The sequence below is a fragment of the Bacillus sp. J41TS8 genome (assembly GCF_018333035.1).
GTDB lineage: Bacteria > Bacillota > Bacilli > Bacillales > Bacillaceae > Bacillus > Bacillus paralicheniformis.
This window is the reverse complement of sequence record NZ_BORF01000007.1, coordinates 56681-113722: the sequence shown is the minus strand read 5'-3', so window position 1 is coordinate 113722 and position 57042 is coordinate 56681. Positions and strand designations below refer to the sequence as shown.

Genomic DNA, 57042 nt, shown 5'->3' with positions numbered 1-57042 from the left:
GATGCCGATATTGCCGTCATCCATCATGCGATAGCTGATCGGCTCCTGGCTTTGTTTTTCAGGTTCATCGATATAAGCAAAGTTAAAGGCATCCGCTTCCTCAGACGGGTAGCGCGTTTTAGGTATGCGCTCTTCAAGCGGCGGCAACCAAGGGCTCGGAAGCTTCTCGATTCCCATTTCCTCTTGAATCCGTTCAATTTGTTCGACGACTGCAGAAATTTCCGTCACGGCCTCTTTTTTCGCAGTATGATCGGCATCAACGTCTGACAAAGGAATTAAACCGGTGTCTGTGACGATCGCCACTTCATCCTCTGTGCCGTAGCCGTCCTCCATGTAAGGGGCGCCGCTCCATGCAGACTGGAACAGTTCATACACCTCATTGTTGCCGACTTGCAAATAACCGCGGCCCGTTACCGTGATGGTAGCCGCATCTCCGTTTTTAAGGATTTCTTTACTGTCATTCGCATCCTGAACCTTCAAGGCAACCTTGAATCTGGAGTTGCTCCAAATCTGGTCGTCGATGATGCCGCCCGGTTTTTGCGTCGCCAAGATTAAGTGCACCCCGAGGCTTCGGCCGATCCTTGCCGCGCTGACAAGCTCGCGGATAAATTCCGGTTCTTCGCTTTTCAGCTCGGCAAATTCGTCTGAAATTAAGAACAGGTGCGGCATCGCCGTTTTCGCTTTTTTCTGTTTGTAAAGCTTTGTATAGTCATTGATATGGTTGACTTTGTACTGATCAAAGAGCCGCTGCCTTTTCTTCAGCTCACTCTTAATGGACGCCAGCGCCCGGTTGCTGAAGTTCTTGCTGCCTTCAATGTTAGTAATCGTTCCGAGCAAATGCGGGATGTTCCGGAACGGCTGCGCCATTCCGCCCCCTTTGTAGTCGATTAACAAAAATGCGACTTCATGCGGGTGGAAGTGAACGGCCAAAGACAAAATATAAGTCTGCAAAAATTCACTTTTACCCGAACCGGTCGTTCCGGCAAGCAGCCCGTGGGGGCCGTGGGCTTTTTCGTGAAGATTTAAATGAACAATGTCGTCTTTTCCTTTATAGCCGATCGGTACGGCCAAAGATTTGGCCGATTCGCTTGTCAACCATTTTTGGCCAATACCGATGTCATCGACTTCCTTCACTTGGAACAGTTCGAGAAACGATACGGTATCAGGAATCGAATTCGTCATGCCCGTCTGGTGGTCAAGCGTTCTCAGCGTCCGGGAAAACAGTTCGTTGTCTTCTCTGTTGTGGTGATCCAGCTGAAACGGGATCTGGACGGCTTTCTTTTGCTTGATCAAAATGTCGCCTTCCTGTTCAGTAATATAACGAACAAGAGTATGAATGTTTTCGGACAGGCTTTCTTTCGTCTCTGCCGCCACGATTGTCGACACTCCGAGGTTTTTCTGCTTGCCTTCCAAATATTCTAAAATGACGTGTTCCGCGATGAGCTGCTGATTTGTGATGATAAACACAAAGTGCGGCTTATACAAAGTTTTCTTTTTGTTTTCATCTAAATCCCGTTCTCTTAAAATTTCATATATGCTTGAAAGGAGCTGATCTCTTGTCTGTTCGTTGTAAATAAACCCTTTCGCATAAATATGAGGCATCTGAAAATGCGGAAGCCACTTCATCCATTCCCATTCTTGATACTCGGCTTCGTCAAAAATAAAGACAAAGCGCAAATCATGATAGCTGTGGAAAAATGCGAGCTGGCCGACAAGCTGATGAATTTCATTTTTGACGACGGACAATTTTCCGACGACGCCCATCGGGCCTTCAGCAAGATTCACGGTGATCGGCGCATTTTTCAGTTCTCTGTAGACCTCTTCCATTTTTTGCGTTTGTTCAAGGAGATGGTCTGTATCGCGATTGGCCAAATCTCCGCCGTTCAAATTGATTTGGTATGAAGATGCAACATTTCCCGTTCCAAGGCGGATTTGCAGAAAATCGGCGCTTTCAATCGATTTTTCCCAAATCCGTCCGCTGATCTCCTTTGTTAAATATTTCATTCTCTCGAATGTAGGAAAATGGAAATCAAGGACGAACTTTTGCCTTTCTGCAAGTTCGTGCAGCTCTTTCTTTTTGTTTTCAAGGTAAAGGGTATAGACCCGCTCTCTTTTTTCTTCTCTTTTTTTACGCTGATTTTTGTCGCGGAAGTACTGCACGGTTGACGTAATCAGCGTCATCATAAACATCGCAAGGGAGACGATGATAAAGATTCCCCGCGGCTGAATGAGCGCCACGATCCCCATGACGAGCAGCATGACGATCGGAGGCAGAATCATCAGCCATAAGCCTCTGTTGTCTCCGTCGCTTTCCTGTGCCGGGAAGCTGAAGGATATCTTTTCATCCGGCAGATCGTAAATCATTCTCGGCGGCCTGCGGTATTGCGGATATTTATTTTTTGTCTCGGAGCTCGGCTTGAGAATGTTCTCCAAAGACGTATCATATTGTCCGAACCCCTCGATTTCCAAGAGGTCATCTTCAATGATGCGAAGAATATTCAGTCCAAATGCGATTTCGTCTCCATTTTGCACGGAGACCGAAGCGGACACTTCTTCTCCGTTCAAATAAATTTTGGCGCCATTCGGCAGGACATTCCATCGCCCGTCGAGGCGGATGAAGGAGAATGTACCTTTTTCTCCAAAGAATGAATCCGTTTCATTGAAATAAACATCCGCTTCTTGATCGAGGGAAGAAATGACGACTTCCTGTCTCTCTCCTAAATAGTAGGCGGGAACGCTGTCGGATTCTTCGGCTAAAAAAAGTGTCAGCTGTTCAGCGCCGCTTTGGACGGACGCCTTTCCGCCAAGCTTTAAAGAAGAAACAGTCTCCCCTCCCAGCTGCACGTTGAAAGCGTCTGAGTCCTTCTGCTTTTCCAGTACCACCGGGCCTTTTTCAAACGAAAAATGCTTGATCGTGACAGAATGTTTCAAATCCGGCCCGATGGTGAGCGTACGGCTGTTCTGATCATCCAGTTTTATTTTTTGATAGTTTTTATGATAAAAAATCCATAACAGACTCATTTCCCCGCCTCCTGCCAACAACAGGTGTTTTCGCTTTTATTTATCATCTTTTTTCTTTTTGTCTTCCTTTTCTTTATTTTCTTTTTTCGCCTGCTCTTGCTCGGCTTTCTCCTTTTCAGCCTTTGCGGCTTCTACGTCCGCCTGGCTTTGCTCGGTGTTTGCCTGCTGGTTTTCATCAGTATTCTTCTGCTCTTTTTTATTTTGTTCCAATGTCTTATATAATTCGTCAAATTCCTTTTGCAGCGGCTCCAGGAGCTTTTCTCTCTCATCGCTCGACATTTGGTCATCCGCTTTTATTTCACTCATATATTTTGTAATTGCGTAGATAATTTGAAGGTCGTTTTCCAGTTTCCGGCCTGTCTCAAGAGCCCCCTTATTATCCCCCCGTCCGATCTGAATCCAGTAAAGGAAATTATTCGGATCGACTTGGAGCGTCAGGCTTTTTAAAGCATCTTCCTGCCAGTCCAATTCCTTCAATGCGCTCTCAACAAGCACATACGAATAAGCCAGCTGATATTGAACAGAATCAGGCATCTCGCCGGCATCATATTTATCAAGCGTACTGATGACTTTGCTGTACTGTTTATTTAAGAAGTAGCGGTTGCTTTCGATAAACGCCTGCTGTTTCGGTTGTGCAAAGAATAATGAGTAGAAGGAAAATAAAACAGCCGGTATTAAGCATAAAATAAGTCCTAACCCTATGTACCTTTGAATCTTCCATTTCTTCTTCGGAAGATGGACAAGCGTTTTTTCTTCGGCATCCAGTTCATCGATCCTCTTTTGAATGACGGCTTTCAAATCGCCGTACGTCCCGCTTGTGATGATGTCTTTTACCTGGTCTGAAAACTTGATGGTTTCGCTGTATTTTAAATACTCTTCAAAGGTAAACTGCCCGTCGACAGCAAGCGCAGCGGCGGCTTTCACTTCATTGAAAAGTCTTTCTTCGTCGTGTTCATATGGCGGAATGCTTTCTTTCACTCCATAATGTAAAAATTTAGGTGTTAATCCTTTGTCAAAAACAATGTTTTCAGGCGCAGCGATCAGGTGCAGCCTTTTAATTGAATGTTCTTCGACGGCTTTCACGAGCTGGTACGCAAAAAGCCATTTGCTTTTTTTATTTTTTCCTTTTATATAACGAAATTCTTTATATTCGGAAGGAGGCTGAATCAAAATTTGGACTTCATCATCGGTCATGACGGTTTCTTTATTAAAGGAAGGATCGACTTCTTTGATGACGTTTGCTTCCAAGCCGTTCACAAGATTGATCTTTTCTCTTTGAAAACGAAAGATATATGAACCGTCTTCTTTCGTCATGACGGCCTCTAATTGGTCTTCGAGATACGTTTTCTTTTTCTCTGCCATTCACCCAGATCCTTTCATAAAATTTCCAGGCGGTCACCTGTCGTAATTCCGCATTGCGATAATGTATATTCGCCTGAAAAAACGGCATCTTTATTTGTCACCCTTACCCAGTAGCCTTCCCGGGGAGGTACCGGTATGCTTTTGGCTTGCCACGCGATGTCGATTACCTTTTTAACAGAATGGTAATCTGACAGTCTGAGGTCAAAGGCGCTGCCGTCGTAATGTTTTAAATCGATGGTAATGTCAACATACACCAGTTCATCACCTCTCAATAGAAAAAGCGCCGTCATCTTCTTTTGAATTAGGCGCTTCTCTCATTCTTCTAATCTGTAAATTAGCCGCGGATTTGGCTAGCGATGTCTTGGTCAGTGCTTTCAAGAGTGTTAGCAGTCTGATGAAGTTGTTTAGAAACGTCGCTTAGAAGTTCAGCCATTTTAATAAAAGAAGGTCTTAGCTCTTGATATTGCTCTGAGAACGCACGGCTTGATTCACCTTCCCACATATCTTGAAGCTGGTTGATCATTTGATCAAGGCGCTGATTGACCTGTTCAGTCACATCTCCGCTTTCTTTTTGATATCTGTCAGCCATTTGCCGCAATTCAGCCGGCGTAACACGAATGATTCCTGACATATTCCTTATACCTCCTGCGCTATTCGCCCTAGATATGGGCTAAATAACTTATTTTTTTGAACGCTTTTATTATAAAAACAAGATTGAGGCACAGTCAAACAAATCTGTTGTTATTTTACAAAATGAGTCTAAAGGTTTATCATTCCTCTATTTCCACCCAGCAAAAATTATAGAAATCTAGTAAAATTATCTCAATTTTCTTCTCTCGTAACATTTGAATCAAATGGCATGGTTCTGTGTACCCACATGAGTCTGAACCGTTTCCATAGGATAAAGGAAGGATTGCATAAGCGCAAAAAAAGCCCGCCTCTAAGAGAGGCAGGCTTGTCTCGATCAGCCCGCTTTCAAGCCGGCTGATTTTTGTTTTTCCTTATTATAATGGTGCAAAAAGAAATCGTCAGTTTCCGCCCGAATGACTTTCCATAAGAGCACAAGGGCGATTAAGTTCGGGATCATCATTAATGCGTTCGCCATGTCGGCAAAAGCCCATACAGTATTGAGGCTTGCGACTGCACCGTAATATGCAGCGATGACATAAACGACACGGTAAACCGGCACCCATTTTAAACCAACTAAATATTCCAGACATTTTTCTCCATATACATACCAACCGACAATGGTTGAATAGCCGAAGAAAATAACTGAAAACGTCACAATGTATTTACCCGCGGCTCCGAGCGAAGAAGCAAACGCGGCGTTTGTCAGCGCACCGGCGTCAAGCGATGTATCGTGGGCAACACCAGAAAGCAGACCGCCTGAAGGATCCCAAAATCCCGTAATAATGAGGACGAGCCCGGTCATTGTACATACGATCAATGTGACGATGAATGTTCCCGTCATCGCAACCAAAGCAGCCTTGACGGGGTGATCGGATTTCGCGTTTCCTGCGATCAAAGCAGCGGTACCAAGACCCGCTTCATTTGAAAAGATTCCTTTCGACATGCCGTTTCTGATCGCCTCAGACACGACTACACCTGTAAAGCCCCCAGCGGCTGACACCGGATTGAAGGCGTGATAAAAAATCAGCTGGAACGCCGGAATGATTTGATCATAATGAAGGAAAATAATGATCAGTGAGCCGCCGATATAAAGAATCGCCATGACCGGCACGAAAATGCTCGCAACCGTGCTGACACGCTGAAAACCGCCGAAGATGATCGCGGCTGTCAATATCGCGAGCACAAGACCGATGATCCAGCCTGGAATTCCGAAGCTGTGTGTGACGACTTCCGAAATCGTGTTGGACTGGACGGAATCCCCGATTCCAAAAGAGGCAAGCACACCTGACAATGCAAATAAAACGGCAAGCGGCTTCCACTTCTTCCCGAGCCCTTTTTCGACATAGTACATCGGTCCGCCCGAATATTCGCCCCGCTCATTTTTGACGCGGTATTTCGTGGCGAGCAATGCTTCGCTGTATTTCGTAGCCATCCCTAAAAGACCGACGAGCCACATCCAAAACAAAGCCCCCGGACCTCCAACCGTAATCGCCGTGGCTACACCGGCAATATTCCCGTTTCCGATCGTTCCGGCAAGCGTCGTCATCAGCGCCTTGAAATTGCTGACATCACCGTCTGCTCCGGCTGATTCTTTCTCTTTCCCGAATGCAAGTTTGAATGCATATATCAATCTTTTAAATTGAAGCCCCCGCAGGATGAACGTCAAAAATAAACCGGTTCCCACAAGCAGAATGATGCCCGGGACTCCCCATAAAAAGCCGTTGATTTTCTCTAGAATCGCCAATGTTCCTACTCCTCTTATTTCAGAATAATTAAATTTGGTGTAATACATCGCTACGTTTATGAAAAATAATAAATCGCCAGCGACTTTTTTGTTGATTTTAACAAACAACTATATTCATAATAAAAGTAAGATGGGTATATGTCAAAATTTTTTCATGCAAACATAAAAGTAGGGGTTTTTTTATGAACAATCGAAACAATCCTTTTAAATATCAATATGACCGTTTAGAAGATGTGGCAGATCATATCAGCGAGGTGCTGGACTGTCCGATTACAATAGAAGACATCAACCACCGTCTCCTTGCTTACAGCACCCACAGCGACTACACGGACCCGGCGAGAACGTCAACGATCATCGGAAGACGCGTGCCGGAAAAGGTCATCAACAAGCTTTGGAAAGATGGAACGATTCCCGCCTTGATGAAAACCGACGAACCGATCAGGGTCGAGCAAATCGATGAAGTCGGCTTGTCGAGCCGCGTGGCGATATCAATCTGGAAAAACAGCGAGGTTATCGGTTTTATCTGGGCGCTGGAAAGCCAAAAAACGCTGTCGGAAGACGAGCTTCATCTTTTGAAGCTGGCTGCGGATTCCGTCAAAAACAAGCTGCTGCCTTATCAAGTCCGAAAAAGAAAAAATGAACAGCGCAGCCAGGAATTTTTCTGGAAGCTCTTGACCGGGCATATTTCGGAAGATCAGGAGATCTCCGACGGCTTTCATCAGCTTGGTATCGGGGTACCTTCAACTTACTCGGTCATCATCATCCGGCTGAAAGACGAAATCGAAGAAAAAACCGAAAAACAGCTCCACTACTTGCTGGAGACGACGCAGCAGGTGCAAATTCTTCTGGCTACAATCGATTATAATGAGCTGATTGTCCTCGCTTCGCCAAAAACGGGGCAAAAGGGACAGCCGTTCAATGATTTAAAGCAATTTGCCGCGAATATACAAAAGCAGCTTGAAGAGCGCTATAAACTGAACAACTGCACGATTGCGATCGGCGGAATGTACAGCTTGATCACCCTTGTACACCAGTCTTATCAGGAAGCGCTCTCGGCGCTGAAGGTCAAGGAGCGTTTTCCCGAAGAAACAAGGCAGCTCGTCAGCTTTTCAGAACTCGGCATCTATCAGTATCTCGACGTGCTCAGCGAAAAACGGAAACACGCAAGCTATCCAAACTATTCTTTAATGCAGCTTGAAGCATATGACAAGGAGCACCACTCCAACCTTGTCGAGACGCTTGAGCAGTTTATCGAATGCGACAGCAACGTCAACACCGCCGCCAAAAAGCTGAACATTCACGTCAACACGCTGAACTACAGGCTGAAGCGCATCAGTAAAATCGCCGAAATCGATTTAAAAAACATCAATGAAAAATTTACGATTTATCTGGAAATCAAGCTTCGCAACATGCATTTGTGAAATTCCACAAATGCATGTTTTTTTATTTTTCGATTCAAACAAAGAAAATTCTAAAAAGTCAGTATAAACTAAAACAACAGCATTTTTACAGAAAAAGGAGGAATGATGGGATGATTATCGGCGTACCAAAAGAAATCAAAAACAATGAAAACCGTGTTGCCTTGACTCCCGGTGCAGCTTCTCAACTGATCGCGGCAGGACACCGCGTCATCATCGAAAAAGACGCGGGGGCTGGAAGCGGGTTTGAAAATGAAGATTACGTCTCTGTAGGAGCGGAGATCTCAGAACAGGCGAAAGCCGTCTGGGAAGCAGCTGATATGGTGATGAAAGTCAAAGAGCCGCTTCCTGAAGAATATCCGTATTTTAGAGAAGGGCTTATCTTGTTCACTTATCTGCATCTGGCCGCAGAGCCTTCCCTGGCTGAAGCATTAAAGCAAAAAGGCGTGACAGCCATTGCCTATGAAACGGTCAGCGACGGCCGCTCCCTTCCTTTGCTGACGCCGATGTCAGAGGTAGCCGGGCGGATGGCCGCTCAAATCGGCGCCCAGTTCCTTGAAAAGCCGAAAGGCGGAAAAGGCATACTATTGGCCGGGGTACCAGGAGTCGCGCGCGGGAAAGTGACGATCATCGGCGGAGGCGTTGTCGGCACAAATGCGGCAAAAATCGCGGCGGGTCTGGGAGCCGACGTGACGATGATCGATTTAAGCGCGGAACGTCTGCGCCAGCTTGATGATCAATTCGGCAACCAAATCAAAACTTTGATGTCCAATCCGGTCAACATCGCTGATGCCGTCGCTGAAGCCGATCTCCTCATCTGCGCGGTGCTGATCCCGGGTGCCAAAGCGCCGACTTTGGTGACGGAAGAGATGGTCAAACAGATGAAACCGGGCTCGGTGATCGTTGACGTCGCAATCGATCAAGGCGGCATCGTCGAGACGGTGGATCACATCACAACCCACGACAATCCGACCTATGTCAAACACGGAATCGTCCATTACGCCGTTGCCAACATGCCCGGGGCCGTTCCGCGGACATCCACAGTCGCACTGACGAATGTAACGGTTCCGTACGCGCTTGAAATCGCAAATAAGGGCGCGGAAAAAGCGATACTTGAAAACCGTGCGCTAAAAGCCGGCGTAAACACAGCAAACGGCCATATCACTTATGAAGCCGTAGCCAGAGACTTAAACTATGATTACGTTCCGGCAGAGCTTGCGATCGAAAATTCGTCGTCAGCCACCGGTGCATAGCATCAAAAAGACAGAGCCCCGGGAAACAGCTCCGAGACTCTGTCTTTTTCTTTTATTCCGTTTTCCGCCGATCCTGAATCAATTTTGCGGTAATCACAGAAACAGGGATCGCCGCAAACAGAACGATTCTCCACAGCGTCCTGTCTGAGGCATCGCCGGCTGCGGCAAACAGCGGCAAAACCGCCGCAGCTGTCAGCGCTAATAAAACAGCAAAAGCCTTTTTCTTGAATGATGCGATCAAAAGCCAAAAACATACGGTCAGCATGCAAAATATGAGCAGCTATACGAAAAACATTTCATCCTCCCCCGCTAATCAAAGCTGTACCTTTCTTCTTTCCAAGGATTTCCCCTCATATGGTACCCGTTTTTCTCCCAAAAGCCCGGATGGTTTTCCTTTGTAAACTGAATGCCCCTCAGCCATTTGGCGCTTTTCCAAAAATACAGATGCGGCATGACCGCTCTTAGCGGAAAACCGTGCTCCGGTGTGAGCGGGGCGCCGTTGTGGGAATGAGCCAAAAGAGACGAATCCTTTAAAAAGTCTTCGAGCGGAACATTCGTCGTCCAGCCTTCCTCTGCATGCAAGATGACAAATTTGGCTTCGGGAAGCGGCTTTACTCTTTCAGCGATCTCCTTTGTTTTGATCCCTTCCCAGACATTATCGAGCCTGGACCAGCCTGTTACACAATGAATATCATTGGACACTTCGCTCTGCGGCATGTCATGCAGATCATTCAAAGACAGCAGGAGCGGCTGTTCGACAAGTCCGTAGACTTGCAAATTCCATTTTGAGAGGTCTTTGTATTCCGGAACATCGCCTGCATGAAGAACAGGAAAAGATGTCGTGACATTTTGGTTTGGAGGCACCCTGTCGGACTTGTGCGGTTTTGTTTTTCCAAAAAACACGAAAGAACCCCCTTTGTTAACTTTGTTTAAAAAGTGGTTGACAAACTATTTTACGATCTCTTACGATAAGGTTGTGTTGAATCACTGAGGAGGAACAAAGATCATGAATAAAAAGAAACTTCGCGCCGCTGATATGGCGCTTGTCGGAATGTTTGCCGCCCTCATGGGGATCGGCGCTAATATCACTTCGTTTGCCCCGTTTCTGCAAATCGGCGGTATTCCGCTTACGATGCAGCCTTTCTTCTGTCTGCTTGCCGGGCTTCTGCTCGGCCGCAAATTAGGTGCGCTGTCCATGATCGTTTATGCGTTAGTCGGCTTTGTAGGCGCTCCCGTATTCGCTTCTTTTTCAGGCGGTATTTCCGTTCTTTTCAAAGGAAGCGCCGGATTTATTCTATCCTACATTCCTGCCGCATATGCCGCGGGCTGGATCACGGACAAAGTATCAGAACCGAGAACAGGCCACTTTTTCACAGCTTCATTGATCGGTACACTAATCATTTATCTGATTGGCGTCAATTATACGTATCTCGCGTTTTCAACTTGGCTCAATACACCGTTGTCTTATTCAGCCGTTTGGAAGATGATGACCTGGTTCTTCGTGAAAGACTTGGCATTCTCCGTTCTGCTCGCCGCGCTCGCCTCAAAGGTTTTCCGGGCGGTTCAAAAAGGCGCAGGCTTCAGAAGAAACCCGACCTATTAATTAAGAGCAGGCGGTGCGGTTCTCTTTTTATTTTAACAAACACAGAAAAAAATTCCCCTCAAAGTGAGGGGAATTTTTTTAAAGAACAATCGCCGCGATCCAGCCAAACAAAATCAGCGGAATATTATAAAAGATGAATGTCGGAACACAAGTGTCCCAAATGTGGTGGTGCTGTCCGTCTGCATTTAAGCCTGATGTCGGGCCAAGCGTGCTGTCGCTCGCAGGTGAACCGGCGTCCCCGAGAGCCGCCGCCGTCCCGATAATAGCGATGGTCGCCATCGGACTGAAGCCAAGCTGCATGCAAAGCGGCACAAATATCGTTGCGATAATCGGAATCGTCGCAAATGATGAACCGATCCCCATTGTGATCAATAAACCGACAATCAGCATCAGCAATGCACCGATCACTTGATTATTGCTGATGAAACCTGTTGACGCTTCAACAAGAGCTTTGACATCGCCCGTTTTCTCAAGCACATTGGCAAAACCGGCGGCGGCCAGCATCACAAATCCGATAAACGCCATCATGTTCATGCCGTTTGTGATCAATTCGTCCGCTTCGCCGCGCTTCATCGCTCCGCTTAAAAACAAGACCGCCAAACCGCTGAGCGCGCCGAAGATCATTCCGTCGACGTCTAAACTTTGAGACAAATAAAGCTGTACGCTTAGTGATACAGCGATGGCCAAAGCGGCAATCGAAAGGCTTTTTTTCGTATAAGCCGCCGATTTTTGACCGGCGATTTCCTTCATTTCGTACGTGCGCGGTTTGCGGTACACAAAAGCAGCAGCAGCCAAACCGGCAATCATCCCGGCGATCGGGATGATCATGGCGATCGGAATATCAGCCAAAGTGACCGAAAGGCCGGCATCTTTCATATTGTCTTTCAAAATCCCCTGGAAAATCTGACCGAAGCCGACAGGAAGCAAAACATACGGAGCTGTCAATCCGAATGTCATCGCACACGCAATCAGGCGGCGGTCCACTTGCAGCTCATTCAAAATTTTCAATAGCGGCGGTATTAAAACAGGGATAAATGCGATATGAACCGGAACGATATTTTGAGACATACAAGAAATGATTAAAATCACGAAGACGATCAGCGCTTTTGAAAGGGTTTTGCGTCTTGTATCGCCTTCTTTGCCGATCAGCTTGACAGCAGCTTCAACCATGGCATCCGGAAGACCCGTTTTCGTCAAAGCGACCGCAAATGCGCCGAGGAGCGCGTAGCTGACAGCGACGGTTGCGTTCCCGCCGAGTCCTTCCGTGAATACGCTGACCGTCTGGCCGAGACCGAGACCGCCCGTCAGACCTCCTGCAAGAGCGCCCACAATCAAGGCAAGAACAACATTGACCCGCAGCAGGCTTAATATAAGCATGACAATAACAGCAATCACAACTGCATTCATATTTGAAACCTCCGAACAAACGCTTTAGTTTGCTAATGTAGTAGATAATTAAAGTAATGAACGTATATTACCACATGTTTTATGAATGCGTCAATGAGGCTCCTCTGTATTTTTCATAAAAAAATCCCCTTCTGTCAAAGGGGATTAAAGCCTACAATTGATCCGAAAACCGCTCGACAAACGTGACAAGCGTCCTTACCATCACGCCCGTTCCACCTTTCGGTCCAAAGCATGAACTTTGAGATGTCGTTGCCGTTCCGGCGATGTCAAGGTGAACCCATGGCGTCCGCTCGGCGAATTCACCGAGGAACGTTCCGGCCATAATCGCATGGCCTTCCCTGCCCGGTGAATTGTTAAGGTCGGCCATTTGGCTGTTTTTTACTCTTTTTTTGTCTTTTTCTGTAATCGGAAGCTGCCAAATCGCTTCTCCCGCTTCTTCAGCCGCCTGTCTCACCTGCTGATAAAGCGGATCATGATTTGTCATCGCGCCTGTCGTTTCCGTTCCCAGAGCTACGACGACACCTCCGGTCAGTGTCGCGACATCGATCAACACGGAGGCTCCGTGGTGCTTTGCATATGTCAGTCCGTCAGCGAGCGCCAGCCTTCCTTCGGCGTCCGTATTCAAGATCTCAATCGTCTTGCCGCTCAAGGAAACGATAACATCGTCCGGCTTCATTGCGCTTCCCGAAATCATGTTATCAGTCGATGGGATCACGGCAAGCACGTTTTGTTCCGGCCTTAATTCACCGATCGCTTCCATCGCTCCCAAAACGCTGGCGGCTCCGCCCATATCTGACTTCATGCCGACAATGCCGCTCTTCGTCTTAATCGAATAGCCGCCGGTATCAAACGTGATCCCTTTGCCGACTAAACCGATGACATCATCCCATGCTTCCTTTCCCTGATATTTTAAGACGATCATTTTCGGCGGCTCTTCTGATCCTTGGTTGACCGCGAGGAGACCGCCCATCCCGAGCTCTTCCATTTCAGCCTTTTCGAGAATTTCACATTCAAATTCGTATTTTGCTGCCAATTCAGCGGCGTATGACGCGAGATCCGCCGCTGTCAGCATGTTCCCCGGCATGTTCACGAGGGTTCTCGCCGAATTCGTCGCATTTCCGTACACCTGCCCGACATGCAGACTCGCCTGAATTTCCTTCAGGTCATGGTCTGTCAAAACATAGACGCTTTGCAGGCATTGATCAGGTACATTTGCTCTGTGCTTGTAATCCTGCACTTCATAGCATGACAGCATGCACGATTCAGCCAATGCATGCGCGGCGTCAGCGGCTGGTACCTCTTCAGATACGAAGCTGTCGAGCATGACGGTTAACTCCTGCTTTCGATCTTTGTGAATCTGCTGAACAGCTTCGGCAAAGCAATGTTTCGCATCCTCGAAGGTAAATTCCGCTTCACGGCCCAATCCGACGATATAGATGCGTTTGACTCCCTGAAGGGAAGGGGTAAATATTTTAGACACTTTCGTTTTTTTGGAAGATACATCCCCGTCTTTCAGCAGCTGAGAAAGCTGGCCGTCCAAAAGGCGGTCGATTTCTTCCGCCTTCCCGTACAGCTGGCTTTTTTTAAACAGTCCGATTAAAAGCGTTTCTTTTTTTTCGAAGTCTTTAAAGGCATAAAACATGCGTTCACAGCTCCTTATCAGCAAAGTGAGTAAAATTGAAACAACAATGTTATAATAGGAAAAACATTTTTTCCCGATGGGGTTTCATATTATATATTTTAGCAAATAACTGCGTGCTTTTTTGAATTCATCTCTATTTTCTTTATAGAAAGGATGTTCTGCAAAATGGAAATCCTCACAAACTTTCCTTTACTGGCGAGCTTTGCCGCGATCTTTTTCGCTCAGTTTATCAAGGTGCCCATTTACTTTGTCGTCTCGAAAAAATGGGATTGGCGGCTCGTCACAAGCACTGGCGGAATGCCGAGCTCACACTCAGCAGCCGTTACGGCGCTTTCAACCGGCGTGGCTCTTGATCACGGGATGGATTCTTCTTTGTTCGCCGTTTCCGCAATATTTGCCGTTATTACGATGTTTGATGCAACCGGAGTGAGAAGACATGCCGGAGAACAAGCAACAGTGATCAACCGGCTTGTCCGCGATTTCAACCGCTTTGTCAACGAAGCGAAAGATTTCCCTAAAAGCCATCAGGAAGAAAAACAGAAGAAGCTGAAGGAACTGCTCGGCCATCAGCCGATTGAAGTTTTTTTCGGCGGTTTGACCGGCATTGCCCTGACGCTGCTTCTCGATTACTTATTGATGTAGAGCAAAAAAACGTTTAAGACGCACAGGTCTTAAACGTTTTTTCTTATTCTTTCGCCATTTTATATTTTTGTCTGAATACTTGCATCGATTTATTTTCATTCAGTTTCAGGAGATCCTCTTCGGTAATGGTGCCGTTTCCTTTTTTAATGACATACACATCAAGTGTTTTTTTGCCCCACTCTTTATAAACATCTTCAACCGTCTCATAGTACAAATCAAGCCGGTTCCCTTTGATGGCTGATCCGGTGTCCGCAACAACGCCATAGCCGTAGTCCGGTATGAACAATATCGTGCCGATCGGAAAGACCGACGGGTCGGCAGCAACGGTTGAATATAAATCTCTTTTAACTTTGACTCCCGAATATGTAATCCCGTAATCTGGATGATGAGGCTGTTTTCCCGTCGATTCCGCCCCTGCTGTATATCCGGTCGCGGTGACTTTTTGCTTCGGATACTTGGTCCAGTCAAAGGCATCTTCAAGCGATTTCGGTTTGTTTTTAATTTGTTCTGCGGCAGACAGAGACGTTTTTTCCGCTTTTTCTTTCGGAAGTGATTTAAAGGTGAGCATCAGCTGTTTCAAGGACAGATCGCGTTCTTTCGCCCAGCTGGATATGTCCTGTGCTTCCACGCCTGAAACGGCAAAGAAGGTCGTCATAAAAGCAAAGACAAACAAAACTGTCATCAAGAAACGCCGGAACATTGTCATCACTTTTCTCAAATCTTCCACTCCTCTCACCATCTAGTTGTTTCCAAGCGGAAACAGAAATATTCAGATGGCGGAAAAATTTTAAGAAAAGTGAAAAAATTAAATTCAAAAAACCCTCTCCCTTGAAGAAGAAGGCTTAAAACATTTGATATCCCCTTTTTCGCAACGCTTTAATCGTAACACCCGACAACAGGGCTCCGGCCATTCCGCTGGCTAAAATGATGATATCGGCAGCTGCCAATGAAGCCACTCTGTCAAAAAGGCCGGAAAATGCCTCTCCCGGCGCCTCTACATAGCGAATCAGCTTTTCTTTATTCACAATGAAAAGGCATACAATTGGATAAATGACAGCCATGATCCATGACATCCTGAGCAGCATATTCAGCAGAAAACCGATGCCGAAAAACAGGACGAAAAATAAGACAACTGAAATGATGACAACTGGTAAACTAATCAAAGCCTCCACCCCCAATTCACCTCTTTTAGTGTACATTGGGGAAGGAACTTGAGTCAATCATTGGAAAGCGGCGATCAGCGGTCTTTTCCCGTTCCCTTGCAGTTGTTGCACGTTTCCGAACCACCGAGCAGAAGCTGAAAATAGCCTTTTCCCGAACAAAATGGACAGGTTGATTCAAGGCGATGGGTTGATGTCGTCTTCATTAGTTACTCACCTTTTTCTTAATTTTCTGATAATATATCATGAACATTGTCAATAATAAAGTCAGAAAATATAACAGATCATTTGATGTAAGCGCTTAAAAGCTAAGCTTTCTTCCTTTTTCTTTCGTTTTTGAAGTTTTTAACCCCGAATAAAAAGCCCGCAGCTTCCGCTGCAGGCTTCGATTCCGCTTAGAAAAATTTAAACTTGCCTTTTTTCAGAACAAGTCCCGGCCCGCCGATCAGGAACAGCGAGCGGTTGTCGATGATTTTTTTCATCATGGACGCCGTCGTTCCCGTCATCTTTCTCCCGAATGCGACGCCGATTGCATCATGTTCGCCGAGAGAAGCGACAGAGCCTTTATTATCGAATGAGAACGTTTCCGTTTCTTTGCCGTGAATCAGTGCGGCCAAATTGTTTGCGCACGTTTCGCCCTGCTGCATGGAAATCTGCGCAGTCGGCGGATAAGGCCTTTCGGTTTCTTCATTTATGATCAGCGAGCAGTCTCCGATAACAAATATATCATCATGGCCTTCAACACGCAGATCAGGTTTTACCTTCACACGGCCGCGCATGTTTTCAAAGCCTGATTCTTCTATGATCGGGTTGCCGCGGACACCTGCGGCCCATACGACAGTGCCTGCTTTGATTTCTTCGGTCTGATCGTCTTTTCCACAGATGATTCCGTCAGGCGTGCATTCTTTCACAGCCGTGCCGATTTTGAATTCAACGCCTTTTCCTTCAAGGTAGTTGACCGCATAATCGACAAGCTCAGGATCAAAGCCCGGGAGAACGGACGGCGCGGCTTCCACGCATATTAAACGAACCTGCTGGCGATCGATATCGTATTCGCGGCACAGCTCAGGAATGCGGTTGCCCAATTCGCCCAAAAATTCAATGCCGGTAAAACCCGCTCCTCCGACAACGATCGTCAGGCGTTCCGGGCGCTTCTCGGCTTCTGTGTTATACGTCGCAAACTGATATTCAATGTGCTCGCGAAGCTGCCGGGACGAGTTGATGTTTGAAATGGAGAAAGCATACTCTTTCAATCCAGAAATTCCGAAAGTTTCAGGGACGGCCCCCAGCGCTACGACAAGATAGTCGTAACTAAGCTCGCCGGTTTCAAGGACGACTTTCTTTCCTTCTTTATCGATTTTCTTTACCGTATCCTGAACGAAATTGACACGGGATGTATTGATGACGTCTTTAATCTGATAGCGGCATCTGTCATGATGAAGTGTACCTGCGCTCGCTTCGTGCATCCAGGTTGTCTCATAATGATAATTGTGCTTGTTGACAAGCGTAACATCCGCTTCATTGACGCCGATTTTTTTAACAAGTCTCGTAACGGTCATTAATCCACCATAACCTGCACCTAATACTACTACTTTTGGCTTATTCAACGGAATCACATCCACCTTTTCTGTATTTTACTGCTAAGCCGGATTAAAAATAGCCTTTGGGTTATCTTCTGCCGGCTTCAGGCTTTTTATGAAAAAAAGTTTGTGAAACCCTTCACTTTAATTTGCCGAACAACGGAATGTTTTTCGGCTGTGCGTCGAAAAATATTCACGAATCTTTAACAAAATGTTCACAACTACATCATAGCCGCTCGCTTTTGCTTTTTCAAGGTTAAATATGCTCGGGCGGCAGACTTTAGATCAGACGGTAATATTTTCCGATCTTAAAAAAACAGACGCGCTCGTATTTATTTTATGTGATATGATATAATTAAGAACAATTTTCATTTAGGGGGCATTATTTTCATGCGTGAAGACTCAAAAGTATATGACATTACAATTATCGGGGGCGGCCCTGTCGGCTTGTTTACCGCATTTTACGGCGGAATGCGGCAAGCGAGCGTCAAAATTATCGAAAGCCTGCCGCAGCTAGGCGGTCAGCTGTCCGCTTTGTATCCCGAAAAATACATATACGATGTAGCCGGGTTCCCTAAAATCCGCGCTCAGGAGCTGGTCGACAATTTAAAAGAGCAAATGGCGAAATTTGATCAGACCGTTTGTCTGGAACAAGCCGTCGAAAGCGTTGAAAAACAAGCAGACGGCATTTTCAAGCTCGTCACCAACAAAGAAATCCACTATTCTAAAACGGTGATTATTACAGCCGGAAACGGAGCATTCCAGCCGAGAAAGCTCGAGCTTGAATCTGCGGCACAATACGAGAATGCAAACCTTCATTACTTTATAGATGATCTGAATCAATTTGCGGGCAAACGCGTTGCGGTGTTGGGCGGCGGCGACTCCGCCGTCGACTGGGCGCTCATGCTGGAACCGATCGCTAAAGAGGTGTCAATTATTCATCGCCGCGATAAATTCCGCGCACATGAACACAGCGTCGAAAACCTGCACAATTCAAAAGTCAATGTGCTGACACCGTTTGTTCCGACCGAACTGATCGGCGCCGAGCGGATTGAACAGATCGTCATCGAGGAAGTGAAAGGCGAGAGAAAAGAAATCATCGAAGTCGACGATGTGATCGTCAACTTCGGCTTTGTTTCATCTCTCGGACCAATCAAAAACTGGGGGCTTGAAATCGAGAAAAATTCGATCGTCGTCAAGTCCACAATGGAAACGAACATCGAGGGATTCTATGCAGCCGGCGACATCTGCACATACGAAGGAAAAGTCAAGCTGATTGCCAGCGGATTTGGAGAAGCACCGACCGCTGTCAACAATGCAAAAGCTTACATGGATCCTAAAGCGCGCGTGCAGCCGCTGCACTCTACAAGCATGTTTGAAAACAAATAAAAATGAAAAGGAGCCTGACACCGGCTCCTTTTCATTATATGATATTCAAATATGAGAAGATCGTTCCCAAAATCAGCACAATCGTTAAGATACCGACCACTCCCGCCGCAGTCAAGACAATCCGGTCCGTAATTTTCTGTGCTTTTGGAAGCGGTTTTTCGCAGCCGCATGCTTCACAGACTTTTGAATCGTAAGGCGTAAGCCCGCCGCAGCTTCTGCAGTTGATTTTTTCCATGGTTGAACCCCTTTTCTTTACTGGGCTTGGACTCTAAATAAACCTGTCCAGTATAGAATAACAAATTGACGAATAGAATGTCTTAAGATTCACAAAATATTCTTAAATGAACTCCAAAAAACCCTTGTTAGGAAGTGACGATATGTCTTACTACAACAATCGCAATCAAGAGCCTTTGCCAAAGGAAGATATCAGTACGTGGGAATGTACCGCTGAGGACTGCAACGGATGGATGAGAAAAAATTTCACGAGCAGCGATCGCCCTCTATGCCCTCTGTGCAACAAGGAAATGGTAAGCGGAAGCCGCTATATCACCTCAATCACCAACAACACGAGCAATCTCAACCGAATCTTTAACCAGAAATAAACACGATTGTTCCGGAAGCCCCGTTGCAAAAACCTTGCTCAGCACTTGAGCGGGGTGGCTGCATTGCTTCCTTCCGGCATTTCCCGAGCGATGCGGAAAACAGATTATGTTAAATCTTTTACCAAAAGAATCTCATCCCGAATCGGTATGCCGTTATCAGCGGCAAAGGGAATTTCAGGCTTTACTTTTCTTGCTTCTTCAACTGCGTTTACATACAGCTCGGCCATTGTATAGCCTCTCTTTTGATAAAACATAAACGCCCGCATATTATCGTTCGTCGTGATCAGTTTAATCGATTGACACTGTTTTCGCTTTGCAGCACGTTCCACTTCGTTTAAAAGGAGTGAGCCGATCCCTTTGTTTTCGGCAATACTGTCCAAGGAGACGACTTCACATTCGTTTCCGGCGATGAAGTACGTAATCAGGCCTTTTATATCGCCTTTTTCATCTGTCACAGCGAATCCTTCCAATTCATCGCAGCGGAATGTTCCGTGTGAATTGACCATGTCCGGACTTCCCCAATGCTTATGAAAAAACGCGGTAACGTCCGCTTTTGACAAGCCGAGCGTTGATACGAGTTTCATTTCTTTCCCCCCAGATCATAATAAAACGCCTTTTCGTCACGATGATGCATCGCAATGAAAGGCGTTTTTCTCATTCCATATCGTTGACCTGATGCCAATATGTCAGCACTCTTCAGGCTTCCCTGCATTCACTGCGGTTCTGAATGATGATCCGCAGCCGCATGAAGCGATGGCGTTTGGATTATCGATGGTGAAGCCTCCGCCCATCATCGATTGTTTAAAATCAATGACCGTACCGTTCATAATATCCAGGCTTTCTTGATCTACAAGCACTGTGATTCCATGCTGGACGAATTCATTGTCGTCTTCGTTTTTTTCGTGTTCAAAACCCATGCCGTATGACAGACCGCTGCATCCGCCGCCTTTTACTCCGATTCTCAAGAATGCGTTCTCCTCTTCATGCTCTTTCATCATATCCTTGATATGAAGAGCAGCCGCTTCCGTGACCGTAACTGTTTTTTCGCTCATAACATCACACCTCCTAAAAGCTCATGTGTACTTTATTATAAAGTCGCACGTCCGATTTCTCAAACGGACCGACTCATGATATAAAAAACTCGCCTTCACATACCGTTTCAGCGGGTCCTGTCATCATGACGCGTCCGTCATTTTTCCAATTAATGATCAAATCACCGCCGGCGAGATGGACGGTAATGTCCGTGTCCCGTTTGGAATAGCCGTTGAGTATCGAACTCACTGCGGCTGCGCAGGCGCCCGTTCCGCATGCCTGGGTAATTCCTGAACCCCTTTCCCATACACGGAAATGGAGTTCTTTGTCGTTTTCGACTTCAACAAATTCTACGTTAACCCCTTCCGGAAACCTTTCATCTTTTTCAATGAGCGGTCCCATCGACGTAAGCGGCGCTTTTTCAATATCGTCTAAATAAAAGACGATGTGGGGATTGCCCATGGATACAGCGGTACCTTTCATTTCCCGGCCGCCGAATATCATCTTTTCATTGATCGTCTCCGACCCCTGTTCACCGAGCATTGGCATATCTGATTTGAGAAGGCGCGGTTCACCCATATCGACTGTAGCCGATACAACTTTTCCTTCCTTCACTTCAATCTCAGCCTTTACCAAGCCTGAAAGAGTTTCAATTAAAAAGGATGTTTCCTTCACCAGTTTATGTTCATACGCGTATTTTGCAACGCAGCGCAAACCGTTTCCGCAGTTTTTGCCTTCAGATCCGTCGCTGTTGAAAATCCTCATTTTAACCGGCGCTTGATCTGAAGGACAGATGAGTATCATTCCGTCTGAACCGATTCCGGTGTAAACGGAAGACACTTTGACGGCCAAATCTGACAACAGCTCCTCAGGGAGATGTTCTTCAAACTGATTGACGTATATATAGCTGTTTCCTAAGCCGTGCATTTTAGTAAAACGAAAAGAATTCATAGCCGCCTCCACATTTTTTACTTTCTTCTAGTATAAAAGCTGAAAGGGATGGATACAATATGGCTATCCCCCGTTTTTCATACATAAAAGCTCCCTGCGTTCATTTGCAGGGAGCTTTTATCATGTTATCCGATAAACATACCGGCGATCGCCGCGCTTGTAAGGTTGGCCAATGTTCCGGCAGCAACGGCTTTCAAGCCGAGACGGGCGATATCGGAACGGCGGTTCGGCGCCATTCCTCCCAATCCTCCGAGCAAAATCGCCACAGAAGACAGGTTTGCGAAACCGCACAGCGCAAAGCTGATAATCGAAGCGGTTTTGACGGAAAGCTGATCAAACATCGGAGCAAAATTGGAATAAGCGACAAATTCATTCAGTACGAGCTTTTGACCGATAAAGCTTCCGGCCTGAACTGCTTCATCCCAAGGGACGCCGATGACAAAGGCGAGAGGTGCAAATACATAGCCGAGAATGAATTCAAGCGAAAGGTCTTTAAAACCGAACCATCCACCGATTCCTCCAAGAATTCCGTTTAAAACGGCAATCAAAGCAACAAATGCAAGGAGCATCGCACCGACATTCAAAGCAAGAGAAAGACCTGTTGATGCCCCTTTTGCAGCGGCATCGATGACATTTGCTGCGTCTTCGTCTTCAGCCATTTGAATATCTTTTTCTTCAATTTTCGATTTTTCAGTTTCGGGAATAAGCATTTTTGCCATAATCAAGCCCGCAGGTGCAGCCATAAAGCTCGCTGCAAGCAAATATTCGAGAGGAACCCCAAGAAGGGCGTAACCGAACAAAACAGAACCGGCCACTGATGCGAGTCCGCCTGTCATAACGGCAAACAGCTCCGACTTTGTTAAGTTTGCAATAAACGGCTTAATCACAAGCGGCGCCTCAGTTTGTCCGACAAAGATATTGGCAGCTGCAGAAAGAGATTCCGTTTTGCTTGTTCCGAGCAGTTTTGCCAATCCGCCGCCGATAAAGCGGATGATGACTTGCATGATCCGTAAGTGGTAAAGAACCGCAATCAGCGATGAAAAGAAGATGATAACAGGAAGAACGCTTAAAGCGAAGGCAGCGCTGTCGCCTACTTGCAAGAGAGGCCCGAAGAGAAAGCTGATTCCTTCATTCGCATAATTGACGAGATGCTGAACGGCTTTCGTAAACGAAAGAAACACTTCCCGCCCCATTTCCCATTTGAGAACGATGAATCCGAACAGGAGCTGCATCGCCAAACCGATTAAAATCGTTCTTATGTTAATTTTACTCTTGTGCTCAGAAAGCAGAAAAGCAATCGCGAAAATCGCCAGAATACCAAGAAGTCCCCATAAAATGTTCATGACCACACCTCTTATTATTTTTTAAACTTTTATTAAGATAACAATTAATGATTGGCCTGTCCACAAAAATTTTTAAGAATTTTTTCTCTTTTTATGTAAACCCTTTCAAACGAAGGCTTTGCATGAAAAAACGAGATCACCAAGATGACCCCGTTTTTAAATAAGTTCATTTTCATCAATGAACTTGTATATATTTTCGACCAATTCAGCCGGATTATTCGCTGTCACCATTTCTCCGTTTACAAGAGCATACATGGTCTGCATGCATTGTCCGCAGTAACTCAGGCAGCCGTATTCGACGACGTCCAGATTCGGATCTTTCTCCAATATTTCTTTTGCTTCCTGAGAACCTTGGGCAAGATTGCTGACGCAAAACTCAACGATTGGAAACACTTTATTTCACCTCACATTGCTTTTTTATCGTACCCTATTTACGTTTCAATAGTCAAAGTTTAAGGCTGAGGAATAAAGCTTTTGTAACATATTAATACCTTAAAGGGTTTTACTAATTATCGATTCAAGGCGGATATGTAGGTTATTTTCCCGAGAAATATTGTGATTTTACATCAAATTAGATATAATTCTAGAGGGTATTTACATAGTTTTTTAATTTTGCAATGAAAAAGGTTAGTTTCTTAATCTGAGGGGAAAAGGGGAATTACCAATGAGAAATTTAGTCTTGCTCGGCGGCGGGTACGGAAATATGCGGATCATTCATCGTTTGCTGCCTAACCAGCTGCCAGATGATGTGATGATCACTTTAATCGACAGAAACCCTTACCATTGTTTGAAAACGGAGTACTACGCACTGGCTGCGGGGACGATTTCCGATCATCATATCAGAGTGTCCTTCCCGGATCACCCGAAGTTAAAGATTGAATACGGGACGATTTCGTCTGTTGATTTGGAAGGGAAAAAAGTTTTGTTTCATGACAGGGAGCCGATATCTTATGATGACGCCGTCATCGGGCTCGGCTGTGAAGATAAATATCACAACGTTCCCGGTGCGCCTGAACATACCTACAGCATTCAAACAATTGATCAATCACGCAGCACTTATCAGGCGCTCAACAACTTAAATGCGGAAGCCACCGTTGCGATCGTCGGGGCAGGACTGAGCGGCGTTGAGCTTGCGAGCGAGCTGAGAGAAAGCCGAAAAGATTTGAACATCGTCCTTTTTGACCGTGGAGAATTAATTTTGTCGAGCTTCCCGAAGCGTTTGAGCAAATATGTTCAAAGCTGGTTTGAAGAGCACGGCGTCAAGATTATCAATTGCGCCAACATCACAAAGGTGGAAGAAGGCATCGTCTACAATCATGACGATCCGATACAAGCTGACGCCATCGTCTGGACAGCGGGGATACAGCCGAACCAAATCGTTCGGGATCTCGATGTGGAAAAAGATCCGCAAGGGCGCGTCGTCCTGACGCCGCACCATAACCTGCCGGGAGACGAACACGTGTATGTTGTCGGCGACTGCGCAAGCCTGCCTCACGCGCCGAGCGCACAGCTGGCCGAAGCTCAGGCGGAACAAATCGTCCAAGTGCTTGAACTGCGCTGGAAAGGCGAACCTCTTCCTGAAGCGATGCCGAAATTCAAGCTGAAAGGCGTGCTCGGTTCACTCGGCAAAAAAGCCGGCTTCGGTTTAGTTGCCGAACGGCCGTTGATCGGCAGAGTGCCTCGCCTGCTGAAATCGGGCTTGCTTTGGATGTATAAGCATCATAACGGATAAGATTGCTCGAAACCTTAGCGTTTTTTAATTAGGGCGCTCTCTCGCCTTCAATGAGAGTACGCCCTTATTTTTGCGTTTTTTTATTTCCGCCAAAAAGTTGAACAGTCCGCCTTATCCGCAAGATTAAACTCGATCATTTTTTTAAGTAATGAGAAATCAAGCGGACGATCCCACGGGAAACGGACAAGCTGCTTCGTATGATCATAGCCGGCCTGCACGATTTCTTCAGAAAAACGATCAATTCCCGCGCTTTCAGGGGCAACAGCCAGGTGATGTTTCGCTGTGCTGAAACCGATAATAAAAGTGCCGTGATCGGTAAACATAGGCTGATTCCAGGCGATTTTCGGCGTTAAATTTGGAAATGTCTCCGCTGTCCAATTCAACACTTCCTCCATCCGGGCTCGATGTTCCGGGTGATCAATTCCTTCTAAATATTCTGCAAAAGCTTCCATGTTGCTCCCTCCTAAAATTAAAATGATGCTAGAACTTTGTTTCGCAAATGAACCCTTTGTAATAAGTCTATCCTTGGAACAGTTTCATTCGAATTCCCCCAGATAAGATTCTACTCAAAAAAGCCCCCTTGTCATCGGCGAGCTTTCTTGAATTGAGCGTCATACCTATTATAGCGTTTCCATGCCTGTCCACTTTTTATAAAGCTATTAAAAACTCCATCATCGTTTCATAAGCAATTTGCGAGGACTGCCGGTTGTATTTTACGGAATACGGGTCGCTAAATCCATGCTCTCCCTTCAGCTTCACCGTTTTGACATTCTTTGATTCCAATTGGGATATACACGCGGCAACGTCAAAGGACTGCTCTTTTTCCGGAAAAAAAAGCAGTGCCGGACATGAAGGCGATATGTTCAGATAGTCTCTTATCCGGGAGCCGTAGTATCCGGCGATCCCATTGACACGCTCATCTTCGCTGCAAAGCCAGGCAGCGGTTGCTCCGACGCTGAACCCGAGTAAGATGATCTTACGATATTGACGATCCAGCTTGGATATGATTGTATTTATTTTGCGCAAAACACCGGGGAAACCGACGTTTTCCATAAAAAAAAGATAAGCCGCTTTTTCTTCAGCGTATTCAAACGGCTGATTCCGATTTAACAAATTGGGGCAAATAACATCAAAGCCCTGCTCAGCTATCAATTGGCAAACATCGTGCATGTGCCGGTTAATCCCGTATATTTCGTGCAGCACGATAACAGCTGTATCGGATTTATTTTGAATATGTATCATGTTCTGACTCCTTGTCTCTCATTGCTGCATAAAAAAAGGGCGCCGCCTTCGGCGCCAGTTTAACAGCTTGTACGGCAACAAATCAGGTTATGCAGTCTTTTGCAAAGCTGCAGGCGCTTTACCATCAAAGCTGTCGAGAAAAATCGCTCTGCCCGCCATCAGCTGGGCCGGCTTATCGTCAAGAAAAATGGCGCGACCGGCAAACTCGGCATTTCCCTTCGGCTGAGACGAAAAACTTAAAACGACAAGGCTGGCAAAGACGGCAGTCAACGCAACGGCAATCATCTTTTTCACTTTAGCTCCTCCGTTCTTTTAAGAATTTGGTCTCTTGCATGATGAGATTCTTCAAAATATTCGGCAGCTTTGTCTGCATCTCCATTTTCTTTATAGTAAAGTGCGATATCAAATGTTAATTCCGCTACATCTGTCCAGAGATTGATCGTTTTAAGATATTCTAAAGCATGTTCAACCGTAAGTGGATCCTGTTCATCATACAGAGCATGAATAAGTTTAAATTTCGACAAATATTCCCTTTCTCCTGCTTTTTCCGCACGGAAAAATCCTTTTTCATACAATTTGCGGGCTTCTTTGACAACATTTGATTTGTATAGCACATGTGTCAGTTCAAACATGGAGTGGATGCCGTAAACCGATTCTTCATGCTCTTTGATAAGCAGCGCTTCTTTGAAATGATGTTCGGCCAAGGTGAGGAGATTGCGATTGACATAGCTCAATCCTAAGTTGTGGTGAGCCATACCGAGGAGAACGTGGTGCTTGATCAGTGCCGCGTCTTTTAGGGCTTGCTTGTAATGCTGTTCGGCTTCATCAAAACGAAATAAATCGAGTTTATTTGCTCCGATCAGCATATCGTTGCTGATCGCTTTTTGAATATAGTCATCATGTGTTTTGAAGGTTTTTAGAGCTGTTTTTGCATGGTTTAAGGAGAGGAAATTCTGTTTGATTTGATAGTAGGCGATAGCCAGTTTGTAATGGAATTCGGCGATTTCGATTTGATCGGGGATTGTTCTGAGCTTTTCTTCGGCTAGTTTATAATAATTGATGGCATTTGTATAATCCTTTTTATGAAATTCGTACATGCCTGCGAAAAAGAAATAATAATATTCGATCATGTCATCTGTGCTTTGCATATCTGCTTTTTGCTCCTGAATATCTTCGAACAATTTGGTGGAAGCTGCAAACTCTTCTGTCAGCAGTTTGTGCCGATAGTCTAAAAGATTAAAATAAAGAAGCAGATCTTGATTTTCTTCCATATTCGGCAGCCGGTGCTCAATGTCGTATTTAATCGAGACCGCTTGTGCCACTTCATGGCGCTTGATCATGACATACCATTGATTAAGCATTCCCGCGACTTCCTCATAAGCAATTTTTGTCTTCAATCGTTTATCCTTCCTTTCCTCCCATGCCTCTTCCTTTTTATGGGTTGTTTTTCATTTTACAGAATCGCTTATTTTTTGACAATCACTTTTCTAAATATTGGCTTAATTTCCTAAAATAACTCAAAATTCTGACATCAACCGTAACCATTTTCTGTATTGTTGCAAATCTCTCAGAAAGTATTTTCGTTTGACATTGTTTTTGATGACATTTTATAATCATATATGTAAATATCAACATGTTCGATTTTACAATAAACAAATAAGGAGCGGTTCATATGAATCAAGATGTCAAAGAGTTTGTCGGAAGCCATATGATCTATACGTATGAAAACGGATGGGAATATGAAATCTACATTAAAAATGACCGTACCATTGATTACCGCATTCACAGCGGAATGGTCGGGGGACGCTGGGTTCGCGATCAAAAAGCCGATATCGTCAAGCTGACTGAAGGCGTCTATAAAGTATCATGGACAGAACCGACAGGGACTGACGTTTCCTTGAATTTCATGCCCAATGAAAAGCGGATGCACGGCATCATCTTCTTCCCTAAATGGGTTCATGAACGCCCTGATATCACAGTCTGCTATCAAAATGACCACATCGACTTAATGGAAGAATCGCGCGAAAAATATGAGACGTATCCAAAATATGTCGTACCGGAATTCGCCGATATCACATTCATTGAAAATGCCGGAATCGATAATGAAGATCTGATTTCAAAAGCCCCTTATCCCGGAATGACGGATGACATTAGAGCCGGAAAACGAGTATAAATGGGAAAAGGGCTTTTCATTAATGATATAATGACTGGACTTTTGTTAAGTCATGCAGCAAGGCTTTAATATCGTCTTGCGATAAAGGGACAAGCATTTGATCGTAAAGGGTGATGATCTGTCCTCCCTCGTCATGCTCATGCTGCCTTAAATACTGCTGCAAAGCCCTGAGCTGGTTTTCTTTCAAGCTGGTCTGCGTTTGAAACTGCTTGATTTTCTTTAACGAAAAAACATTCATTTCGTCATCAAAATCGCCTGACATGATTTGACCCTCAATGCTGGACATGCTGGCTATCCCTCCTTATTGACGATTCGGCTGGTAGTTAGTCTGTCCGCTTTAAGAAAAGTACAATCATAAAAAATAAAACAGCAAGGGACATATCTGTCCCTTGCTGTTTATCATGCAGGCTTATAACCTTGCTTTTCCATTTCTTTATACACGTCTTTCAGCTTCGGATTTCCTTCGCCGACCACTTGATCACCGACCATGACGAGCGGATAAAAATATTCGTCGTTCAGGATTTTTTCGGAGATTTCCTGTTTTTCAGGATCGTTTTCCGGCGGCTGATGGATATCAATGTACGTGATCGAGAAAGGCTGGTCGGGATATTTTCTTTTCAGGGCGGCTTCGAGCCACTCATACGTTTCTTTTGATGACGGAAGGTTGACACAGCTTGGACAAAGAACGTCGGCACCGTAAACAAAAAGCTCGGCTTGTTTTTTCATCAGCGGCAGCTCCTTTCTCTTTGTCTTTTATTTTATTCTATTTTGTCCTTTCGCTCCATATTGAAATGAAAATCGCTTTTTATCTTTGCCGGCAAATATGATATAATATGTGGGAAAACGATTGAAACCAAACAATAGCTTTTTATTGTTCGACTGAATATAATGGTTGTATGATTTGAAAGGAGCGATACGAATGACGACAGAGGTCGAAATGAAAGAACAAGTACAGGAAGTGCTGGACAAACTTCGTCCATTTCTACTCCGCGACGGCGGTGACTGTGAACTCGTCGATGTTGAAGACGGCATCGTCAAGCTTCGCCTGCTCGGCGCATGCGGAAGCTGCCCAAGTTCCACGATCACCCTTAAAGCTGGAATTGAGCGCGCCCTTTTAGAAGAAGTTCCGGGCGTCATTGAAGTTGAACAAGTATTTTAATTTGAGAAGGCTGCCGTACATTACGGCAGCCTTTTCTTTTTTATAAATACGCTTCAAACCAGCCGGCAATATACTCAAGCCGTCTGATCCGCTGCTTCGGATGCCCGCTTCTTGATAAATCGTGCGACGCATTCGGGAATCTGACGAATTTCACTTCTTTCCCCATTTTTTTCAATGCCGTAAACAGCTGCTCCGCCTGTTCAATCGGGCACCTGTCGTCCCGTTCGCCATGGAGGATGAGAAGAGGAGTCTCCACCTTGTCCGCATATTTGAGCGGCGAATGCTCCCACAGTTTGCCGGGATTTTCAAAAAGGTCCGCTCCGATCTGCCAGTCTGTGAAAAAATAGCCGATGTCGCTTACCCCGTAAAAACTGATCCAATTGGAAATGGACCTCTGCGTCACCGCGGCCTTAAAGCGATTCGTGTGGCCGACAGCCCAGTTTGTCATAAAGCCGCCGTAGCTTCCTCCTGTGATTCCGAGCCTTTCTTGATCGATGAAATCATATTGTCCCAGCGCGTGGTCAACAGCTGCCATTACATCTTTAAAATCTCCCCCGCCGTAGTCGCCTCTCACCCGGTTGACAAAATCCTGTCCGTAGCCGTGGCTTCCCCGCGGATTGACATATACAACGGCGCTTCCCTTTGCGGCCAGCACTTGAAATTCGTGAAAATAAGCATTCGCATACATGGCGTGAGGACCGCCGTGCACTTCCAGAATGAGCGGATACGTGTTTCCTTTTTCATATTGAGCAGGCTTTATCAGCCAACCGTGAATTGTCAAACCGTCCGCTGTCTGAAATTGAAGCTCCTCCGGTTCCGATATGATATGCTCTTCCGTAAACGCTTGGTTGGCATCTGTTAATCGCTCCGCTGTTTCTTCCCCCAATGGGAGATGGTAAAGTTCGCTCGGCCGGACAGGCAGGGCTATCGATGCCGCAAAACTTTTTTCATCCGGATGCAGGCTGAATCCGTTCAGATGCTCTTTTTCCAACCGGACCGGATAAGCAAGACCTTCGATTGATATGTAGTAAATGCCTGTCGAACCTTTGTCAGATCCAATGACATAAAAGCCGTTTCCGTCTTTGGTCCAGGCCGGTTTCGGAAGAACGCCTCCGACAAGGCTGTCCCCTGCTACTGCATCGCTGAGATGGACATCAAGCATTTCCGTCAAACACGTTAGTTTTCCTGTTTCGATATTATACAGCCATGCTTTATCAAGCGTGGCGTTTTGAAATTCCTTTTCGTTTCCGATGAATGCAAGGTGTTTGCCGTCAGGAGAAAACGATAGTGAAGAAAAAACGCCGTTTTGACCTGTAAGGCGCTTCAAATCACCTGTCGAAAGGTTCATCAAATAGACATCGTTCACACGCATATCCGTCTGATTGGCACAAAATGCAATCCTGCCTCCGCACGGTGAAAATGCGTGGCTGAAATGGTCGCGTTCTAGATCGGTCAGCTGTTTTATCTCCCCGGTTTCCACTTGAACGAGGACAAGCTGCGTATACTTTCCCCTTTTAAACCCTTGGCCGTCTAATTTATACGACAAAGAATCGACTTCCAGCGGTTCGTGATCTTCAATCTCCGTCTTTTTCTCATCGTCGACGCTTTCCTCTTTCGTCAGCCTCACTGAACAAAGCAATGACTTGCCGTCAGGCGACCATTCAGGCTGTGATACATCATAGGGAATATCGGTCACTTTTCTCGCTTCTCCTCCGGCGGCGCTTATTACGTAAAGTTGTGTGGTTTCCTCGCGATTAGACGTAAATGCAAGGGATTTGCCGTCGGGCGACCAGCGCGGATGCTGGTTTCTTCCTTTTCCAAACGTCCATTGTACTGACGCTTGTTGTTTGCGGTCGTAGACCATGATATGCGAATCATAAGAGTCCTGTTTTTCGTTTACTTTTGTTTGCACGTAGGCGATTTTTGCACCGTCAGGCGAGTACTGCGGGTCGGTAATGGATACAAGCTTGATGAGGTCTTTTTCGGTTATCAGCTGCTTCATGTTCGTTTCTCCTCCTCTATATGTTTGTCATACTATTTCGACTTTCTAAATAAAAATCCTTGTTTTGAAGGCAAACAAAAAAAGAGCCGAAAAAGCTCTTTTTTCGTTAAACACTGTTTACTGATTTTCTTTCAACGATAATGCCTGTATCCGGGACATGAAGGCAGTCCACTTCACAATGTGGAAACTTAGAAGCAAGCTGATCTCTCAGCGCGTCTCCCTTTCCTTTTTCAATAAAGGAAAGGATCGTCGGTCCTGCTCCGCTTAAAGCGGTCCCAAACGCGCCGTTTTTGCCTGCTTCATGCTCCACTTTAGAAAGCTCAGGGACGAGCGCCCTTCGGTAAGGCTGATGAAAGAGGTCTTTTTGCATCATGCGGCCGACAAGCTTCCAATCTTTCGCCATCAGTCCGGCGACGAGCATATTGCTGACCGCGCTTGCTTCCACCGCTTTCGGATAAGAGAGGCTTTCGGGAAGAACATCCCGCGCATCTTTTGTCAGCACTTCATAAAAAGGAATGACGACAACGACATCCAAATCGATGTCTTTCATCGAAACCATCTCTGTTTCATCTTCTTCATGAAGTCCGATGACAAGCCCGCCGAAAAGCGATGCTCCGGCATTGTCAGGATGGCCTTCTTCAAGGCTTGCAAAATGGAGTTTCTCGCGGTCAGAGAGTTTTAAATCGGCAAGTTCGTTCGCCAGCTCAATCGCAGCGGCAATTGCGGCTGCGCTGCTGCCGAGACCGCGCGCCAGCGGAATATCGCTCCACACTTTGACGAGGCTTGGCGGAATGTCTTTTCCGAAGTGTGCAGCGGTCCGTTTGGCCACCTGGTAAATTAAATTATCCGTCCCTTCAGGAATTCCCGCTACGACTTCTGTTTCAGCCTCAAAACGCCACTCATCATGAGGAAAAACAGACAGTCTCAAATAACGGGACAGCGCCATGCCGACTGAATCAAAGCCCGGGCCCAGATTGGCCGTGCTTCCGGGAACCGTAACGGAAAACAGCATGTCAGCCTCAGTCATACACGAGCGGCTCCTTTTAAGTGTTCGAGAATGGCTTCTTCATCTGTCGGCAGTGTGACAGGTTTGATCTGCGACACATCAACGGCTGTGTTCGGATCTTTCAAGCCGTTTCCGGTTAAGACGGCGACAACTTTCGCCCCCGGCTGAATCTCTTTCGTTTCCAGCTGTTTCAGTACGCCGGCAATAGATGCGCACGATCCCGGTTCTGCAAATACGCCTTCTTCTCTTGCCAGGAGCTGATAAGCGTGCAGGATCTCTTCGTCTGACACTTCATCGATTTTTCCGTTCGATTCTTTTGCAGCATTGACCGCTTTGTCCCAGCTTGCCGGATTTCCGATTCTGATCGCTGTCGCAACGGTTTCCGGCTTTTCAATTACTTTGTTTTTGACAATCGGGGCCGCGCCTTCCGCCTGAAAACCTCTCATGACCGGCAGGCCTGTGCCGTTTTTCTCATGATATTCTTTAAAGCCTTTCCAGTAAGCCGTAATATTTCCGGCATTCCCGACAGGAATTGCAAGGATGTCAGGCGCTTCGCCCAGCTGTTCACAAATTTCAAAGGAAGCGGTTTTCTGTCCTTCAATCCGGTAAGGATTCACAGAGTTGACGAGTGCAATCGGCTCTTTCTCGCAAATGCTGCGCACCATTTTCAGGGCATCGTCGAAGTTTCCGTCGATCGCAATGATTTTAGCGCCGTACATGACGGCTTGGGCCAACTTTCCGAAGGCGATTTTGCCGTCCGGAATAATGACGATGCACTTCATGTTGGCGCGGGCCGCATAAGCCGCAGCAGCAGCTGACGTATTGCCGGTCGAAGCGCACATGATCGTATCATTGCCTTCTTCTTTCGCCTTGGCGACCGCCATGACCATCCCGCGGTCTTTAAAGGAGCCTGTAGGATTGACACCCTCTGTTTTGACATAAAGCTCGATTCCGAGCTTTTTCGAAAGATTTTGCAGATAAATGAGCGGGGTATTTCCTTCGTTCAGCGTCAATTCCGGTGTTTTGTCCGTTACTGGCAAATATTCTTTATATTGATGGATGAGTCCTTTCCACATTAGCTCCAACCGTTCCCTTCTACTCGATAAGTGCTTTTCACCTGATCAACAACCTCAAGATCATTCAGCTTTTGCAAGATATCCGTAAAATCCTCTTCTGACGTATGATGTGTCACAATGACAATCTCAGCCAGGTCATCATGGCCTTTAATCGGAAGCTGCAGAATTTTTTCAAAACTGACGCCTCTTTCCGAAAAAATCGATGTGATTTTTGAAAACGAACCGACCTGATCTTTAACATGAATTCTTAAAAACTGCTGGGCGAAGATTTCAGACGGCGCCTTTATCTTCTTTTCAAACTGCGGATCGACAAAGCTGCTGCCGTTCACGCCGAGACGCATGTTTTTCATGACGGAAACCAAATCTGATACGACGGCGGTCGCAGTCGGCATGCTTCCTGCGCCAGGCCCGTAAAACATCGTTTCCCCGACGGCCTCGCCATACACGTAAACCGCATTGAATTCATTATGGACGGAAGACAGCGGATGATGCTCCGGCAACAATGTCGGCTGGACGCTCACTTCGACTTTTTGTCCGTCGCGCTGGGCGATGCCGATCAGCTTCATCGTATAGCCGAGCCGTTTGCTGAAATTGATGTCTTCATCAGACACTTGGGAAATGCCCTTCACTTTGACATCGTCAAGATCGACATTCATTGAGAAACCGAGCCTGGCCAAAATCGCCATCTTTCTCGCCGCATCAAGACCTTCAACATCAGCTGTCGGGTCCGCTTCGGCGAAGCCGAGCTCCTGCGCTTCTTTCAGCACATCAGCATAAGGCGCGTTTTCTTTATTCATCTTCGTTAAAATGAAGTTGGTCGTTCCATTGACGATACCCATCATTTTCGTAATCCGGTCTGAAGCCAGCCCGTCTTCCAGGCTTCGCAAAATCGGAATCCCGCCGGCGACGCTCGCTTCAAAATAAAGGTCGCAGCCGTTTTCTTTCGCGGCAGCCGTCAGTTCCGATCCATAGAGGGCGATCAAATCTTTATTCGCTGTCACGACATGTTTTTTCGCCTGAAGCGCGTCAAGCAAATAGCGTCTTGTCTCCTCGATTCCCCCGATGACCTCAATGATGACATCCACTTCCGGATCTTGAATGACATCATAAGCTTCCGTCGTCAGAACATCTTTGGAAAGGTCGACATCCCTCTTCTTATCTTTATCTTTTACAAGAACTTTTTGAATCGTAACAGGGCATCCGACTTGGTGTGTCAGCTTATCCTGGTGATCCTGAATAATCTTCACCACACCGCTCCCGACTGTTCCTAATCCTAGCAGCCCCACTCGTATCGCCTTCAATGAAATTCCACCTTTCTCTCTCTTATCGTCCTCTCTCTGAGGACATTTGTAAACACAACACAGACATTTAAGTTACAAACATTATAATGGGGGATTCTTTTTTTGACAAGATGACATTTGCTGAAAAACAAATCATGAAAACGCTTTATACATTGATATAATAAGATTCTATATATTCAGAAATATTTTCGCGAGAAAATCTTCCGACCCGTCAGGCCGGCCGGAAGAAACATCAAATCTCGGTCTTTGCCGGCTTCCCTCCCAGGACAAGCGCAATATTTTCCGCACAAAGCCTCATCATGGCTTCTCTCGTTTCGACAGTGGCGCTGCCGATGTGAGGCAGCGCGGTCACTTGCGGCAGATTGGCGAGCGGGTGATCCTGCTGCACGGGTTCTTCCGCAAAGACGTCGAGTCCTGCGCCGGCAATATCTTTTTCGATCAGGGCTTCATATAAATCGTCTTCATTCACAACCTGTCCTCTTGAGACATTGATAAAAATAGCGGAGCGCTTCATCCTTTTGAATGCGCTGCGGTTAAACAGATGCTTCGTTTCCTCAGTCAGAGGCGTCAGGCATACCACAAAATCCGCCTGTTCGAGCAGTTCGCCAAAGGATAGATAGGATGCGCCCAGTTCGGCTTCCGCCTCGGGATTGCGGGTGCGGTTATGATATAAAATCTCCATGCCAAAGCCTTTCGCCCGCCGGGCGACGGCTTGTCCAATGCTCCCCATCCCGACGATGCCAATCGTTTTATGATGGATATCCGCTCCGGCCAAAAGCAGCGGCCCCCAGCCCGTCCAGTTGCCTTGTCTAATCCAGTCGCTTGCCTCGACGATTCTGCGCGCGGATGCCATCAGCAGAGCAAACGTCAAATCTGCCGTTGACTCTGTCAGCACGCCGGGCGTGTTGCAGCAGATGACGCCATGCTTTTTCGCAGCCTCCACATCGAGGTTGTCATAGCCCACCGCCAAATTGGCCACCACTTTTAAATGCGGCGCACCTTTTAAAAGCTCCTCATCAACTGTGTCGGAAAGCATCGTCAACAGTCCGTGCGCCTTTTTTGCTTTTTCCGCCAGAACGGCGCGCGGGCACGGTTCTTCTTCCTTTTCCCACATCTCAATACGGGCTTCTTCTTTTAGCGCAGAAAGCTGTTCTTCCGGTAATTTTCTCGTTACATATACAAACGGTTTGTCCATGCTGCCTCGTTCCTTTCTAAGAGTAGCTTCCAACCAAGCATATCGAAAAAATCCGGAAATGTTAACATGAAGAAAAGAACACCGCGGCGTCTATGGTGTCCTTTTCAGCCAATTGACAGGCGGCATGCTCATAAATCCTGCGGCTCTCATGCCTGCCATTTCTTGAAATCCGTTCAGAAATTGCTCATAAGCCGGCGCTCGAGACAATAAATGGTCGAGTCTGCTTTCAAAATAATGGTGCTCTGATTCAGGAGAAATATAATACCCTTCAACCGTCTCAAAATAGTGAAGCGGAAACAGAAGCCTGCTGTACACCAGCCGTTTAGAAAATGAGGAAAGCGGCGCGGCTTGTTCGTATTGCTGAAAAAACAATGCGATGTCATTGAAGTTTTTCCTTTCGTGAAACAAGCTTCTGGCATATTCCGCAAGATCCCTGGCCGCATGATCAAACACCCATTCCATCGGGATTTTAATAAGCGGCTCGCGCCTTAAAGCCTCGCAGGTGAGCCGCTGCTGGCAAATCGTCCCGGAGTCGGCGGCCTGCGGCTGATCATCCAATTCGGTATCGGCCAAATATTGAATCGCGTTTTCGGTTAAACCGAGATAATAAGGAAACGATTCGATAAAATGTTTTTCAAAAGGCTGCAGCTGTCTTGCCTGCGTTTTTTGGATCCAGAATTGTTCTAGCTGGTCGAGCCGTTTCCCCCAAAGTTCTTTCCACTGCCCGATCCGCGAGGTTTCTTTTACCTCATAAGGGTATCCTCTTCCCTTCTGATGAAATTCAGCCAGCTCCGCCCCAAATGAAACGGAGCTGTTTGTCATGCGGGGAGCAGCTTGAAGCAGCACATATGAGGCGCCATTGTCCTCAAATGTCATCTCCCCATCCTTTGTCAATATAAAAGATGAAACGTATGGGTCGCGCTGTTCTTGCAAATACTGACTCATACTAAACAATTCCGCCAGCTCATCCTGACTCAAGTGGGATACCGGGACGATCAAAAACATCGAATTCGGGGTATGAAAAGCCTGATAAGACAAGTATGAAGTAAGATCGCGAATATGGATTCCGAATTTTTCTTTGATCAGCTCCTTCACGGACATCACTTCCTGATAAATATTTCTCCTTCTACACATCGTAATCATGAAGGGATTCGATTATGAATCGATTCGGAAAAAGAGTTCTAAAATCGTTACATTTTTAAGGTTGTTTGTATACACTAAGTAAAAAAAGATTGGGTGAAAATGATGCCGGAAAACAACAGCATGCATCAAATCGAAACAGCAGCAAAAGAATGGCTTGAGAAACGGGGCGTCAAGATTTCGGATATTGCTGATCTTGTCTACGTACTACAAAAGAAATATCATCCAAACTTGACAAAAGAAAAATGTGAAGAGAATGTCAACCGGGTCATGAAAAAACGCGAAGTTCAAAACGCCGTGATCACAGGGATTCAATTGGATATACTTGGTGAGCAAAGAAAGCTCATGGAACCGCTCCAAACCTTAATCGAGACAGATGAAAGCTTGTACGGCGTCGATGAAATCTTATCCTTCTCCATTGTGAATTTGTATGGATCAATCGGTTATACAAACTATGGATATATCGATAAAATCAAACCGGGAGTGCTCGCACGTTTAAACGATAAATCAACAGGCGAATGCCACACGTTTTTGGATGATATCGTCGGAGCGATTGCGGCAGCCGCATCCAGCAGACTGGCGCATCGAGCAAAAGATGCGGAATAAGCCATTAAAAAACACTTGTCCTTAAAAGACAAGTGTTTTTTTGCGGTTTAGATGCGATCCATCCAGTCTGTTAAAGAATCAATCACATATGTCGGCTTTTCCTGGTAGGCTTCAAGGTGTTCTTTTTTGGTCACGCCCGTATGAACGAGAAGCGTGTCCATCCCGGAATTCATTCCCGCCATAATATCCGTATCATAATTGTCACCGACCATCAGCGTTTCACTGATATTTGTGCCGAGCACCTTCATCGCCTGCTCCATGATGATCGGCTCCGGCTTGCCGATAAAAATAGGCTCTGTCTGCGTAGAAACGGTTAATACTGACGTGAGAGAACCATTGCCCGGCAATAGTCCTCTTTCTGTAGGAATAGCGATATCGCCGTTAGTCGAGATGAATGTAGCGCCGTTGCGGATGGCAAGGCAACCGACGGCTAGCTTTTCGTATGTAATGCCGCGGTCGATACCGACGACGACGAAGTCGGCGTCTTCTTCGCCGAATGCCAGTCCTTTTTCCTCAATGGCCTGGCGGATACCTTCCTCACCGATCACATATACGGAAGCATCCGGTTTTTGTTCGGCGATAAAATTGGCGGTCGCCATGCTGGTTGTGAATACCTGGCTCTCTTCGGCCGGAATATCAAATGAAACAAGCTTGTCCGCCACTTGCTTCGGCGTGCGCGACGAGTTGTTAGTGACGAACAGATACGGGATGCTCCGTTCTTTCAGCTTCCTTACGAATTCGCATGCTTCTTCGATTTTTTCCGTCCCTTTGTACATTGTTCCATCCAGATCAATTAAGTATCCTTTGTATGTTTTCATGTTGTACACTCCAGTTTTGTTTAGTGCGGTTTGAATGCGGATACCGGACCGAGCTCATGGTTTAAATAATCGCGGATCCGCGCCGGAAATTTCTCAAGCGTTTCCGCATGCCTGCTGAGCAGCATGTCCAATTCTTCATGGTTGACATTCAAGTAGTCTTGAACCAATGTCTTCCGATAGGCGATCAAATGTTTCAAACTGTCGCCTTCCGCTTGGCTGACAACCTTTTCATCGGTCAGTATATCCATAATGTCGTCATAGCTTCCAGGATCTCTCATAATAAAGCCGTCAATCATATCGTTCCCTATATCCAATATACATTCGATCAGCGTGTGGCCGATTCGTTCGAGCGCTTTTTTTTCGACGTCGGAAGTCCATTCCTCCTGTGTTTGATAAAGCCACAGCTCCTCTTCCAGGAAGTTCAGCGTGTTTTCGATTTTGTGTCGATCGACAAAATACATCATCAGAGCATCCCCTTTTATGATCGCTTATTTTCGCAGACGTTTTAAAACAAAGTAGGCACATCCGAAATTACAGTACTCGTAAATATATTCATCAAGCGTGCTGATCTTCGTATCAAATGTGGCCTTTTGATTTTGATCGTCAAAAAAGCCTTTCAGCCTCAGCTGGCTGTATCCCCAATCCCCGACGATGTAATCATATTTATTTAAAATGTCGGAGTATCTGGCTTTAAACGCTTCTTCGTTAAAACCGTTTTTCACATCTTTGACGACTTCAAATGCAGCGTTCTGAACGACAATCATTCTTTTCACCTCTTTTATATGATAATTCAAACCCGTGCCGCCATCAATTGCTAAGAATAAATCCTCCCCGTTGGAAAAGCTATAAATGAGGAGGAAAAGCAGAATGAATAAAAAAATTCTTTTAGCAGGGCTGCTGGCGGTGCCTTTAGCAGGATGCCAGACAGCCTTAAATGATACCGAACACAATATATATGACGAAGACGGAAATACCGTTCACGTTGCAGACAAGAACCCTCAATATCATGAAAAGTTCAGAAATGACAACCGGAAAGGCAGATTCGGATATGCGCGCCATCAGGCAACTCCAGTCGCAAACAAGGAAGAAATGCAGGCGCCTCAAATTGATCGGGAAGAAATGGCGCATATTATATCTAGTTTAACGGTTCAGCTTCCCAATATTCAAGATGCCTCAGCACTTGTGACAGACGAAGAAGCGCTTGTCGTGTACAAAACGGACTCCGGGCAGCGCGAACAGACGGCTGACCAAGTTAAAAAGACGGCGGCATCAGTCATTCCGAGGTATTACCACATCTATATTTCCGATGATCCGGATATGATGCAATCCGTCGCCAACTTCAGCCGGCTTGGAGCCAATTCAAGAAACGTTGATCAGCTGATGGCCGATACGATTAAGGAAATGCAAAAATCACCGCAAGGCAAAACAACGACAGGTACAGATGAAAACGGCCTTGACGGAAAAGGAAAAGCGACCGAATCCTGACCTGAAAATAAGAAAAACGCCAGCGCAAACGGCTGGCGTTTTTTCATCCAATGTTATGCCTGTGCCTGGCGTTTTTTAGACGCTTCATTCACCTGTTCATCGGCATGGTATGAAGAGCGGACGAGCGGCCCTGCTTCACAGTGGCTGAAGCCTTTTTCCATGGCGATTTCTTTCAGTTCGGCAAACTCGTCAGGATGGTAATATTTCTGTACTTTAATATGTTTTTTGGACGGCTGTAGATACTGGCCGATTGCCATGATGTCGACGTTGTTCGCAAGAAGGTCGTCCATTGTTTCGATGATTTCTTCTTTTGTTTCGCCGAGGCCGATCATGATGCTGGATTTCGTCGGGATGTCCGGCTGCATCTCTTTGGCGCGGCGCAAAAATTCCAATGATCTTTCGTATGTAGCTCTCGCACGGACTCTCGGCGTCAGGCGGCGGACCGTCTCAATATTATGGTTTAAAATATCCGGACGCGTATCCATCAGCGTTTTCAAATTATGATAGTCTCCGCCCATATCAGACGGGAGAACTTCGATTGTTGTAAACGGGCTTTTTCTCCGGACGGCGCGTACGGTTTCAGCGAATACCCCTGCTCCTCCGTCTTTTAAATCGTCACGGGCAACGGCTGTAATGACCGCGTGTTTCAGATTCATGATGCTCACAGAATCCGCGACTCTTTCCGGCTCATTCAAGTCAAGTTCTGTCGGCAGCCCCGTCTTCACCGCACAGAAGCGGCAGGCTCTCGTACAGACAGATCCGAGAATCATAAAGGTTGCGGTACGTCTGACGGCCCAGCATTCGTGGATGTTCGGGCATTTCGCCTCTTCACAGACCGTATGGAGGTTGTTTTCCCGCATTAATTTTTTTAAGCCCGTATAGTTTTCATTTGTATTCAGCTTGATCTTAAGCCATTCGGGCTTTCTTAGGTGCTCGTCTTTCTTTGCCAATTCCATCATCTCCATTGTGGATTGTAGTCATGTTCAATACGAAATTTGTGACATAGCGCCGGATGTGTCCCTCTGCTTTGGAACCGCTTAAATTAAAATTGCTAAATCTTCATCTTTAGTCACTTTAACATAGTACAGATTTGTGAACAAGAGCTTGATTAGTCAAGATGGAATTTCTAACATTTTCTTATTATCGATTTCCGCAGATGTCACAAACTAACCGTATTCAAACTGAAAGGAGCTAAGGACACTGTGAAAGCTGTATTATCCGTTCTCATCCTCCTTTTGCTCATATCGCAGCCGTGCGCTCTTGCAAAGGAGAAAAAAGAGCCCGATCTGCAAAAGAGAATGGCCCTTTATCATAAAACAGAAGCTGCAACCCATATTCCTTGGTATGTTTTCGCGGCTGTCGACCAATACGAAATCAACATCCGCAAAAACCGCAAGGACTTGCCGAAGCAAAAAGGGCACACCGGGATATATATTCCGCAAAGCGTGTGGAGCGGACCTGAAAACCCCAACCCGAAAGATACATCGCCGCTCAGCATCAAGGTTTTTGACGGAATTGGAATGGACGGAAACGGAGACGGACTGGCGGAACCGGATCAGGATGAAGACGTCCTTTATACGTTTGGACAATACTTGTTGACATACGGAAGAGACATAGAAAATATCCGCATCGGCCTGTGGGAGTTTTACGAAAGGGATCAGACGGTCGGCATCATATCAGGCTTTATCAGGCTTTTTCAAAAATACGGCCACATTGATTTGGGCAAGCACGCCTTTCCTCTTCCCGTAAGATCAGATTACAGCTATAGAAGCACATGGGGAGATGCCCGCGGATTCGGGGGCAGGCGCATTCACGAAGGGACGGATTTGTTCGCCCATTACGGCCTCCCCGTCCGGTCGACATGCTACGGTATTGTGGAAATGAAAGGCTGGAATCGTTTCGGCGGATGGCGGATCGGAATCAGAGACATCAACAATACGTACCATTATTTCGCCCATTTGAACGGATTCACAAAAGGCTTGAAAGTGGGAGAAATCGTCGAACCCGGCCAAGTGATCGGCTCGGTCGGAGCAACGGGTTACGGGCCGCCGGGAACATCGGGAAAATTCCCGCCCCATCTTCACTACGGCATGTATAAAGACAACGGAAGAACCGAATGGTCTTTTGACCCTTATCCTCATTTAAGGGCATGGGAACGGAAGGAGCTTCGAAAGAAAAAATAAAAGACATCCCTATTTCAGAAAAATAGGGATGTCTTCTTTTCAGAGATTAACCGGCTTGGCTTTTCTTGCTTTTCACAACCGCATTGATGATGCTTGCGGCCAAGCCTCCCCAAATAATGACGATGCCGATCACCATCATTGCTATAGATGCGCCGTTCATGAGGAAACCTCCTTGTCATGTTGAAATGGCGTATATTTCAGTTCGTTCTTCCATTTTGAAAGCGAAAGGATAAATCCGGCTGCGATCGCTCCAACAGCGACGCACCATCCCCATTTCAGGAGAAACTCTACCGGCAGATCACCGTAGGCTGTTGTGATATTCGTCTTGATATTATCAAACATCATATACCCCAGAACAATCGGCGTGACGACGCTCAGGCAGATTCTCCACCAGGCGCCAAGCTGAATGTCGGAAACCGAATTGGCGTGAGCCTGCAAAGCTTTCAGCTCTTTCGCAAACCATGCAATCGCAACGACTTCGATCAATCCGGCAAGCGCCACTCCGAAATTATTGATAAAGTAATCGGCCGCATCGAGAAAGAACAGCCCGCCTTTTGTCGCAAATACAAGCGAACACAATGCAGCGGCCCCTCCGCCGAACAGGACGGCTTTCCGCCGCGGAACGTTGAATTTATCCTGAATCGCGGCAACATATGTTTCAGAGATCGAAATGAGAGATGACAGACCTGCCAATACGAGCGAACCAAAGAATAAAAACCCGAAAAGCACATTAAACGCCGGAAACTCATTGATGATTTGCGGAAAGACGACGAACGCCAAACCGATTCCGGAAGAGACGACCTCTTTAACTGGAACGCCTTGCTGCGCGGCCATAAAGCCCAGCGCACTGAATACCCCGATCCCGGCCAGCAATTCGAACGACGAATTCCCGAATCCTGTGATGAACGCATTGTTTGTAATATCGGATTTTTTCGGCAAATAGCTGGAATACGTAATCATGATGGCAAACGCGATCGACAGACTGAAGAAAATTTGCCCGTATGCCGCCACCCAAACTTTTCCGTTTGTGATCTGGCTCCAATCAGGCGTGAAAAACGCATTCAGCCCTTGAGCAGCCCCGTCAAGTGTAATCGAATAAATGACGATGATTAAAAATAAGACCAATAGCAGCGGAATGAAAATGCGGTTTGCAATTTCGATTCCTTTTTTGACTCCGGCAAATAAAATGCCCAAGGAAACAATCCAGACAATCGCGAGCGGAATCAGGACGCCCGGCACGAAGCCTCCGAATTGACCGATGGCTCCTCCTCCAATATCCACTCTGTTTAAATATTCAGTCATTAGGAAATTTTCTGTATCTTTACCCCAGCCTAAATTGAAAGAAAAGACAGTGTAAGAAATGGCCCATGCCACGATCACGGCATAATACGTCGAGATGACAAATGAGATGGCGACCTGCCACCAGCCGATCCATTCCTTTCCTTTCCCCATCCGGGCATAGGACAGCGGGGCTGATCCTCTGTATTTATGGCCGATTGTAAATTCCATGATGAGAAGAGGGATTCCTGCTGTTAAGAGCGCGAACAAATATGGCAAAAAGAACGCGCCGCCTCCGTTTTCATAAGCTACAGCCGGGAACCTCCAAATATTCCCCAAACCGATCGCAGAACCGACAGCTGCTAAAATAAAACCCGCTCTTGTACCCCATTGCGGACGATTATCCATAAGCTTCCTCCTTTACCTTTTTGAAACATCTGAAAACAGTGAATTTTCTAATAATTATTATTATTGAATAGTATATACAGTCTTTTTGCCTAAGTCAAAGTATTTTTTTAAGAAAATAGACGCATTCCGTTTCCAGGACGCGAAAAAAAGCATTCTGCCTGATGTTTGCAGAACGCCCTGGAAATCATTGCTTATTTTGTTCCTTTTTTTGCTCTGTTTTTTCATCCTTTGGAGGAATTTGAATCGATGGCGCCGTCTGGCTGCCGCTGCCGCTGTAGAAGTCGGGTACTTCGCCGTGCACGGCTTGAATCGTTGCCGGAATCGTATTTTTGACAACCGCCGTTTTTGTCGCAAACGGTATGACGACACGGACCTTGACTTCGACAAGAATCCCGATATTAATTAATGCATTATTAATTCCGTACGGTTCCACACTTTTTTTGAAATCTGTAAAAACATCTCCTACAACATTAAAGCGCACCGGGATTTTCGGCCCGAGGTTTCCAAGCAGGGAATTTCCCGTTGTCTGGCCGAGAGGAATCTGATAAATTACGCCGTCACTCTTGTCTTCCGGCGTTTTCGCAGAAGAATTAAATTCTTCTGTTTCCGTCACTTTCAAGTTTTCATGCAGCCGTTTCGTAATCTTGGTCTGCATATCGCGAACAACATGGGAATTGAAATTGATCGTTGTCACTTTCCCGTTTTCATTTGTCTTCATTTCGACCATGTTTTGCACATTTTCATCTTGGTTCATATAATCCTCGACAGCTTCCTGGATGACGTGCGTCGCAATCCGGTTCGTTTCCATTTCAGCGATGTTCAGAAGCGTCGGTTTGATGGATGAGTTGATGATCAACAGGCTGACGGCCGTTGAAAAAATAAAAAATACAAACGAAAGCAGCATGACATATCGAAAAGGCAAAGGTCCTCTTTTTGACAGAGGGCCGCGAAATCTTCGCAAGCAAAATCCCCCCTTACATCAAAAGTGTATGCTTGTAAGAGGGGATATACGATTCAATCAGACAACTTTATTTCACCATTTTTAAAAGGGCTTCTTTGCCGCTCATTCCGGGATGGATGCCGAGCTCTCCGGCCGCATCGGTTACAGATTCGAGCGGTGCTTCGAGAAGCTGATCGATCGTCCGCACGCCGACGGCTCTGGCGGCGACGATTTTCCGTTCTTTTAATTTATCATTCAGCAGGGCGACGTCAAGCGCTCCGCACATAATATAGCCATGGTCATTGGTTACCGCCATAAAGTTGGTTTTCGGCAGTTTGACCGTTACAGCCGTAAACGGCTGATCTTCTATCATAATTGGAGTTAAATTTACCATCGCAATCCCTCCTTTACCATTAATGTATGATAAAGCGAGAGACATGTTCCGGTTTGCCCCGAATCTTTAAGCATCTGTATTAGAACCGGTTTGCTTTTTTAAGCTTCCAGGCGAGCAGATCGCGCAGGAATTCAGGCATAAAGTACTCGATATCTTCCGCATCGCGGATCGCCGGAAACAGCGTTCCGAGTGTAAACATATCAATCGTGGCGATCGTGTAGAACGCATCATCTTCAATGTCCGTTCCGTTGACAGAGAGCTTTTCCGGGTCAAGGCCGGCATACAGCATTTTCCCCATCACTTCGCCGCGAAAACCGAGCCCTTTAATTCGCAGTTTCTCGGTTTCTTCCGATGATGCATGGAAGATGACCTCTTTCAGCTCACGTCCCGTCAGCTTCAGTTTGACCGGATTAATCGGATGCGGACAGATGCGGTGAACATCCGCTTTCGTCACCGGGCCTTGTGATAGAGACTCCAGTACAATGCCTGAGTTGACCATTCCGATTTCCGCCTCACACCATTCCTTTAAGGCGTCTGCCAGCATTTGCGGAAGGGCGCTTCTCCGGAACCAGGCGGTTTCAAGGATGTTGTCCAATGTCGCAATTTCTTCTTCAAGCAGATGTCCGGCTTCTTTCTCTTTTTCCTTCAGAAAACGAATCGTCTCCTCTGATTCTTCGTTCCAATCCGCCGTCTTCATAACGGTTGCTGTGATGTTCTCAAGCGTTCCGTTATACGTCAGTTCAACATGACCGACATAGTTCCCGTATTTTTCGGCGCAGGCCAGCATAACGCCGTCTTTCATCATCCCTTCTTCAAGCAGGTGATGGGTGTGGGAGCCGAGAATCAGGTCGATTTCGGGAAAAGCCTCCGCGACGCGCTGATCATCCAAAATGCCGAGGTGTGAAAGAAGAATGACAGTATCGGCTTTTTCTTTGATTTCACTGAGCATCTCGCCGATGCTTTCAAATGCGTCTGCAACCGTCCAGCCAAGCTGCCGGTAGATCGGATAATACGGGACTGTCACACCGAGAATGGCAAGAGTCGCGCCGCTCTTCACCTTTTTGAGCACATACGGCGCTGCCCAGCCGGGCCTCTTCCCTTTTTCGTCAAACAAATTGGAAACAACAACAGGAAACTGTGCGTTGTCATAAAGTGTATCCAGCTCCTGATGCGGCAGTGTAATTCCTTCATTATTTCCGATCGTTGCAGCATCATACTGCAGACGGTTCAACAGCTCCACATTCGCTTTTCCGAAGGTGGCCTCAGATATCGGATGGAATCTGTCGACATGATCGCCGAGGTCGAACAAAAGCACTTCTTCCCCCTGCTCTTCATGTTTTTGTCTTTGTGTCTGAATATAATCGACGATTTTCGGCCAGTTTTCAAAATGGCTGTGCAAATCGTTCGTATGGTAAATATGGAGCTTTTCCGTCATGCAAATCTCTCCCTAACGTTTAACTAAACACGCCTTGATAGATTAATCTGATTCCGATGATGATCAATACGAACCTCATGATCAATACGATCGTCTTTGTTTGCATCTTTTTATTCATGTAGGCGCCGAGCTGTCCGCCAAACCAGGCGCCCGGGATCAATGCGAGCGCATAAAGCCAGTTGACATGGCCCGCGATGACATGGCCGGCAGAGCCCGCGACAGATGAAAGGAAAATAATAAACATCGATGTCGCAACAGCGACCCTTGTCGGAAATAAAAACAGAAGAATCATCGCCGGCACCATCAGCGAGCCGCCTCCGATACCGAAAAGCCCGCCGAGGAAGCCGACGACAAAGGCGATCGCGATTCCGGCTAAAGGATGATATGAATACGTATATTCCTGTCCTTCATTTCCTGTGAACGTTCTAATAACGCCCGTATGCTTTTTCTCGGCAGGTTTCACCCTTTTCTTTATCATTAAGGAAAGGGAAATGAGAATCATAAAAATCCCGAACCATAGAGAAAACGAGTCTGAGCTGAAATATGTCGATACATGGGCACCTGCGATGCTGCCCGGCCCCGAGCCGATGAAAAAAATAAGACCGCTTTTATAATCTACGGTTTTATATTTCATATACGCAAGCGTTGAAGAAAGCCCTGTGAATATGATGACAACCAGCGATGTGCCGACCGCCATTTGCGGTGTCACATGGTCAAACAGCGTCGGCAGCCCCGCCAGAAAAAGGAGCGAGGGAACGATGACGATCCCTCCGCCGAGCCCGACAAGACTGCCGATGGTTCCCGCGATAAATCCGAGTATGATCAAGATAAGATATTCCATAAAATAAGTCCTCTTTTCTAGCTGAATAAATCGAGCTGCCTTGGCGTAAGCCCTTTGTATTCAATATCGAGCAGCTCCTTCATTTGCTTCCCGTTTTGAGCCGCATCACCGCCTGAATTGTTATTAAACAGCACGTAAACGTTTTTCGACTGCTGTTCAAGCAGCTCAAGGTTTTTCTTCCAGTCTTTTAATTCTTGTTCATTATATAAATATAAATACCTGACCTCACGCCAATTTTGCCCAGAAGACGGCCTTAACCAGCCTTCCTTGTTGCGGCCGTGAAAACGGACGAGCGTTTTTTGGCTGTCAGTCGCATGAAGAACCGTCGGTATGCTGCCTTCGCCCGCCTGGGGTTCATCGCAAATGCTGTGAATCCATTGCTCTTCCTCCATAAAAGCGAGCGTTTTGTCGTAAAACTGGGGCATAAACCATGACCGATGCCTGAATTCAAGCGCACACGGTATATCTCCCATTTTCTCTTTTACCCATCTTAAGTAATTGACGTTTTCTTTTTTGCAATCAAACCATGGCGGAAACTGAAAGAGGACCATCGCCAGCTTGCCCGCTTTTATGTATGGCGTTAACGAAAGCTTAAAAGCAGCAAACATGTCGTCTTTCGTTTCAAAGGGGATCTCCCCGCGCTGATGCCCCGTCATTCCCTGATATGCCTTAACGATAAACTGAAAGGTTTCCGGCGTCTCCTTCACCCATTTTTCATTGTTCCGCTCGGGCTGAATCGCGTAAAAGCTCGCATCAAGCTCGACGATCGGAAAATGCGCCGAATAGTGGATCAGCTTGTTTTGACTGCTTGTCTTGGGCGGATACAGGCTGTCATGATCCCCCCATCCTGTTAATCCAATATAAATCAATGCAGTTCACCTCTTCTTTTAGTTTATCACAGGTTTTTTTCGAAAACTTGATCCAGGTCTGCTTGTAGCATTTCCTTTTTCAGCGGCGGGATTCTTGAACATGAAAAAGAAGCCGGACATCCGGCTTCTTTTAACGGGCTTTCTTTGGAAAAAGGGTAAAGCTGAAACTGTACAGAAAATCGATGGCAAGGATGATCGACCATAAAGAAGCGATGCGGATTAACGGTTCCGTTCTTTCCGGGTCGCCGATGAACAGATGCATCCCGGCCAGCAGCGCCGCCCCGATCAGCCATGCGATAAAATGCCGCAACCAGCCTTTGCGCTCTTTTTTGGCGTGTTCTCTGCCGTACTGCGGGCCTTTAACAGGCTTCGGACCGCCGGCAAAGCGATAGGCGAACCTTTCATCCGCCCATTTGATCATGCGGCTCCCGAACGCGATGCTCACGCCGATATAAACGGCGGCGATGCCGTGCAAAACATCCGCTTGCGCCCCATTGTACAGATCAAGCGCCGTTGCAGCCAAAAGCAGCAAATCCAAAACCGGTGTACATGCAAACATGATCAAACCAGCCTTTTTCCAGCCTGCCATATAGCGAAAAATAAGGCCAAGCAGAATAAAAATCCAAAAACCAATCTCACAAGCTATAATCAATAAACCAATCACCTTTTATCCGCCTCTCTTTTTAACACATTTGTACTAAAAAATTATAACACAGATGTATTAAATAATACATCCGTGTTATAATGTGTGTATGCCAAAAATAGTTGATCACGAAAAACAAAAAGAAAAAATTGCCGAAGCGGTGTGGAATGTGATTCACAGAGATGGACTTGAACATTGCACCGTCAGAAATGTCGCTAAGGAAGCCGGACTTTCGGCCGGATCGATGCGCCATTATTTTCCCCAACAGTCTGAGCTTTTCATTTATTCAATGAGGCTTGTGACAAACCGGGTCAAAACGCGGATTGAGAGCATGACATTTAACGGTGCACCGGCTGAGAACGTCAAACAGCTTCTTTTTCAGCTTATGCCCCTTGATGAGGAGCGAAAATTGGAAATGGAGGCATGGTATGCATTTACGGCCAAATCGATCAGCGATCCGGAGCTCAAACCGTTGAGAAAGGAGATGAATGAAGGCATTTATTCAGCCTGTAAATCGGCTGTTGAAATGCTGGTGAATACCGGCACCAAACCGGGGATCGATGTTCTAAAGGAAACCGAGCACCTGTACGCCCTTGTCGACGGGCTGGCGCTTCATTTGATCATGGACCCCGAAAGGCTGACGGCTGAAAGGATCGATTCTGTATTGGCGGGTTATTTAAGATCGTTGGAATAGGCACAGATCGATCGCATTGCACCCGAAACCACACCCACAGGAAAAGCAGGCCTCTCAGCCTGCTTTTTTGATTAGTTCTCTTGTTTTTGATTCTCACGGATTTCCTTCTTCATTTCTTCAACGTTTCTTTTAATAATTTCAATTTCGTATTTCTCTTTTGCCTCTGGAGGTAAGTTCTCATTTAAGTATTCTCGGAGTTTTTCTTCGCTTCTAGTATCATCAAGACCTATTGATATAACTGGGTCTGTTTTTCCAATCACAGAACTAACTAAACCAAACTTATCAAAGGCGTCGAGGAGTACTTCTTCAGTTGTTTTTTGATTTGGATCAGCCGCTTGTGAAGCTGTATTAAACAGTAACAAGAAAAGAGCCAAGAACAAAATTCCGAACCGTTTTTTCTTCATTATTCTCTCCTTAAAATAAATTCTTCTAAGCACAGCATTGAGTTCCTATTTTTATGTATTCCGGCTTTTCGGAACAACCGTTTATTCACCGGACCTGAAGGCGTTCACGAGATAGGTAATCTTTATTTTCTGAGGAAGCAGGCTCATGAGGTTGATCTGAGTAAGTTTAATCTTATGTTTCTCGCTAAAGAATAAGCGGGGAAGGGGATAATTGTCTGTTTTGCAATATCTTCTTTTGCTAGCGGTTGGAGGCGCTGTTATTATTTCCTCCTCTTCTACCTTGATACCTCCTATCTTTTATTTACAAGTCTAATATAGCATAAACCTCTGCAAAAATTTTCAAATTACAATTGAAAATTTGATGTCGCAAAATTATTTTTTCTGGTCATCACACAAAAAAACAGCATGATCACATGCTGTTTTTTGCGCTTCAGTGAACCGTTTTTGCTTCTCTTTCGTTTAGCCGTGTTCCGCCTTAAAAATGTATTGACGTACCGCCGTCAAGCACGCCAAGCTCAGCGATTATCCCGTTTTTGACGCCGATATCGGTTTTCCTTACGCCTTCCGGGCACACGACGGAAGCGCCTTTCAAAAGCAAGTCAAACATTTTCATGAGATTAGCCTACTCATGATAGAAATCCAGAGCCGCCTGAAGCGCATTTCCCGGCGATACACAAGCACCTGTCCGTATGAGCACCGCTTCGAGAGCCGCCAATGTAAAAAGAACATTTTCTTTCCGGCAGCTGTACCCCATCGTTCCGATTCTCCATATCTTTCCGGCCAACGGCCCGAAAGAGCTGGCGATTTCGACGCCGAAGTCGTCGAGCATCATCTTCCTGACAAGATCCGCGTCAACCCGATCAGGCACTTTCACACAAGTGACGGTCGGCAGCTTTTTCGGGCCTTCCGTAAACAATTCGAGGCCCATCGCTTTGATGCCCTTGATTAACGCTGCTTCATGCAGCCGGTGTCTTGAAAATCTCTCAATGAGCCCCTCCTCAAGAACGATCCGTGCTCCTTCGCGCAAACCGTACAGCATCGAAGTCGCTTCTGTATGATGGTTGAGGCGCCTCGGACTCCAATAATCCATCAGCATGCCGAGGTCAAAATAATTGCTGGAAATCGGCAAGCGTCCTGTTTCAAGCTCGATATCTTCTCTTGTGGCAATCCCCCGTTCTACCTTTTTCCTTTCATTGATGCGCTTTTCAACCCGGCTGTTAAACGTGATCGGCGCCATACCGGAAGGAACGGATAAACACTTTTGCGTACCTCCGACGACCGCGTCAAGGCACCATTCATCCGTATTGACATCCGTACCCCCGATAGTAGCCACCGCGTCGACTACACAAAGCACATCAAGCTCCCGGCAGGCCCGGCCGATTTCTTCGAGCGGCTGAATGCATCCGGTTGACGTCTCGCCGTGCACAACCGCGACGATCTCCGGTTTCGTCCGTTTGATTTCGGAGATGATCTCTTTCGGTTCAAAAACGTCTCCCCACGGGCATTCCATTGTATAAACATCCGCCCGGTACCGTTCGCAAATTTCGGCCAGCAGATAGCCGAACCGTCCGAAAATGGGAATGAGCACCCGGTCCCCCGGTTTGATGAGACTGGCAAGGACGGCTTCAAGCCCGGCCCGCGATGTTCCGTCTATCGGAAATGCCCATTTATTTGTCGTTCGGAAAATCTGCCGGAGCAGCGCCATGACGTCATTCATCATGTCTGTAAATGCAGGGTCGAATTGTCCCAGTACAGGTGAGGAAAGCGCCCTCAGCACTCTCGGATGAACCTCAACAGGACCGGGAGTCATAATTGTTCGTTTCGGAATATTCATTTCGCCAATTGTCATGATCTTTTTCTCCTTTCATTCATATGCCAGCCTGTATAATACATGGGTCAAGAGCTCAACGCCAGCTGCAAGATCAGCCGGTTTTGTCCATTCTTCCGGCGAATGGCTGATGCCGTTCCGGCTCGGAACGAACAAGAGCGACGTCGGGCAATGCGGGCCGAAAACCTGGGCATCGTGCCCCGCCCCGCTGACCATCTCCTGATAGGACACGTCAAGCTCCTCGGCCGACTGCTTCGAGAGTTGGATCAAGTCCTGATCCATCCTCACAGGCTTCGCATCCGTCGTCTGCTCAACTGTGATCTGAACGTTCCATTCGCCGGCCAGCTCTGTGAAATAAGCAAAAATGTCCTCGCAATACCGGTTCAACACCGCTTCATGATGATGGCGGAGATCAAGAGAAAAAACAGCTTCGCCTGATATAACATTCGGCACATTCGGCTTTGCTTCAATCCTGCCGACCGTTGCCGTTAAATGCGGATAAGCGGCTTTAGCTTTGTTCGTCAAATAGGTAATGCACAATGCCGAGACGGCCACCGCGTCTTTTCTGGCATTCATCGGCGTCGTTCCGGCATGGTTGCTTTCTCCTTTGACCATAACCGTAAACCGCCTTTGTCCGACGATGTCTGTGACAATGCCGATTTGACGGCCGCTCTCCTCAAGAATGCTCCCCTGTTCAATATGAAGCTCAATAAAGCACTTCGCGTCACGCCTGAACGGGCGCCTGTACTGCCGTTTTCCGAAACCGCAATCTTTCATCGCCTGCTCGATCGATACTCCGTTCTGATCGTGCACAACCGGCGTCTTTTGACAGTCAAACAAGCCCGTTAAATTCCCCGATCCCCAAAAAGTCAAGGGGAAACGGCTTCCCTCTTCCTCGCACAAAGACACGACTTCGATCGACGTTTTCGGCCGGCCGTACGTATCCAGAAGGTGTTTGGCAGACAAAAGGCTCGCTAAAATCCCGTATGCCCCGTCGAATTTCCCTCCGTTGATGACCGTGTCAATGTGTGAACCGGTCAGGATCGCTTTCGCATGATTCTCTGTACCTTCTATTCTCCCAAACAGATTTCCGGCATCATCGAAGTACGGCTCTATTCCCCAGCCCTCCATCTTTTCCTTTAACGACTGCTGAGCGCTGAGCCACGGCTTTGAATAAAGGAGCCGTGTCACCCCTCCTTCTTCGCTTTCTCCGAATGATGCCAGCCAATTGATCATGTCTTCGATATTGCGGGCTGTATTTTCTCCGGTCTTATGAATACCAATGGTCATGTAAAGAAACTTCCTTTCTATTTTCTTGTTATATTTCTTTACAACTCTCTATATAAATACAAGTTTACTGGTAACATGAAAAATAAACATCGGCAGAAATGTCACAAATCCGCTCATTTTTTGTTGAAAATGACTAAAATGGCAAAGGAGGTCTGTACAGATCAATGAATATCTATGACATGATGAACCTCCCCGTGTTTAAAGGCGCAACGCTCGCCGCCGGAAAAACGGGAGGGACCCGGAGCATCGAACACATCAATATGATGGATGCGCCAGATATTGCCGATTATCTGCATCATGGCGAGCTCCTCGTCACGACCGCATACCATTTAAAAGACCGGCCTTTTTTATTGAAGGAATTGATTGAAAGGATGATCAGGCGGGGCTGCGCCGGACTCGGCATCAAAACGCGCTTTTTGCAGAAAATACCCGACGAGGTAATCAAGCTTGCCGACGAGCGGTCATTTCCGATCATCGAGCTAAATGAAGACATCCGCCTCGGTGATATTGTCAATCATACACTGAGCCATATTTTAGACAAACGGACGGCAGAACTCGAACAGGCCATCGCCGCCCAAAAAAAATTCACAACCCATATTATGAGCGGAAAAAGCATTCAATCGCTCTTGCATAACGTCTCTGCTGTTTTGAAGCTTCCCGTTCTTCTATTCAATCAGCATCTCAAGCCGATCGCCTCTTCAAAAGCGGATGCCGCCGGGACGCTGTCGCATTATGAAGGAATATTTCAAAAAGGAAACAGAACGGGGCTCACCTGCTTTTCAACGCTTCCCGACAAACAAACTTATTCGGTATTTCCGATCTATACTCATGAAAAAAAATGCGGCTTCCTCGTTGTCTGCGGGATGATTTCCGCTTCAGACAAAGGCTTGCTGTTAACCCTCGAACAAGCCGCCAATGTCATCGCCTTTGAGCTGCTGAAGGAAAATGCGCTCAAACAATATTTGCGAAGAGCGCGGAACGAGTTTTTCAGCAATTTTTTGGACGGCGCCTTTTCCTCCGCTGAAGAAATTAAAAACCGGGCCAAAGAATTTCAGCTCAAGTGGGATCAAAAATATGTGTGCATCGCCGGCAAATTGGACCGCCGCGAAAAATCGCTCAGCTTCACGGAAAATCAGCTTGAATCAGATACCGTGTTCGAACGCCTGGAAGAAGAGCTGGTTGACTTCCCGTTTCCTCCGCACCTTTTCACAAAGGGAAACGTATGCTTCCTGCTGGCCGAAGCGACGGACAGCTGGGCTGAACTGAATGCAGCCGTCGGCGGATTTTTAAAGACGTTTCAGCGTCATGCAGCGGAGCACTTTCAGCGGACAATCTCTTTCGGAATCAGCAACCTCAGCCATCAGCTGAGCGACGTTCCGTACATTTGCAAAGAAGCCGTCGACGCGCTCCATTCCGGCCATTTGTCCGGCAGCACGGAGTTCATCCAGACGTACCATATGAAAGACGTCTCTGAGCTTTTGCGCATGATTCCGGCTGATGATTTGAAGACATTTTACACGCATGCCCTGCATCAGCTTGCCAGCCTGCCGAAGGATGACCAGGGGCTCCTGCAAACATTGTCCGTCTATCTGGAAACGCACTGTCAGATTTCGGCGGCAATCGGAGGATGTAAAGCTGATGATTTGAGCATTTCACTATAGAAAAAAGCCGGCATATGTGCCGGCTCCCTTATACTTTTTCGGGAATTGCGCGCGTCTGCTGCTTCCGCCCCCAGCTGACTGCCGCCAAAAAGCTGAGCACGAGAACGACCGCACCAAAAATATATGGAATTTCCACGTTCACATCGAATAACAGACCGGCCACCGTCGGTCCGACAATGTTGGCAAGGCTCATAAACGCATTGTTCATGCCTGCGGCAAAGCCCTGTTCATCACCGGCCATTTTTGAAATCAGCGTATTAATTGCCGGACGAAGGATGGACGTCAGCATGAAGAAAACAATTGTTGCACCGAAAACGAGCCAGTACGAACCGGCAATCGAGCAGACCACAAGCGCTGCGGCTGAACCGATCAGCGTCATGTTCATCAGCTTTTTTTCCCCGAAGCGGTTCGTCAGCATCCCGAGGGCCACCGCCTGGACGAACACGCCGATCAAGCTTGCCGCTGTAATGACAAAGGCAATGTCTCCCGGTGTAAAGCCGTGCTTATGATCGACATAAAGGCTGAATACCGCCTCAAAATTCATGATCCCGAAGTTCAGGATGAACACGAGGACAAACAGAAAAGCATACGGCGATCGCAGCGCGCGCGCCATTTGCTTAGGAAGCGGTTCGCGCTTTTGAGCGGAGCGGCGCTTTTCAAGCATCTTTTCTTGACTGAGCGTTTCCGGGAGGACAAAAAGCGATAAAACCGTCGCCAAGCCGGCTAATCCGGCTGACACGTAAAACGGAAAAGTGAGCCCGTACGCAGCCAAATATCCGCCGGCTCCCGGACCGATGACAAAGCCGAGAGACATCGCGGCGCTGATCAGCCCCATCCCTTTGCTTCGATCCTTTTCCGATGTGATGTCGGCGATGTAGGCAAACATGGCCGGCACCAAAAACGCCGCTCCCGCTCCGCCGAGAAGGCGGGAAACAAACAGCAGCCACATCTGGCTCGCCAAGGCGAAAAGCAACTGGGAAACCGCAAACGCACCGATGCCTAAAATGATCATTTTCCGTCTTCCGTATTTATCGGTCATTTCCCCGGCAACGGGCGAAAACAGCAGCTGGGTAATACCCGAAGCCGCAATCAGCAACCCGAGCGTGCTGCCTGACGCGCCGAATTCTTCTATAAACGTAGGCATGAGTGGAATAATCAAGCCTATACCAAGCATAACGATGAACACGTTCAGCATGAGAATATACAATCTGGCCATTTTTTTCATCCGCGGATACCTTCCTTAAAGCCCGATAATACCGGACAATCTTAAATTCGATCAATTACTAAATTAGTATATCCACAGATAGGTTCAAAGTCTAGTTTTTTCATATTTTTGCATATTTTTTCTTCTGAAGGAATGATGGGAAAATAAAAAAGCGGAGGATTCCCCCGCCTTTTTATCCATTTACGACCAGCCGACAGCGTTAGCAAACAGCAGGAAAAGCACGGCCGCTCCCATCCAGAGGCAAAACAGCGGAAGGATGAATCGCAGCCACTTGTTCCAGGCAATCCGGCTGATCGCAAGCGTCGCCATAAAGTAACCCGATGTCGGAAAGACGATGTTTGAAAAACCGTCGCCGAATTGGAAAGCCAGAATTGCCGTCTGCCGCGTAATTCCGACAATATCAGCCAAAGGCGCCATAATCGGCATCATTATTAAAGCCTGTCCGCTTCCGCTTGGAACAAAAAAGTTAAACAGCATCTGTGTGAAAAGCATCGCCGTAACCGTTAAATAAGAAGGAAGTTGTGAGACCGCATGAGACAAGCCGTAAACAATCGTATCCATGATCTGCCCGTCGGCCATAACGACCGCAGCAGCTCTTGCAATGCCGCAAATCATCGCCCCGACGAGCACTTCTTTAAAGCCCTCATTAAAGGACTCGGCAATGTCTCTCGAGCTCATGCCGGCAATGTAAGCAGGAATGATGCCGAGCGCGAGGAAATAGCCCGCCATTGTCAGCATATCCCACCTGAAATAAATGACACAGCCAATCAAGCCGGCAAACAACCCAAGCGCCGCGATACCGGCCCATTTCACCCGTCTGCCTGCTTTAAAAGCAGGCACCGCTTCTACTGCTTCTTTCCCCGTCAGGCTTTTTTCAGGATGCGCCCTGACCTTTTCCGCATATTTGAGCACATATACAGCGGCAATCGCCGTAATGACAACAAAGATGACCGCCCTGTACCCCATCCCTGAATAAAGCGGGAGACCGGAAATCATTTGTGAGGTTCCTACGGTAAAAGGGTTTGTCAAAGCGCTCGTAAAGCCGGCGATCGTCCCGCACAACGCAATTGCTGCTGCTGTCATCCGGTCATATCCGAAAGACAGCAGCAGCGGAAGAATGACAGGGACGTAAACGATGGAAAGCTCAGGCGTCCCGATAAAACAGGAAATGCCGGAAAAAACGAATATTAAAACAGGTGTAACGAAAACCGGTTTGTTCCTGAACTGACCCGCCA

At 46.7% G+C, this 57042-nt stretch carries 61 protein-coding genes and 2 pseudogenes (2 of these 63 only partly in view); 14 read left to right on the top strand and 49 right to left on the bottom strand.

Features of this window, described 5'->3' with window-relative positions:
• The 5 genes from essC to KI350_RS11625 all read right to left on the bottom strand — a co-directional run.
• A protein-coding gene (gene essC, locus KI350_RS11645; RefSeq protein ID WP_145930033.1) for a type VII secretion protein EssC crosses the window boundary here: on the bottom strand, positions 1-3021 show its 5' portion. It extends 1464 nt beyond the left edge of the window; the window shows 3021 of its 4485 coding nt (coding positions 1-3021); the start codon lies at positions 3019-3021; the stop codon falls past the left edge of the window.
• Positions 3022-3057: 36 nt separating this feature from the next.
• Positions 3058-4383, bottom strand: coding sequence for a type VII secretion protein EssB (essB, locus tag KI350_RS11640; protein ID WP_048350242.1), 1326 nt, complete (start codon positions 4381-4383; stop codon positions 3058-3060).
• A gap of 14 nt (positions 4384-4397) precedes the next feature.
• Positions 4398-4637, bottom strand: a complete 240-nt coding sequence (yukD, locus tag KI350_RS11635) for an ESX secretion system protein YukD (RefSeq protein ID WP_020452810.1) — start codon at positions 4635-4637, stop codon at positions 4398-4400.
• An 80-nt stretch (positions 4638-4717) separates the two neighbouring features.
• The gene (locus KI350_RS11630) at positions 4718-5014 is read right to left on the bottom strand and encodes a WXG100 family type VII secretion target (protein WP_003184900.1); all 297 of its coding nucleotides are present in this window, start codon (positions 5012-5014) and stop codon (positions 4718-4720) included.
• A 333-nt stretch (positions 5015-5347) separates the two neighbouring features.
• Positions 5348-6805, bottom strand: a complete 1458-nt coding sequence (locus tag KI350_RS11625) for an alanine/glycine:cation symporter family protein (RefSeq protein ID WP_043054604.1) — start codon at positions 6803-6805, stop codon at positions 5348-5350.
• A 134-nt stretch (positions 6806-6939) separates the two neighbouring features.
• On the opposite strand from KI350_RS11625, the gene KI350_RS11620 reads away from it, so the two are divergent.
• Positions 6940-8178 (top strand): sporulation transcriptional activator AdeR, encoded by a 1239-nt coding sequence (locus tag KI350_RS11620; protein ID WP_020452812.1) that lies wholly within the window; start codon positions 6940-6942, stop codon positions 8176-8178.
• A gap of 110 nt (positions 8179-8288) precedes the next feature.
• Positions 8289-9428: an alanine dehydrogenase gene (gene ald / locus KI350_RS11615; protein ID WP_105981201.1), complete on the top strand. Its 1140-nt coding sequence runs from the start codon at positions 8289-8291 to the stop codon at positions 9426-9428.
• A gap of 52 nt (positions 9429-9480) precedes the next feature.
• Here ald and KI350_RS11610 read toward each other — a convergent pair whose 3' ends face one another.
• Together KI350_RS11610 and KI350_RS11605 are read right to left on the bottom strand one after the other, a co-directional pair.
• Positions 9481-9693 carry a hypothetical protein gene (locus KI350_RS11610; protein WP_230368265.1) on the bottom strand — a complete coding sequence of 71 codons (213 nt, stop codon included), beginning with the start codon at positions 9691-9693 and terminating at the stop codon, positions 9481-9483.
• A 44-nt stretch (positions 9694-9737) separates the two neighbouring features.
• Positions 9738-10331 (bottom strand): sulfite oxidase-like oxidoreductase, encoded by a 594-nt coding sequence (locus KI350_RS11605; protein WP_035337616.1) that lies wholly within the window; start codon positions 10329-10331, stop codon positions 9738-9740.
• A 103-nt stretch (positions 10332-10434) separates the two neighbouring features.
• Between KI350_RS11605 and KI350_RS11600 the strand changes: the two genes are divergently transcribed.
• Complete coding sequence (locus tag KI350_RS11600; protein WP_020452815.1) at positions 10435-11031, top strand: biotin transporter BioY; 597 nt, start codon at positions 10435-10437, stop codon at positions 11029-11031.
• Positions 11032-11109: 78 nt separating this feature from the next.
• Here the strand turns inward: KI350_RS11600 and KI350_RS11595 are convergent, their stop codons facing one another.
• Entirely contained in the window at positions 11110-12438 is a 1329-nt protein-coding gene (locus KI350_RS11595) for a Na+/H+ antiporter family protein (protein ID WP_025809768.1), read from the bottom strand.
• A 151-nt stretch (positions 12439-12589) separates the two neighbouring features.
• A complete protein-coding gene (locus tag KI350_RS11590; RefSeq protein ID WP_023856174.1) occupies positions 12590-14080 on the bottom strand; it encodes a leucyl aminopeptidase in 1491 nt (496 codons plus the stop codon).
• A gap of 165 nt (positions 14081-14245) precedes the next feature.
• Here KI350_RS11590 and KI350_RS11585 point away from each other — a divergent pair, with 165 nt between their 5' ends.
• Entirely contained in the window at positions 14246-14722 is a 477-nt protein-coding gene (locus KI350_RS11585; RefSeq protein ID WP_003184918.1) for a divergent PAP2 family protein, read from the top strand.
• A 43-nt stretch (positions 14723-14765) separates the two neighbouring features.
• On the opposite strand, the gene KI350_RS11580 is transcribed toward KI350_RS11585, so the two are convergent.
• From KI350_RS11580 to KI350_RS11565, 4 genes are all read right to left on the bottom strand, one after another.
• Positions 14766-15431: a 3D domain-containing protein gene (locus KI350_RS11580; protein ID WP_023856175.1), complete on the bottom strand. Its 666-nt coding sequence runs from the start codon at positions 15429-15431 to the stop codon at positions 14766-14768.
• A 133-nt stretch (positions 15432-15564) separates the two neighbouring features.
• A complete protein-coding gene (locus KI350_RS11575; RefSeq protein WP_011198260.1) occupies positions 15565-15885 on the bottom strand; it encodes a YuiB family protein in 321 nt (106 codons plus the stop codon).
• A gap of 74 nt (positions 15886-15959) precedes the next feature.
• Positions 15960-16088 carry a YuiA family protein gene (locus KI350_RS11570; RefSeq protein WP_023856176.1) on the bottom strand — a complete coding sequence of 43 codons (129 nt, stop codon included), beginning with the start codon at positions 16086-16088 and terminating at the stop codon, positions 15960-15962.
• A gap of 189 nt (positions 16089-16277) precedes the next feature.
• On the bottom strand, positions 16278-17495 hold the full coding sequence (locus KI350_RS11565; protein WP_026580067.1) for an NAD(P)/FAD-dependent oxidoreductase: 1218 nt from the start codon (positions 17493-17495) through the stop codon (positions 16278-16280).
• Positions 17496-17852: 357 nt separating this feature from the next.
• Between KI350_RS11565 and yumC the strand changes: the two genes are divergently transcribed.
• Positions 17853-18851, top strand: coding sequence for a ferredoxin--NADP reductase 2 (yumC, locus tag KI350_RS11560; protein ID WP_020452821.1), 999 nt, complete (start codon positions 17853-17855; stop codon positions 18849-18851).
• A 34-nt stretch (positions 18852-18885) separates the two neighbouring features.
• Here yumC and KI350_RS11555 read toward each other — a convergent pair whose 3' ends face one another.
• The gene (locus KI350_RS11555) at positions 18886-19086 is read right to left on the bottom strand and encodes a hypothetical protein (RefSeq protein WP_020452822.1); all 201 of its coding nucleotides are present in this window, start codon (positions 19084-19086) and stop codon (positions 18886-18888) included.
• Between the two features lie 142 nt (positions 19087-19228).
• Here KI350_RS11555 and KI350_RS11550 point away from each other — a divergent pair, with 142 nt between their 5' ends.
• Positions 19229-19453: a cold-shock protein gene (locus KI350_RS11550; RefSeq protein WP_020452823.1), complete on the top strand. Its 225-nt coding sequence runs from the start codon at positions 19229-19231 to the stop codon at positions 19451-19453.
• A gap of 104 nt (positions 19454-19557) precedes the next feature.
• Here KI350_RS11550 and KI350_RS11545 read toward each other — a convergent pair whose 3' ends face one another.
• The 5 genes from KI350_RS11545 to KI350_RS11525 form a co-directional block, all read right to left on the bottom strand.
• Positions 19558-20037, bottom strand: coding sequence for a GNAT family N-acetyltransferase (locus tag KI350_RS11545; protein ID WP_020452824.1), 480 nt, complete (start codon positions 20035-20037; stop codon positions 19558-19560).
• Positions 20038-20139: 102 nt separating this feature from the next.
• Positions 20140-20505, bottom strand: a complete 366-nt coding sequence (locus KI350_RS11540) for a HesB/IscA family protein (protein ID WP_020452825.1) — start codon at positions 20503-20505, stop codon at positions 20140-20142.
• Positions 20506-20578: 73 nt separating this feature from the next.
• The gene (dapF, locus tag KI350_RS11535; RefSeq protein ID WP_025809778.1) at positions 20579-21436 is read right to left on the bottom strand and encodes a diaminopimelate epimerase; all 858 of its coding nucleotides are present in this window, start codon (positions 21434-21436) and stop codon (positions 20579-20581) included.
• A 125-nt stretch (positions 21437-21561) separates the two neighbouring features.
• Entirely contained in the window at positions 21562-22779 is a 1218-nt protein-coding gene (locus KI350_RS11530; RefSeq protein ID WP_020452827.1) for a NupC/NupG family nucleoside CNT transporter, read from the bottom strand.
• A 156-nt stretch (positions 22780-22935) separates the two neighbouring features.
• Positions 22936-23172 carry a YuzB family protein gene (locus KI350_RS11525; protein ID WP_003184941.1) on the bottom strand — a complete coding sequence of 79 codons (237 nt, stop codon included), beginning with the start codon at positions 23170-23172 and terminating at the stop codon, positions 22936-22938.
• 271 nt (positions 23173-23443) lie between these two features.
• Here KI350_RS11525 and KI350_RS11520 point away from each other — a divergent pair, with 271 nt between their 5' ends.
• The gene (locus KI350_RS11520) at positions 23444-24511 is read left to right on the top strand and encodes an NAD(P)/FAD-dependent oxidoreductase (RefSeq protein WP_025809781.1); all 1068 of its coding nucleotides are present in this window, start codon (positions 23444-23446) and stop codon (positions 24509-24511) included.
• An 80-nt stretch (positions 24512-24591) separates the two neighbouring features.
• On the opposite strand, the gene KI350_RS11515 is transcribed toward KI350_RS11520, so the two are convergent.
• The 4 genes from KI350_RS11515 to KI350_RS11500 all read right to left on the bottom strand — a co-directional run bounded on the left by KI350_RS11515 (position 24592) and on the right by KI350_RS11500 (position 27150).
• A complete protein-coding gene (locus KI350_RS11515; protein WP_048350786.1) occupies positions 24592-24963 on the bottom strand; it encodes an iron chaperone in 372 nt (123 codons plus the stop codon).
• A gap of 196 nt (positions 24964-25159) precedes the next feature.
• Positions 25160-25753, bottom strand: coding sequence for a dienelactone hydrolase family protein (locus KI350_RS11510; protein ID WP_065643717.1), 594 nt, complete (start codon positions 25751-25753; stop codon positions 25160-25162).
• Between the two features lie 87 nt (positions 25754-25840).
• A complete protein-coding gene (locus tag KI350_RS11505) occupies positions 25841-26038 on the bottom strand; it encodes a hypothetical protein (RefSeq protein ID WP_154495611.1) in 198 nt (65 codons plus the stop codon).
• Between the two features lie 5 nt (positions 26039-26043).
• Positions 26044-27150, bottom strand: a complete 1107-nt coding sequence (locus KI350_RS11500) for a Rap family tetratricopeptide repeat protein (protein ID WP_020452833.1) — start codon at positions 27148-27150, stop codon at positions 26044-26046.
• 275 nt (positions 27151-27425) lie between these two features.
• Between KI350_RS11500 and KI350_RS11495 the strand changes: the two genes are divergently transcribed.
• A complete protein-coding gene (locus KI350_RS11495) occupies positions 27426-27926 on the top strand; it encodes a phenolic acid decarboxylase (protein WP_020452834.1) in 501 nt (166 codons plus the stop codon).
• A gap of 19 nt (positions 27927-27945) precedes the next feature.
• Here the strand turns inward: KI350_RS11495 and KI350_RS11490 are convergent, their stop codons facing one another.
• Together KI350_RS11490 and KI350_RS11485 are read right to left on the bottom strand one after the other, a co-directional pair.
• A complete protein-coding gene (locus KI350_RS11490; protein ID WP_023856183.1) occupies positions 27946-28212 on the bottom strand; it encodes a hypothetical protein in 267 nt (88 codons plus the stop codon).
• Between the two features lie 113 nt (positions 28213-28325).
• Positions 28326-28652, bottom strand: a complete 327-nt coding sequence (locus KI350_RS11485; protein WP_003184955.1) for a YuzD family protein — start codon at positions 28650-28652, stop codon at positions 28326-28328.
• Positions 28653-28786: 134 nt separating this feature from the next.
• On the opposite strand from KI350_RS11485, the pseudogene KI350_RS11480 reads away from it, so the two are divergent.
• A pseudogene (locus KI350_RS11480) lies at positions 28787-29085 on the top strand (NifU family protein).
• 40 nt (positions 29086-29125) lie between these two features.
• Here the strand turns inward: KI350_RS11480 and KI350_RS11475 are convergent.
• The 6 genes from KI350_RS11475 to yutH all read right to left on the bottom strand — a co-directional run bounded on the left by KI350_RS11475 (position 29126) and on the right by yutH (position 36766).
• Positions 29126-31087, bottom strand: coding sequence for a S9 family peptidase (locus KI350_RS11475; protein WP_065643718.1), 1962 nt, complete (start codon positions 31085-31087; stop codon positions 29126-29128).
• A gap of 106 nt (positions 31088-31193) precedes the next feature.
• Positions 31194-32114, bottom strand: a complete 921-nt coding sequence (gene thrB / locus KI350_RS11470) for a homoserine kinase (protein WP_023856185.1) — start codon at positions 32112-32114, stop codon at positions 31194-31196.
• A complete protein-coding gene (gene thrC, locus KI350_RS11465; protein ID WP_023856186.1) occupies positions 32111-33169 on the bottom strand; it encodes a threonine synthase in 1059 nt (352 codons plus the stop codon). The genes thrB and thrC overlap by 4 nt, the downstream gene beginning before the upstream one ends.
• The gene (locus KI350_RS11460) at positions 33169-34470 is read right to left on the bottom strand and encodes a homoserine dehydrogenase (RefSeq protein ID WP_020452839.1); all 1302 of its coding nucleotides are present in this window, start codon (positions 34468-34470) and stop codon (positions 33169-33171) included. The genes thrC and KI350_RS11460 overlap by 1 nt, the downstream gene beginning before the upstream one ends.
• A 232-nt stretch (positions 34471-34702) precedes the next feature.
• Entirely contained in the window at positions 34703-35665 is a 963-nt protein-coding gene (locus tag KI350_RS11455; RefSeq protein ID WP_023856187.1) for a 2-hydroxyacid dehydrogenase, read from the bottom strand.
• 90 nt (positions 35666-35755) lie between these two features.
• Positions 35756-36766: a spore coat putative kinase YutH gene (gene yutH / locus KI350_RS11450; RefSeq protein WP_031305043.1), complete on the bottom strand. Its 1011-nt coding sequence runs from the start codon at positions 36764-36766 to the stop codon at positions 35756-35758.
• A gap of 144 nt (positions 36767-36910) precedes the next feature.
• Here yutH and KI350_RS11445 point away from each other — a divergent pair, with 144 nt between their 5' ends.
• Complete coding sequence (locus KI350_RS11445; RefSeq protein ID WP_065643719.1) at positions 36911-37411, top strand: phosphatidylglycerophosphatase A family protein; 501 nt, start codon at positions 36911-36913, stop codon at positions 37409-37411.
• 47 nt (positions 37412-37458) lie between these two features.
• Here the strand turns inward: KI350_RS11445 and KI350_RS11440 are convergent, their stop codons facing one another.
• The 3 genes from KI350_RS11440 to KI350_RS11430 are packed head-to-tail and all read right to left on the bottom strand — an operon-like array spanning position 37459 to position 38993.
• Positions 37459-38229, bottom strand: coding sequence for a TIGR01457 family HAD-type hydrolase (locus KI350_RS11440; RefSeq protein WP_020452843.1), 771 nt, complete (start codon positions 38227-38229; stop codon positions 37459-37461).
• Positions 38230-38249: 20 nt separating this feature from the next.
• On the bottom strand, positions 38250-38690 hold the full coding sequence (locus tag KI350_RS11435; RefSeq protein ID WP_223254850.1) for a DUF86 domain-containing protein: 441 nt from the start codon (positions 38688-38690) through the stop codon (positions 38250-38252).
• 27 nt (positions 38691-38717) lie between these two features.
• Positions 38718-38993 carry a YutD family protein gene (locus KI350_RS11430; protein ID WP_003184977.1) on the bottom strand — a complete coding sequence of 92 codons (276 nt, stop codon included), beginning with the start codon at positions 38991-38993 and terminating at the stop codon, positions 38718-38720.
• 103 nt (positions 38994-39096) lie between these two features.
• Between KI350_RS11430 and KI350_RS11425 the strand changes: the two genes are divergently transcribed.
• Positions 39097-39714 carry a YhcN/YlaJ family sporulation lipoprotein gene (locus tag KI350_RS11425; RefSeq protein ID WP_020452845.1) on the top strand — a complete coding sequence of 206 codons (618 nt, stop codon included), beginning with the start codon at positions 39097-39099 and terminating at the stop codon, positions 39712-39714.
• Between the two features lie 53 nt (positions 39715-39767).
• Here KI350_RS11425 and lipA read toward each other — a convergent pair whose 3' ends face one another.
• A complete protein-coding gene (gene lipA, locus KI350_RS11420; RefSeq protein WP_256163556.1) occupies positions 39768-40679 on the bottom strand; it encodes a lipoyl synthase in 912 nt (303 codons plus the stop codon).
• A 237-nt stretch (positions 40680-40916) separates the two neighbouring features.
• Between lipA and KI350_RS11415 the strand changes: the two genes are divergently transcribed.
• On the top strand, positions 40917-41897 hold the full coding sequence (locus tag KI350_RS11415) for a M23 family metallopeptidase (protein WP_020452846.1): 981 nt from the start codon (positions 40917-40919) through the stop codon (positions 41895-41897).
• 46 nt (positions 41898-41943) lie between these two features.
• Here the strand turns inward: KI350_RS11415 and KI350_RS11410 are convergent, their stop codons facing one another.
• The 8 genes from KI350_RS11410 to KI350_RS11375 form a co-directional block, all read right to left on the bottom strand.
• Entirely contained in the window at positions 41944-42057 is a 114-nt protein-coding gene (locus tag KI350_RS11410; protein WP_003184985.1) for a methionine/alanine import family NSS transporter small subunit, read from the bottom strand.
• Positions 42054-43583, bottom strand: a complete 1530-nt coding sequence (locus tag KI350_RS11405; RefSeq protein WP_065643720.1) for a sodium-dependent transporter — start codon at positions 43581-43583, stop codon at positions 42054-42056. Before KI350_RS11405 ends, KI350_RS11410 begins: the two co-directional genes overlap by 4 nt.
• A 184-nt stretch (positions 43584-43767) precedes the next feature.
• Positions 43768-44544 (bottom strand): sporulation protein YunB, encoded by a 777-nt coding sequence (gene yunB / locus KI350_RS11400; RefSeq protein WP_065643721.1) that lies wholly within the window; start codon positions 44542-44544, stop codon positions 43768-43770.
• A 67-nt stretch (positions 44545-44611) separates the two neighbouring features.
• Positions 44612-44917, bottom strand: coding sequence for a YunC family protein (locus KI350_RS11395; RefSeq protein ID WP_003184991.1), 306 nt, complete (start codon positions 44915-44917; stop codon positions 44612-44614).
• Between the two features lie 79 nt (positions 44918-44996).
• Positions 44997-46352: a bifunctional metallophosphatase/5'-nucleotidase gene (locus tag KI350_RS11390; RefSeq protein WP_065643722.1), complete on the bottom strand. Its 1356-nt coding sequence runs from the start codon at positions 46350-46352 to the stop codon at positions 44997-44999.
• A 19-nt stretch (positions 46353-46371) separates the two neighbouring features.
• Entirely contained in the window at positions 46372-47193 is an 822-nt protein-coding gene (locus KI350_RS11385; protein ID WP_065643723.1) for a sulfite exporter TauE/SafE family protein, read from the bottom strand.
• 17 nt (positions 47194-47210) lie between these two features.
• Positions 47211-48062: a DUF72 domain-containing protein gene (locus tag KI350_RS11380; RefSeq protein ID WP_065643724.1), complete on the bottom strand. Its 852-nt coding sequence runs from the start codon at positions 48060-48062 to the stop codon at positions 47211-47213.
• Between the two features lie 130 nt (positions 48063-48192).
• On the bottom strand, positions 48193-48726 hold the full coding sequence (locus tag KI350_RS11375; RefSeq protein ID WP_106071031.1) for a hypothetical protein: 534 nt from the start codon (positions 48724-48726) through the stop codon (positions 48193-48195).
• Between the two features lie 88 nt (positions 48727-48814).
• Between KI350_RS11375 and KI350_RS11370 the strand changes: the two genes are divergently transcribed.
• Positions 48815-49399 (top strand): TetR/AcrR family transcriptional regulator, encoded by a 585-nt coding sequence (locus KI350_RS11370; protein ID WP_106071032.1) that lies wholly within the window; start codon positions 48815-48817, stop codon positions 49397-49399.
• A gap of 71 nt (positions 49400-49470) precedes the next feature.
• Here the strand turns inward: KI350_RS11370 and KI350_RS11365 are convergent, their stop codons facing one another.
• The 4 genes from KI350_RS11365 to allC form a co-directional block, all read right to left on the bottom strand.
• Positions 49471-49803 carry a YolC/YozM family protein gene (locus KI350_RS11365; protein ID WP_189319645.1) on the bottom strand — a complete coding sequence of 111 codons (333 nt, stop codon included), beginning with the start codon at positions 49801-49803 and terminating at the stop codon, positions 49471-49473.
• A 475-nt stretch (positions 49804-50278) separates the two neighbouring features.
• Positions 50279-50416: a hypothetical protein gene (locus KI350_RS11360; protein WP_142396730.1), complete on the bottom strand. Its 138-nt coding sequence runs from the start codon at positions 50414-50416 to the stop codon at positions 50279-50281.
• Positions 50417-50425: 9 nt separating this feature from the next.
• On the bottom strand, positions 50426-51652 hold the full coding sequence (locus KI350_RS11355; protein ID WP_106071033.1) for a pyridoxal-phosphate-dependent aminotransferase family protein: 1227 nt from the start codon (positions 51650-51652) through the stop codon (positions 50426-50428).
• A gap of 15 nt (positions 51653-51667) precedes the next feature.
• Positions 51668-52921 (bottom strand): allantoate deiminase, encoded by a 1254-nt coding sequence (allC, locus tag KI350_RS11350; RefSeq protein WP_106071034.1) that lies wholly within the window; start codon positions 52919-52921, stop codon positions 51668-51670.
• Between the two features lie 164 nt (positions 52922-53085).
• Here allC and KI350_RS11345 point away from each other — a divergent pair.
• Positions 53086-54534: pseudogene (locus KI350_RS11345) on the top strand (PucR family transcriptional regulator); the annotation flags it as partial.
• Between the two features lie 76 nt (positions 54535-54610).
• On the opposite strand, the gene KI350_RS11340 reads toward KI350_RS11345, so the two are convergent.
• Both KI350_RS11340 and KI350_RS11335 read right to left on the bottom strand, forming a co-directional pair.
• The gene (locus tag KI350_RS11340) at positions 54611-55807 is read right to left on the bottom strand and encodes an MFS transporter (protein WP_212930482.1); all 1197 of its coding nucleotides are present in this window, start codon (positions 55805-55807) and stop codon (positions 54611-54613) included.
• Between the two features lie 180 nt (positions 55808-55987).
• On the bottom strand, positions 55988-57042 hold the 3' portion of the coding sequence (locus KI350_RS11335; protein ID WP_023856201.1) for a YfcC family protein. The gene runs 352 nt beyond the window's last position; 1055 of the gene's 1407 nt are visible here — the last part of the coding sequence; its start codon lies off the right edge, out of view; the stop codon is at positions 55988-55990.

Excerpts from the sequence above, each read along its gene's own strand:
- KI350_RS11370 (WP_106071032.1), top strand. The coding sequence starts at position 48,815 with ATGCCAAAAATAGTTGATCACGAAAAACAAAAAGAAAAAATTGCCGAA.
- KI350_RS11475 (WP_065643718.1), bottom strand. The coding sequence starts at position 31,087 with ATGAAGCAGCTGATAACCGAAAAAGACCTCATCAAGCTTGTATCCATT.
- KI350_RS11405 (WP_065643720.1), bottom strand. The coding sequence starts at position 43,583 with ATGGATAATCGTCCGCAATGGGGTACAAGAGCGGGTTTTATTTTAGCA.
- KI350_RS11620 (WP_020452812.1), top strand. The coding sequence starts at position 6,940 with ATGAACAATCGAAACAATCCTTTTAAATATCAATATGACCGTTTAGAA.
- KI350_RS11340 (WP_212930482.1), bottom strand. The coding sequence starts at position 55,807 with ATGAAAAAAATGGCCAGATTGTATATTCTCATGCTGAACGTGTTCATC.
- KI350_RS11550 (WP_020452823.1), top strand. The coding sequence starts at position 19,229 with ATGTCTTACTACAACAATCGCAATCAAGAGCCTTTGCCAAAGGAAGAT.
- KI350_RS11545 (WP_020452824.1), bottom strand. The coding sequence starts at position 20,037 with ATGAAACTCGTATCAACGCTCGGCTTGTCAAAAGCGGACGTTACCGCG.
- KI350_RS11445 (WP_065643719.1), top strand. The coding sequence starts at position 36,911 with ATGCCGGAAAACAACAGCATGCATCAAATCGAAACAGCAGCAAAAGAA.
- KI350_RS11520 (WP_025809781.1), top strand. The coding sequence starts at position 23,444 with ATGAGAAATTTAGTCTTGCTCGGCGGCGGGTACGGAAATATGCGGATC.
- dapF (WP_025809778.1), bottom strand. The coding sequence starts at position 21,436 with ATGAATTCTTTTCGTTTTACTAAAATGCACGGCTTAGGAAACAGCTAT.
- KI350_RS11610 (WP_230368265.1), bottom strand. The coding sequence starts at position 9,693 with ATGCTGACCGTATGTTTTTGGCTTTTGATCGCATCATTCAAGAAAAAG.
- KI350_RS11515 (WP_048350786.1), bottom strand. The coding sequence starts at position 24,963 with ATGGAAGCTTTTGCAGAATATTTAGAAGGAATTGATCACCCGGAACAT.
- essB (WP_048350242.1), bottom strand. The coding sequence starts at position 4,383 with ATGGCAGAGAAAAAGAAAACGTATCTCGAAGACCAATTAGAGGCCGTC.
- KI350_RS11435 (WP_223254850.1), bottom strand. The coding sequence starts at position 38,690 with ATGTATTTTGTCGATCGACACAAAATCGAAAACACGCTGAACTTCCTG.
- KI350_RS11360 (WP_142396730.1), bottom strand. The coding sequence starts at position 50,416 with ATGAAAATGTTTGACTTGCTTTTGAAAGGCGCTTCCGTCGTGTGCCCG.
- KI350_RS11425 (WP_020452845.1), top strand. The coding sequence starts at position 39,097 with ATGAATAAAAAAATTCTTTTAGCAGGGCTGCTGGCGGTGCCTTTAGCA.
- KI350_RS11570 (WP_023856176.1), bottom strand. The coding sequence starts at position 16,088 with ATGAAGACGACATCAACCCATCGCCTTGAATCAACCTGTCCATTTTGT.
- KI350_RS11590 (WP_023856174.1), bottom strand. The coding sequence starts at position 14,080 with ATGTTTTATGCCTTTAAAGACTTCGAAAAAAAAGAAACGCTTTTAATC.
- thrC (WP_023856186.1), bottom strand. The coding sequence starts at position 33,169 with ATGTGGAAAGGACTCATCCATCAATATAAAGAATATTTGCCAGTAACG.
- ald (WP_105981201.1), top strand. The coding sequence starts at position 8,289 with ATGATTATCGGCGTACCAAAAGAAATCAAAAACAATGAAAACCGTGTT.
- KI350_RS11510 (WP_065643717.1), bottom strand. The coding sequence starts at position 25,753 with ATGATACATATTCAAAATAAATCCGATACAGCTGTTATCGTGCTGCAC.
- KI350_RS11585 (WP_003184918.1), top strand. The coding sequence starts at position 14,246 with ATGGAAATCCTCACAAACTTTCCTTTACTGGCGAGCTTTGCCGCGATC.
- KI350_RS11490 (WP_023856183.1), bottom strand. The coding sequence starts at position 28,212 with ATGTCCAGCATTGAGGGTCAAATCATGTCAGGCGATTTTGATGACGAA.
- KI350_RS11600 (WP_020452815.1), top strand. The coding sequence starts at position 10,435 with ATGAATAAAAAGAAACTTCGCGCCGCTGATATGGCGCTTGTCGGAATG.
- allC (WP_106071034.1), bottom strand. The coding sequence starts at position 52,921 with ATGACCATTGGTATTCATAAGACCGGAGAAAATACAGCCCGCAATATC.
- KI350_RS11385 (WP_065643723.1), bottom strand. The coding sequence starts at position 47,193 with ATGGAATATCTTATCTTGATCATACTCGGATTTATCGCGGGAACCATC.
- KI350_RS11355 (WP_106071033.1), bottom strand. The coding sequence starts at position 51,652 with ATGACAATTGGCGAAATGAATATTCCGAAACGAACAATTATGACTCCC.
- KI350_RS11540 (WP_020452825.1), bottom strand. The coding sequence starts at position 20,505 with ATGAGCGAAAAAACAGTTACGGTCACGGAAGCGGCTGCTCTTCATATC.
- KI350_RS11455 (WP_023856187.1), bottom strand. The coding sequence starts at position 35,665 with ATGGACAAACCGTTTGTATATGTAACGAGAAAATTACCGGAAGAACAG.
- KI350_RS11410 (WP_003184985.1), bottom strand. The coding sequence starts at position 42,057 with ATGAACGGCGCATCTATAGCAATGATGGTGATCGGCATCGTCATTATT.
- KI350_RS11630 (WP_003184900.1), bottom strand. The coding sequence starts at position 5,014 with ATGTCAGGAATCATTCGTGTTACGCCGGCTGAATTGCGGCAAATGGCT.
- KI350_RS11625 (WP_043054604.1), bottom strand. The coding sequence starts at position 6,805 with ATGTATTACACCAAATTTAATTATTCTGAAATAAGAGGAGTAGGAACA.
- KI350_RS11430 (WP_003184977.1), bottom strand. The coding sequence starts at position 38,993 with ATGATTGTCGTTCAGAACGCTGCATTTGAAGTCGTCAAAGATGTGAAA.
- KI350_RS11440 (WP_020452843.1), bottom strand. The coding sequence starts at position 38,229 with ATGAAAACATACAAAGGATACTTAATTGATCTGGATGGAACAATGTAC.
- lipA (WP_256163556.1), bottom strand. The coding sequence starts at position 40,679 with ATGGAGATGATGGAATTGGCAAAGAAAGACGAGCACCTAAGAAAGCCC.
- KI350_RS11595 (WP_025809768.1), bottom strand. The coding sequence starts at position 12,438 with ATGAATGCAGTTGTGATTGCTGTTATTGTCATGCTTATATTAAGCCTG.
- KI350_RS11495 (WP_020452834.1), top strand. The coding sequence starts at position 27,426 with ATGAATCAAGATGTCAAAGAGTTTGTCGGAAGCCATATGATCTATACG.
- KI350_RS11485 (WP_003184955.1), bottom strand. The coding sequence starts at position 28,652 with ATGAAAAAACAAGCCGAGCTTTTTGTTTACGGTGCCGACGTTCTTTGT.
- KI350_RS11530 (WP_020452827.1), bottom strand. The coding sequence starts at position 22,779 with ATGAACATTTTATGGGGACTTCTTGGTATTCTGGCGATTTTCGCGATT.
- yumC (WP_020452821.1), top strand. The coding sequence starts at position 17,853 with ATGCGTGAAGACTCAAAAGTATATGACATTACAATTATCGGGGGCGGC.
- yutH (WP_031305043.1), bottom strand. The coding sequence starts at position 36,766 with ATGTCCGTGAAGGAGCTGATCAAAGAAAAATTCGGAATCCATATTCGC.
- KI350_RS11365 (WP_189319645.1), bottom strand. The coding sequence starts at position 49,803 with ATGAAGAAAAAACGGTTCGGAATTTTGTTCTTGGCTCTTTTCTTGTTA.
- KI350_RS11395 (WP_003184991.1), bottom strand. The coding sequence starts at position 44,917 with ATGGTAAATTTAACTCCAATTATGATAGAAGATCAGCCGTTTACGGCT.
- KI350_RS11505 (WP_154495611.1), bottom strand. The coding sequence starts at position 26,038 with ATGATTGCCGTTGCGTTGACTGCCGTCTTTGCCAGCCTTGTCGTTTTA.
- KI350_RS11555 (WP_020452822.1), bottom strand. The coding sequence starts at position 19,086 with ATGGAAAAAATCAACTGCAGAAGCTGCGGCGGGCTTACGCCTTACGAT.
- KI350_RS11390 (WP_065643722.1), bottom strand. The coding sequence starts at position 46,352 with ATGACGGAAAAGCTCCATATTTACCATACGAACGATTTGCACAGCCAT.
- thrB (WP_023856185.1), bottom strand. The coding sequence starts at position 32,114 with ATGACTGAGGCTGACATGCTGTTTTCCGTTACGGTTCCCGGAAGCACG.